This window comes from Serratia sp. CY81684 (genome assembly GCF_052166595.1).
Taxonomy (GTDB): domain Bacteria; phylum Pseudomonadota; class Gammaproteobacteria; order Enterobacterales; family Enterobacteriaceae; genus Serratia; species Serratia nematodiphila.
This window is the reverse complement of record NZ_JBJNOO010000003.1, coordinates 1,469,966-1,522,395: the sequence shown is the minus strand read 5'-3', so window position 1 is coordinate 1,522,395 and position 52,430 is coordinate 1,469,966. Positions and strand designations below refer to the sequence as shown.

Below are 52,430 nucleotides of genomic sequence, written 5' to 3'. Positions count from 1 at the left end.
AACACCTCTATCCACTGCGCGGTGGTCAGCTCTTTTTCCTGCGCGGCAAAATCGAGCGGGTTGGAGCAGTACGGACACTGCAGCGGACAGCGGTAGGTCAGCTCCGCCAGCAGCCAGAGGGGCGGATTCACCGCCGGCGCACGTGGTTCAGTCACGGAAGGTCACCCATTTTTGTTCGTAGGCGCGCTGGAAAAACTCCAGCACGTCGTCCGCCAAGCCTTCGGCGCCGGGGAAGCGGGCGTTCAGCTGGGCGATGATGCCGTTCAGCGTGGTGTGGCCGTCGACCAGCTGCAAGATGGCGGCGGCGCTGTCGTTCAGTTTGGCCATGCCTTCCGGGTAGAGGATCACGTGGCTGTTTTGCACCGGCTCCCATTGCAGGCGGTAGCCGCGGCGGAAGACGGGGGTGTGTTCAGGGTTCAGCGTCATTACACCAGCCTCTGGTTGTGCCAGACCCGCGCGGCGGTCACGCTGTGGTAAGGCGGGCGGTTCAGGGTATAGGCCATGCTCATGGCGTCCAGCATGCTCCACAGAATGTCCAGCTTGAACTGCAGGATCTCCAGCATACGCTGCTGCTTTTCAACGGTATCGCAATAGTCCAGCGCCAGCGCCAGGCCGTGTTCCACGTCGCGGTTGGCCTGGCCGAGGCGGCTGCGGAAATAGCCGTAACCGGCGGCGTCGATCCACGGGTAGTGTTGCGGCCAACTGTCGAGGCGCGACTGGTGGATCTGCGGCGCGAACAGTTCGGTCAGCGAGCTGCAGGCCGCTTCCTGCCAGCAGGCGCGGCGCGCGAAGTTGACGTAGGCGTCCACCGCAAAGCGCACGCCCGGCAGCACCAGCTGTTCAGAAAGCAGGGCGTCGCGCTGCAGGCCGACGGCCTCGCCGAGGCGCAGCCAGGCCTCGATACCGCCTTCGCTGCCGCCGTAGCCGTCATGATCCAGAATGCGCTGCACCCATTTACGGCGGGTGTCCGGCTGCGGGCAGTTGGCCATGATCGCCGCATCCTTGATCGGAATGCTGGTCTGGTAGTAGAAGCGGTTGGCCACCCAGCCCTGGATCTGCTCACGCGTCGCTTCGCCGTTGTGCATTGCGATGTGGTACGGGTGGTGAATGTGGTAATAAGCGCCTTTGGCGCGCAGCGCCGCTTCAAATGCCTGCGGAGTCAGTGGGAGTGGTTGCGTCATGGCGATTCCCTACAGTTCGATGTTCATGCCGTCCCAGCTCACTTCGATGCCGGCGGCGGTCAGACTTTGCCGCTCTGCCGAGTCTTCATTGAGGATCGGGTTGGTATTGTTAATGTGGATCAGGATCTTGCGTTTGGCGGGCAAGGCGCTGAGCAGGGCCGCCAGCCCGTGCTCTTCCGCCAGCGCCAGGTGCCCCATGTCCTTGCCGGTGTTGCGCCCCACGCCGGCGTTGGCCAGCTCATTGTCGCGCCACAGCGTGCCGTCGATCAGCAGGCAGTCGGCGCGGCGCAGCCAGGGCATCAAGGCCTCGTCCGGCTCACCCAGGCCCGGCGCGTACAGCAGACCGACCCCGCGCGCGGTATCTTCGATAAACAGCGCCACGTTGTGGCCCGGCAGCGGGCGATCGCGGTACGGCGAATAGGGCGGCGCGTTGCTGAGCAATGGAATGGCGGTAAAGCGTACGTTCGGGCAGACCGCCGTGCGGAACGGTTCACCGGGCGTTACCGGGTGGTGAATCAACCCGCCGTTCCAGTGGGAGAGCATGGGAAACACCGGGAAACCGGTGCTGAGATCGTCATGCACTTCAGGGGGGCACCAGACGTGGTGCGGGCAGCCCTCACGCAAATTGAGCAAGCCCGCGCAGTGATCGATCTGGCTGTCGGTCAGCACGATCGCGCCGATGCCGGTGCCGCGCAGCACGTCGGGATTGTTCAATTCGGGCGAGGCCAGCAGCTGATGGCAAATGTCCGGGGAAACGTTGCACAGTACCCAGTTTTTACCGTCGTCGCTGACGGCGATGGAAGACTGCGTGCGGCGCGTGGCGTTGATGCTGTGGCTGCGAACGCCCCGGCAGTTGTCGCAGTTGCAATTCCACTGGGGAAAGCCGCCGCCCGCTGCCGAGCCGAGAACTTTTATCTGCATGTCTGAACCAGAAAAAGAGGGAAAGAAATGCCCGCGCGAAAGGCGGGCAGACGGGCGATTAACGGTTGGAAATGTACAGCGTCACTTCCAGCCCCAGACGCAGGTCAACAAATTCAGGTTTAGTCCAGGTAGTCATAGCGGTGCTCCTTTGCATGCATCGTGATAGTTCGAAGCCAATGAGAAAGATTCGCATTAGGCCGGCCCAATGTTGGCGAAATGTGACGAAGATCGCAACCTTTAAAGCGTAACCGGGTTATTCACCCCAGGTGGCGGCGAGCACGTTCAGCCAGTTGCGCCAGGTCAGCTTCTCCAGCAGCCGGTTATCGAACCCGGCCTGCGCCAGCGCTTGCGTCAGGCGCGGCAGGCCGGCGGCGTCCTCCAACGGTTGCGGTACGTTGACCCCGTCAAAATCAGAGCCAAATCCCACGCGATCTTCACCAAGTTTAGCGATCAAATACTCAACGTGTTTAACAATTTCTGTTAGACCTGTCGTTGCACTGTCACGTTTACCGTCCGCGCGCAGGAAGGCGGTGCCGAAATTGACGCCGACTATCCCGCCGCTCTGGGCGATGGCCTCCAGCTGTGCGTCGGTCAGGTTGCGCGGCTGCGGGCAGAGGGCGTGGACGTTGGAGTGGGTGGCGACCAGCGGTGCGCGGCTCAGCGCGGCGGTTTGCCAGAAGGTTTTCTCGTTCATGTGCGAGACGTCAATCATGATGCGGCGCTGGTTGCAGGCGCGGATCAGCGCCTCGCCGGCCGGCGTCAGGCCGGGGCCGGTATCGGGGGAGCCGGGGAACGGCCCGCTGACGCCGGTGCCGAAGGCGTTCGGCAGATTCCAGAATGGCCCGATGCTGCGCACGCCCAGCCGGTAGAAGGCCTCCAACTGCGTCAGCTCCGCATCGATCATGCCGGCGCCTTCGATATGCAGCACCGCGGCCATTTGCCGGTTGAGGCGGCACTGTTCTATCTCGGCGGCGGTGCGGCAGATGCGCAGCCGCCCCTGAGAAGCCTGTTCCAGCTGATAAAGGATAGCGATCTGCCGTTCGGCGATCGCCAGCGGATCGAAGGCGGCCTGCGCCTCCTCCGGCGTTTGATTACGCATCTGGGCGATATAGCTGACCGGGGGAATAAATACCGCGAACAGCCCGCCGCAGAATCCGCCGCGCTGCATGCGGGAGAAATCGAGGTGGCCCGGCGTGACGCGGGAATAAAAGGCGGCGACCGGATCGTCATCATGCTGTAGCCACAGGTTGAGCAGCAGATCGTTATGGCCGTCGAACACCGGCCAGAGAGGGGGAAGCGTCATGGGCATTTCACTGAGTCAGGCATCATGCACGCTATGTTGTACGATCGCGCGAGGGGGAACAACCCCCGCGCGATGAGGGATTTAAAGGCGTATCGACAGCTCGACGTCATCCGCGAACGGCGTGGAGAGATAACCCGACGCCGGAGAACGCACGCGCGCCAGATATTCCGGGCTGTAATCGGCGTTGTCGGCGACGATCAGCGCGCCGGGGCGCAGACGATTTTCCAGCAGCGCGAGGATATCGGGGTAAAGCCCCTTGGCGCCGTCCAGCAACAGCAGGTCGACAGTGGCCGGCAGATCGTCGCGCAGCGTTTCCAGGGCATCGCCCACGCGGATCTCCACCAGATCGACGACGCCGCCTTCGGTCAGGTTGTGGCGCGCCTGCGCCGCTTTGCTCGGTTCAAACTCGCAGGTGATCAACCGGCCGCCGCCGTTGTCGCGCAGCGCGGCGGCCAGGTGCAGCGTTGAAATACCGAACGACGTGCCGAATTCGACGATGTTTTGCGCCCGACAACCGCGCGCCAGCATGTACAGCAATGCGCCGGTTTCCGGCGACACCGCCAGGGGGAAATCCTTCAGGCGATGGTAGAGTTCACGATAGTCGGTTTTACTCTGCATCAGTCGATTTTGCTCTTCGTCAGGCACGTCGCGGAACAGGGCGGCGAGCGCCGGTGAACGGCCGGCGGCCTGCTGGAACAGGGTGCTTAGCAGCGGCGCCAACGGCGCGGTGGTCAGGGTACTCATGGCAAAACTCCCGTAGAAAAAGTGAGCGCGAAAGCGCGTGCCGCTATAATATGACGAACTATTCGCATTTCACTATTCGCATTGGCGCCCGCTATGACTGAACGCCGCAGTAAGCAAATTTCCTCGAGAAAACAACCGCAACAGGCGCGATCCGCCGAATTGGTCTCCGCCATTTTGACCGCCGCTATTCAGGTTTTGGCGCAGGAGGGCGCCGCGCGTTTCACTACCGCCAGAGTGGCTGAACGTGCCGGCGTCAGTATCGGTTCGCTTTATCAGTATTTTCCCAACAAAGCGGCGATCCTGTTTCGTTTGCAAAGCGACGAATGGCGGCAGACCACCGCCATGCTGAGCGGCATTCTGGCCGATAGAGAGACTGCGCCGTTCGAGCGTTTACGGTTGCTGGTGCAGACATTTATCCGTTCGGAATGTGAAGAGGCGCAGATGCGCGTGGCGCTGAACGATGCGGCGCCGTTGTACCGCGATGCGCCGGAGGCGCAGGCGGCGAAGGCCACAGGCAAGGGTATCGTGCAGGTGTTTATGGGCGAAGCGCTGCCCGATGCGGCGGAAGGTGTCCGTACGTTGGCAGGCGAGCTGATCGTCGGCACGCTTGGGGCGGCGGGCAAGCAATTCTCCGAAACGCCGCGCAGCGATGTGGAAATTGTGGCTTATGCCGACGCGATGGCGGACATGTTTTGCGCCTATCTGGCCGATTTAAACGGGCGAGCGGCGCCGTAAGGGAATGTTTGGTGACGTTGTCACTTGAGGTGCGCGGTGCCTACGCCCGCTGGCGGCAGACGGCCAACACCAACTGCCGCAGCCAGCGGTGATCCGCCTCGGCGTCCAGGCGCGGGTGCCACATCTGCGAGACGGTGATGGGCGGCGTTCTTACCGGCAGCTCGAAGACGCGCAGCGGGCCATCGGCAGGTTGAGCCTGCAGGAAAGAGGCGGGCAGCAATGCCAACAGGTTCGAGGCTTGCGCCACCGCCAGCGCGGCGGGAAAGCTCGGCACCACGGCGGCGATATGGCGTGCCAGCCCCAGCTCCGCCAGCGCGGCGTCTACCGGCCCGAGGATGCGCCTGCAGGCGGATTTCCGGCCCCATTTTGCCCAGCACGCCGATCTCCAGATCGACCAGCCCTTCACGCAGGGGGCGGTCGCTTTTCTCCGGCTTGGGCGCAAAGCGCAACCGCGCCCGCGGCGCCTGTTCGGCAGCGGCGGCGATCAGCGCCGGGCCGAAGGCCTCGACGAAGCCGTCGTTGGCGCGCAGCGTGAAGGTACGATCCAGCGCGGCGGGATCCAATGCTCCCTGCGCCGGGCGCAACACAGCGCGCGCTTCGAACGTCGCGTGCCGCGCCCGCTCGCACAGCGTTTCGGCATAGGGCGTCAGCACCATATGACGGCCGGCGCGCACCAGCAGGGGATCGCCGGTGGCCGCGCGCAGTCGGCTGAGGGTACGGCTCATCGCCGAGGGGCTTAAACCGAGACGGCGCGCCGCGCCGGCAACGCTGCCCGCCGTCAGCAGCGCGTCGAGCGCGATCAGCAGGTTGAAATCCGGGTCGGTCATGCGTTTATCCTGTGGCGCTGGAAATAAGGGAAGGCGTTGGCTGCAGTATATCAGCGTAAACGCTGCGTCTCCTGCGATTGATGAGCAATAAAAAAGCCGATAACAAACGTTATCGGCTTTACAGGCAGGGGGACGACGTTACGCCGGCAGCTGCTGCGCGGTTTTCTCGACCAGCGCCAGCAACAGCTTGATGTCTTCCAGCGTCACGATCGGGTTCAGCAGCGTCATTTTCAGGCAGGTTACGCCATCGAACTCGGTCACGCCGACGTTGGCGCGGCCCGATTCCAGCAAGGCGTCACCGATGCGCTGGTTGAACAGGGCGACCGCCGCGTCGCCTTTCGCCGCCAGCTGCGCCGGACGGTAGCGGAACAGCACGCTGGCCAGCTGCGGCTGCATCACCAGTTCCAGTGATTCCTGGTCGGCGATGTAACGCGCCACCTGTTGCGCCAGCGTGACGCCGTGATCGATGATCTCGGCGTATTGCTTCTGCCCCAGCGCTTCCAGCCCCATCCACAGCTTCAACGCATCGAAGCGGCGGGTGGTCTGCAGCGATTTGGAGACCAGGTTCGGCACGCCTTGCGCTTCGTCGAATTCGGAGTTCAGGTAGGCCGCCTGATAGCGCATCAGCTCGTAGTGGCGCTCGTCTTTCAGCAGGAAGGCGCCGCAGCTGATGGTCTGGAAGAACTGCTTGTGGAAGTCCAGGGTGATGGAGTCCACCAACTCCAGGCCGTCCAGGTAGTAGCGGTACTGCTCGGAGAGCAGCAGCGCGCCGCCCCAGGCCGCATCCACGTGCACCCAAATTTTCTGCTCCGCCGCCAGCCGCGCGATATCGCGCAGCGGGTCGATCGCACCGGCGTCGGTGGTGCCGGCGGTGGCGACGATCGCCATCACCTGCTCGCCGTTAGCCTTGGCCTGCGCCAGTTTTTCCGCCAGATCGTTCACGTCCATGCGGGCGAAGCGATCGGTTTTCACCAGCGTGACGGACTGGTAGCCGAGGCCCATCAGCGCCATGTTCTTCTGCACCGAGAAGTGGGCGTTTTCAGAACAGAACACTTTCAGCTTGCGCAGATCGCCCACCAGACCGTCCTGCTGCACGGAGTGGCCCTGACGCGCGAAGAACGCATCGCGCGCCAGCATCAGCCCCATCAGGTTGCTCTGGGTGCCGCCGCTGGTGAACACCCCGGCGTCGCCGGGCTGGTAACCGACCTGGGCGCGCAGCCACTCGATCAATTTCATTTCGATCAGCGTGGCCGACGGGCTCTGATCCCAGGAGTCCATGCTTTGGTTGGTGGCGTTGATCAGCACTTCGGCGGCCTGGCTAATCACCAGGCTCGGGCAGTGCAGGTGCGCCACGCACTGCGGGTGGTGCACCGACAGGCTGTCTTTCAAAAAGTACTCGATGGCGCGCTCGATCGCCGCCTGGTTGCCCAGGCCTTGCGGGGTGAAGTCGAGCTGGATGCGCTCGCGCAGTTCGGCAACGCTTTTGCCCTGATACATCTCGGGCTGTTGCAGCCACTGCACGACGGCTTCACTGCTCTGTGCGATCGCCTGGCGGTAAGCCTCGGCGCTGTGCGCCGAGGAAGCCAGAATCGGGTTTAACTTGGACATCGCGGTTATTCGCTCCACTCAGACTGGCTTGACGCCGGCGGCCAACAGCGCCTGCTCAAATTTATCCAGGAAAATACCCAGCTCATCGTTGGTGATCAGCAGCGAAGGCAGCAGACGCAGCACGCAGCCGTTGCGCCCACCGCGCTCCAGGATCAGACCGGATTCGAAGCATTTCTTCTGCAGCAGCGCGGACAGCTCGCCATCGGCCGGGTAGCAGCCCATGTGATCCTGCGCTTCGTTCGGCTTGACGATCTCGATGCCGATCATCAGGCCCAGACCGCGGACGTGGCCGATCACCGGATAACGTTTCTGCAGCTCGGCCAGCTTGCCTTTCAGCCACTCGCCCTGAGCGGCCACTTTGTCGGCGACCTTATGCTCTTTCAGGTACTGCAGGGTGGTCAGGCCGGTGGCCATCGCCAGCTGGTTGCCGCGGAAGGTGCCGGTGTGGTGGCCCGGTTCCCAGGCGTCGAACTCTTTTTTGATGCCCAGCACCGCGAGCGGCAAGCCGCCGCCGACCGCTTTCGACATCACGATGATGTCCGGCTCGATGCCCGCGTGTTCGAAGGCGAACAGCTTGCCCGTACGGGCGAAACCGGCCTGAACTTCGTCGATGATCAGCAGAATGCCGTGTTCCTGGGTCACTTTGCGGATGCGCTGCAGCCACTCGGCCGGCGCCGGGTTAACCCCGCCTTCGCCCTGAACGGCTTCCAGGATCACCGCAGCCGGTTTACGCACGCCGCTTTCCACGTCGTTGATCAGGTTGTCGAAGTAGTAGGTCAGCGCCTTGACGCCGGCTTCACCGCCGATGCCCAGCGGGCAGCGGTATTCATGCGGATAAGGCATGAACTGCACTTCCGGCATCATGCCGTTGATCGCCGCCTTCGGCGACAGGTTGCCGGTGACCGACAGCGCGCCGTGGGTCATGCCATGATAACCGCCGGAGAAGCTGATCACGCCGGAACGGCCGGTGTGCTTTTTCGCCAGCTTCAGCGCGGCTTCCACCGCATCGGCGCCGGACGGGCCGCAGAACTGCAGGCAATACTCTTTGCCTTCGCCAGGCAACAGAGAGAGCAGGTAATCGGAGAAACGATCTTTCAACGGGGTCGTGAGATCGAGAGTATGTAACGGCAAGCCGCTGGTAATGACATTTTGGATGCTTTGCAGGACGTCGGGGTGATTATGTCCAAGAGCCAACGTTCCCGCCCCGGCCAGGCAATCAAGATATTGATTATTCTCAACATCAGTGATCCAAACGCCCTGGGCTTTCGCAATTGCCAACGGCAATTTGCGCGGATAACTCCTAACATTCGACTCAAATTCGGCTTGACGCGCCAAATAGGTTTCATTGTTTCCGTTTAATGAGTTTGCAACTAAAGTATCAATACGGACTTTATCCGTCATCATATCTCTCCTACAACCGAAGGTCTCAAGACGCAACGATTGAATTAATGAATTAGAAAAGTAACTGCCTTGTGAAAAGCGCGACCAATATATGGCTTTTTCGCCTGGGACTCAATAGCCGATTTTGTTTTGAATTGTTTAGTTTTTTCTTAGGCTCATCAATATGTTGTTGATTTGTTGACCGTTGGTTTTGCCGGCAGAAAACAACATTTATTTAACATTGCGTAAAAATCCTTTTCTGCTTTCCTTTGGCTGCTTCTTTAATGCATTTATTATTAAGGTGAATTTCCGATTAATAACATAAATAGAAAATAGCGGCTTATTTTCATCTATTCACCACCTTAAGTCCTATAGCGGTTATATACACAAAATTTGTGATGAATATAAGCAATCGAGCGTTAAAAGCGCAGTATCCAGAGTGGTGATTTCTTGCAGATTTTACGTAGCGCGATCAAAACAGCGGGATTTTTGTGCGGTGCCGGCATGTCTGCCGGCGCCGCGGTCATTAACGTTGCCGTAACCAGGCATGATAGCGCCGCAGAGTGCGGCGGGTGCGCCACCGATCGATGAGCAGCGACCACAGCGGGGAGTAACGCACGTTGCGCGTCCGATTGCGGCTCAGAGCGTGCATGCGGCGCTTGATCAGCGCCATGCGGGCGAGCAGCGTCAGCGTTTTGTCGCGCCATTTTACCGGCGCGGGCAGCGCATGAGGGGCTTCGCCGGTTTGCCAGCGGCACGGCAGATCGGGAATTTCCGCCATGGCGGTGGCGATGCCGACCACCGCGACGCCGCTGTTCAGCACCCGTTGCGCCACCGTCGGGCGGGTGATGCCGCCGGTGGTCATCACCGGCATGCGGGCTACTGCGGCGAGATCGCGGGCAAAGGTCAGAAAATAAGCTTCACGCGCCAGGGTACTGTCGTCTGCCGTTTCGCCCTGCATCGCCGGGCTTTCATAGCTCCCGCCCGATAACTCCACCAGATCGACCGGCAGTTCGTTGAGCATCTGCAACACCTGCCGGGCTTCGTCCGGCGAAAAGCCGCCGCGCTGAAAATCGGCGGAATTGAGCTTTACCGCCACGCAAAAACCTGGCGAGACCCGCTTGCGCACCGCGCGTACCACCTCCAGCAGCAGGCGGGCGCGATTTGCCAGCTCGCCCCCCCAACGATCGCTGCGCTGGTTGGCCAACGGCGACAAAAACTGAGAGATCAGGTAGCCATGTGCCGCGTGGATCTGCACGCCGGTAAACCCGGCCCGTTCGGCGGCGTGTGCGCTGGCGGCAAAGCGGGCGATCACCTCGGCAATCTGCGCTTCGCTCATGGCTTCCGGCTGCGCGAACGCTTTGCTGTACTTACCCATGGCCATCGGAATGGCGGAGGGCGCCCAGGCGTTGCCGCCCATGTCGGCCATTACCTGGCGGCCCGGGTGGCTGAGCTGCATCCAAACCTGCGCGCCTTCCTGGCGCGCGGCCTTGGCCCAGGTTTCGAACGAGGCGAGCGGCGTATCCTGTTCCAGCACCACGCCGCCGGGGCCGGTCATGGCGCGGCCGTCGATCATCACGTTGCCGGTGATGATAAGACCGGCGCCGCCGATACCCCAGTGGCGATACAAGCGCCATAGCGCGGGGCCGGGCAGTTGGCCTTCATCGGCCAAATTTTCTTCCAACGCGGCTTTGGCCAAACGGTTGGTCAGGCGGCTGCCGTTGGGCAGTGTCAGTGGGGTAAACATCGGGTTTGCGCTCCTGTCGCAGGGGGAATGGCGCTATACTAGGTTTAAAGTTAACTTTAAGGTCAATAGGGCATGAAGATCGGAGAATTGGCGGAACGGGCCGGCGTGGCCGCCTCGGCGATACGCTACTACGAGCAGCAGGGCCTGCTGCCTAAAGCAGTGCGCGGCGTCAACGGTTATCGGGTGTATAGCGAAAGCGCGCTGGAGCGGCTGCACCTGATCCAAATCGGCCAGAATCTGGGTTTTTCGCTGCAGGCGATCCAACGCGTGCTGGCGCTGCAGGGCAGCGCTTATGAGGATGGGTTGATACAGGGCGTCGAGACCCGTCTGGCGGAAATCGAGCGGATGTTGGTCACGCTGAATGAACAGCGAGAAGCATTGCTGGCGACCCGACTTACCTTGCTGGGATCCGGCGTGGCGGGGTTATGCCAGGTCAAAAATGAAAAGTTGGCCGGTGCGTGGCCGGCCTGCAAAGATTAGCGGCGTTTAAAGGCGGAGCGCCCGGCATATACCGCCGCGGTGCCCAATTGGTCCTCAATGCGCATCAGCTGATTGTATTTTTCGATGCGCTCGCCGCGGCACGGTGCGCCGGTTTTCACATGGCCGGCTCGCATCGCAACCGTCATATCGGCGATAAAGCTGTCGACGGTTTCGCCGCTGCGGTGCGAGATAAAGGCGCCCCAGCCGTTCGCCTGACAAAGCTGCACGGCGGCGAAGGTTTCGCTCAGGGTGCCGATCTGGTTCAGCTTGATCAGCGCGGCATTAGCCAACCGTTCATCAATCCCGCGCTGGATATATTTCACGTTGGTGACGAACAGATCGTCACCGACCAGCTCCACCTGGTCGCCCAGGGCGTCGCTCAGAATACGCCAGCCGGCCCAATCGTCCTCGGCCAAGCCATCTTCAATCAGCACAATGGGGAAATCCTGCACCAGCCGCTGGTAATAGGCCGTCATCTGGGTTGCGTCCAACTCGAGGTTCTCGCTGCGCAGGCGGTATTTGCCGTCGGCGTAGAATTCACTCGAGGCCGGATCCATGCAGATAGCGATATCTTCTCCCGGTCGGTAGCTGGCTTTCTCTATCGCCTGAACGATTAGCTCCAGCGGCTGGCGGTTTGAGGCGACCGCCGGCGCGAAACCGCCTTCGTCGCCGACGCCGACCGACAGGCCTTGTTCCAACAGGATTTGGCGCAGCGCCTGATAGACTTCACTGCCCCAGCGCACGGCCTCGCGCAGCGACGGCGCGCCCAGAGGGGCTATCATAAACTCCTGAAAGTCCGCCCCTTGCCAACGGGCGTGCACGCCGCCGTTAATGATATTCATGCAGGGCACCGGCAGCAGGTTGGCGCCGATGCCGCCCAGATAACGATACAGCGGCAACTGCGACAATTGCGCCGCGAGGCGGGCGGCGGCCAGAGAAACGCCGAGCAGGGCGTTGGCCCCCAATCGGCTCTTGTTCTCGCTGCCGTCCAGCGCGATCAGCCGGCGGTCAATCTCCTGTTGTTGGCGCACATCCACCCCGCGCAGCGCCTCATTGATCGCCGTTTTGACGCTGTGCACCGCCTCCAGTACGCCTTTGCCGCCGAAACGGTGCGGATCGCCGTCGCGGTGCTCCACCGCCTCGCGCGACCCGGTGCTGGCGCCGGAGGGGACCGAAGCCCGGGCCACGACGCCCGCCGCGCTCATTTCGACTTCGACGGTCGGGTTGCCGCGCGAATCCAGGATTTCTCTGGCGGTTACGCTTTCAATCTCATAGCTCATGGGTAGTCACCTCATTCTAGGGAGTTGGCACATGCTTTATCAGCACGTCGATGGACAAATGGTTAATGAATTCGAAGCCGAAGGAGGAAAAGACGCCGAACGGACGGTTCTGATGGCCTAACAGCAACAGATCGACGCCTTCGCGGGCAATCAGGGCTTCGACGTCTTTGAAGCGATGGATACTGACAATTGCGCGCACCTCCAGGGGGATTGAGCAGTCTTCCACCAGACGGCTGAGCATGGCCTTGGCGGCGATCACCTCGCTGGACTGGCGATCTTTGGTCAGCGAATCGCTGAGGTAGTCCAGCTCGGCATAGTCGGCACTGATGTGCGCCACGGTAATGCGCGTATTCATCTGCTGATTGAGGCGTTCGGCATGATGCAACAGCAGCCGGCCGTCGCGTTCATCCTGTACCAGCAGTAAAGCATGTTGGTAGAGCGGCATGACTTATCTCCCTGCGTTAGCGATCTGGCGGGTTAACCACGGTAAAACCTCTTTTTTCCGGCTCGTCATGCCGGGCAGAGACACCTGACGAATGTCGAGCACCCGGTTCGGCGAGAAATACAGAGTGGAGCGACGGCAGGTGATATCGGTGACCAATAGCGCGGCCATCTCCAGCCCGGCTTCCTGCTTCGCGTGTTCAAGCGCCTGTTGCAGTGCGGGCAACAGTGGATCGATGTCGCTCATGGTTCGCACTTCTATCTGCGACAGCAGCAGCGAGACGCTCTGGATGCGGTAATTCTTGGCGTCGCGGTGCAGCAACTGCGCGGCGGATTGCCCCGAGAGATCGGTTTTGGCGGCGAGCAGCCCGGCGGTGAAGGCGTCATAGTCGACATGAGAAATTGCGCGCAACCGCGAGACCGCCAGCCGATCCTGTTCGGTGGCGGTCGGCGCGCTCAGCGCGACGGTATCGCTCAAAATGGCGCCCAGCAGCAGCGTGGCCTGGGCGGAAGAAAGCGGCATCGGCCTTTCCGCCGCCAGGATCTGCAGGATCACGGTGGCGCAACAGCCGACGGCGCGAACCCAGACATCGGGCGGGTTGCGGGTGATTAACGTGCCCAGCCGGTGATGGTCGATAACGCCGACCACATCGCTGTCGGGCAATGAGGCCGGCCCTTGTTCGACGTCGGTAAAATCGACCAGCCAGACTTTACGGTCACGGAGATCGCCTTTCAGCAGCGGAGGCGCTTGTACGCCGGCGGCGGCCAGTATGTAGCGGGTTTCCGGCGTCAGTTCGCCAAGGCGGAAAGCGACGGCCGGTTTGCCGAGGTGATTGAGCCAGTCCGCGACCACCAGCGCGCTGCAGATGCTGTCGCTGTCGGGATTTTTATGGCCGAAAACGTACAGCGGCATTTCCCGCGCGTCGGCATCGGGCTGGAGTGGAAAAGGGGTAAAGCGTGAGATTTCATTCATAGCGACTCCTGACATACCTGCCTAAAAAATAAAGCGAAGTTGTATATCAGGCGTCATCATCCGGTTCGAGCGAACGCGGCGGTTGGGAAAGGTGGAACACCATCACCTTGTGAACGACTGTAGCGCAGCGCGGTGACAAACGCAACGCCTGGCAAAGCTGGCGAGAATGCGCAATCGGATTGATACTGAGTGAGTCTATGATGGACAAGGATATTTGCCGCTAATCGACGGAAACGCTGAACGGACTCACGCGGCTATGCCGGGTCCGTCGGTGACACAATGGGAGACAACATGCTCGAACCCTGCTTCCCCGAAAACGAAGCCGAACGCCTGTCGGTATTGCATTCGCTGAACGTGCTGGATTCAAACTCGGTGGAAAAACTGGATCGCATCACGCGGTTGGCGGCGAAATACTTCGGCGTGACCATCGCGCTGGTGTCGCTGATCGACCGGGATCGCCAATGGTTTTTATCGCGTTACGGTCTGGATGCCCGGGAAACGCCGCGCAATATCTCGTTTTGCGGCCATGCTATCTTGCAACGCGAAGCGCTGGTGGTGCCCGATACCGCCAAAGACCCGCGCTTTTTCGATAATCCGCTGGTGATTGGCGGGCCGCGGATCGGTTTTTACGTCGGGCAGCCACTGCTGTCGCTCGACGGGGTGCCGCTCGGTACCCTGTGTATTATCGACAGCCAGCCGCAGCCGTTTTCCCCGGAACAACTGGCTGACCTGCACGATTTCGCCGCCGTGGTGGAGGAGTATTTGCAGAGCATTGAACGCCACGTCTATACCGAAAACCTGAAGTCCAATCTGCAACGCTCGGAAGCCCTGTTCGAACAGACCTTCGCCCAGGCGGCGGTAGGGATGGCGCTGGTGTCGCTGCAGGGGTATTGGCTGCGGGTCAATCCGCGCATCTGCGAAATGTTGCGCTATTCCGAGCGCGAGCTGATGGATCGCACCTTTCAGGACATTACCTATCCGCTCGATCTCAACACCGATCTGGAAAAACTGCAGCAGCTGCTGAGAAACGAGATCAGCACTTACTCGCTGGAGAAACGTTATTTCCGCGCCGACGGCTCGATCATCTGGGTGCAGCTGACGGTGGCGTTAAACCGGCTGCCTAACGGCAAGCCGGACCATTTCATCTCGGTTATCGTCGATATCAGCGAGCGCAAGGCGGCGGAGGCCGATCTGTTCGCTCTGCAACACGAGCTTGAACAACGCGTCGAAATCCGCACGCGAGAGCTGAACGTGGTCGTCAAGAAACTCAACGAAGAGATTGAAACCCGGGTGCTCGCCGAATGTCAGCTCAGTGCGGAGAAGGAGCGTTTGCGCGCCATTACCGACAACATGCCGGCCTTAATCAGCCAGATCGACGGCAATGAACGCTACCTGTTCGCCAACAGCGCCTACAAAACCTGGTTCGGGCTGGAGGAGTCCAGTCTCAGAGAAATGACGGTGCGCGATTTCATGGGGGAAAGCGTTTATCGGATAGCAAAACCGATGATCGAACGGGCCCTCGCGGGCGAAATGGTGAGTTTCGAGAATGAGCTCCAGACCCAGAAGGGGTTGCTGATGATCCACACCACGCTGGTGCCGTGTGAAGCGCAGGGGTTTTACATTCTGTCGATGGACATTACCGAGTTGAAGCGGCTGCAGCAGCGGCTGGAATATGACGCAACCCACGACATGCTGACCGGATTGACCAATCGCCGCGCGTTTCTGCGCCGGTTGTCGGGCACGCTGCAGGCCTGTTGCCATCAGCGGCAGATGGCGCTGTTGTTTATCGATCTCGACGGGTTCAAAACCCTTAACGACAGCTATGGTCATGACTTCGGCGACGCGATTCTGAAGACATTCGCCACATTGCTCAGCGCCTGCGCCGGCGAGCACCACAGCGTCTCGCGCCTGGCCGGTGACGAGTTCACGGTGATCCTGTGGCCGTTGACGGATCCGCAGCGCGAAGTCAGCGAATTTTGCGAAAATGTGTTGGCGCAACTGGCCAAAATTACGCAGATCGGGCCGCAGAAGGTACGGCTTTCCGCCAGCATCGGCGCGGCCATTTCCCCACGCGGCGATGTGACGGAGGAGATGCTGCTGACCCGCGCCGACGGCGCAATGTATCAGGCGAAATCGGCCGGAAAGGGGACTTATGCCATCTGCGAGCTGTGAGCGTGCAACGGTGGCGGTCTCAGGGTAAGCTGTTTTTTCTTTTCCTGTGAGCAGAACTCCGGATTTATTGCATGGCGTCAAATCATCAACATACCGACTGGCTCGAACTGCGGCGCGATGACGAAACCGGTATTGAGAGCGTCAACGCCCACTTTCAGGGGCATGCCTACGATCCTCACGATCATGATGAAATGCTGGTGGGCGTCACGCAGCAGGGCTTGCAGCGTTTCAATTGCCACCGCTCGCTGCATACCAGCCGACCGGGGCGCGCCATGCTGATCGAGCCGGGCGCGGTGCACGATGGCCATGCGCCGCAGGCCGAAGGGTTTACCTATGCGATGCTTTATCTGCCGCAGCGCTGGGTCTCCGACGCGATGCAGCGCCGCGGATTAGGGGACGCCTCAGTGCTGGAAGGCGCCTTTCACAGCACGTTGACCGACGATCCGATGCTGGCGACCGCGATACAACAGGCTTTTTTTGCGTTGCATCAGAGGGAAGGCCGGCTGGCGCGCGATCAAAGCCTGGACCAACTGCTGACGCTTTTGGCGCGGCATATACGCGTCAGGCCAACGTCCCAAAGCGATGACGCTTTGATTGAGATGAATCGTTTACGGGACTACTTGCACGAGCACATGGCGGATAATCCCAGTCTGGAGGAACTTGCGCTTCAGTGCGGCCTGGATCGTTTCCGTCTGACTCGCCAATTCACCCGCGCTTTCGGCCAGTCGCCGCATGCTTACCTGATCCGGCTGAGGCTGCGTGCCGCGCGACTGTTACTGGCGCAGGGGGAAGAGCCGGCGCAGGTCGCCATGCAGGTAGGCTTTGCCGACCAGAGTCATTTGGGCCGCTGGTTCCGGCGCGCCTACCGTTTATCGCCGGCGGCCTATCAACGCCAGTGCACAAACGTTCTATACCGCTGACTCGCTCATCGCCGATGATGTGCTTTTAACAGCACAACGGAGTAAAGCGAAACATGTTTGATACCAAGATAGCGTTTATCGTGCGTGACGATCTGCAAACCTGGCAGCGGCTGAACGTGGTGGCCTTTCTGGCGACGGGCATCGCCGCTGCGGCCCCGGAGATCATCGGCGAGCGTTACGTGGACGCGCAAGGCAGACGCTACGGCGGCATTTCCGGGCAGCCGATGCTGATTTTCGCCGCGGATCTGCCGGGCCTGCAAAATGCGCATCGTAAAGGGCTGGAACGGGAATTGACGCTGATCCCCTATGTGCACGCCATGTTCTCGACCGGGCACGATGAAGCCAACCGGCAGGTTTTTCTCGCTGAAAACGCGGACAACCTGGACTTGGTCGGCCTGGCGCTGCGCGGGCCGAAGAAAGCGGTGGATAAGGCGATAAAAGGGCTGACGCTCCACGCCTGAGAATACCGTTAGCGCGGTGCGCTTCCAATACGGCGCTTAGGCCTGGAACGTCTGCAGCCAGGCGGCGAATTTTCTCACGACCTCATCGTCCCGATCGCGCAGCAGCAGGGAGTAAACGCCGGTTCGGATAGTCAACGCCGGGAAAGGCGACACCAGCCGACCGGACGACAGATGTTTGGCGCAGAACAGGTAAGGTACGACGGCCAGCCCCAGGCCGTCTTCGGCCGCCTGAATGGCGGCGAAGGTATGGTCGAGCGTGAGCGGCGGCGGTGAGGCGTCCAGCGCCGTCGGGTAGGTATTCAGCCAGCTGTGCCATAAATCTTCCCGGGCGCGAATGCGGATGGCGGTATGCTCGCCAAGCTTGTCCGGCGCACTGACCGGCATGGCGCGCAAATAGCTCTGGCTGCAGACCAGCAAGCTGTCTTCCTGCAGGAAAGGGATCGCCTTCAGCCCGGAGAAGTGCGCGGGATCGCGCCGGATCGCCACGTCAAACGGCGTATTGCGATCGACGGCGCCGGTGCTGGTGGTGATATCAACCGCGATCCCCGGATGTATCTCATTGAATGCCGCCAGCTTTGGCATCAGCCAGTGCATGGTAAACGTCGGCAGGCTGTGCACTACCAGCCGCTGCCGGCCGGCGCTCGCTTTCAGCGCGCTTTCCGCTGCAAACAATTCGCTTATCACCCGAGACGCGGTGCGCGAAAAATTCTCACCGGCCGGCGTCAGCCGCACGGACTTGTGCGCGCGATAAAACAGCGTGATCCCCAGCTGTGCTTCCAGGCTGCGAATATGGCGGCTAATTGCGCCCGTGGTGAGAAACAGCTCATCCGCAGCGGCGCTGAAGCTGCCCAGACGGGCGGCGGCTTCGAATGCGGACAGGTGTGGCAGGGAGTGAACTTTTTTCATAGGTTGAGTTTAGCTCAACCAAATGAGGGACGAAAGATCGTTTGTCAGCCGTTGATTTTGCTCATTATTATGGCGCATTCTCCCTTGTCTGTGAGTGTGTCATGCTGACGTTTTCCCCGCCTGTCGCCCGTGTTAGTCGAGTCATCCTCACCCATCGATGGACAGGGAGGCGGCGCTGAGATGCGAGCTTTCTTTCTGCTTTGCGTAAGCCGGGCAGGCCTCTGCCTGGGCACCATGATGTTCGCCGGCGCATTGCCGACCATCAGGAGCGAGTGGCAGCTCGACGCCGCCTCCGCCGGTACGGTGCAGACAGTGTTCAGCCTGACCAACGCCCTGGCGTTGCTGGTGGCCTCCTGGTGGTGCGATTCGTTGGGCGCGCGCCGGGTTTATCTGCTGTTCTCCTGGCTGGGCGCCGCTGCGTTGATGCTGTTCGCCGTATTTGCCCATTCTTATCTCGGCGCGTTGGTGTTGATGGCCTTCGTCGGTTTGACGCAGGGCGGGGCTTATACGCCGGCGCTGCTGTTGGCGATGGGGATGAACGGTCCGGCGCGGCGCGGTTATGCCATTGGCATGGTGCTGACGGCCAGTTCGCTGGGGTATTTTCTGTCGGTTTTCATCGCCGGTTGGAGCGCCATGCGCTGGGGCGCAGGCGTGGCGTTTTCTCTGTGCGCCGCCGGTGCGTTACTGGGAGCGCTGGCGGGATCGTTGGCCCTGGTCGGTTATCGGGAACCGCAACCGCGCACGCTGGGGAGGAAGACGAAACGTGAAAGCTATGCTATCACCTACGCGACCCTGCTGTTGCTGATCGGGTATATCGCCCACAGCTGGGAGCTGCTCGGCAACTGGGCCTGGGCACCCAGCCTGGTCAGCGAGGCGTTGAGCGGCTTCTCTCTGGATCCGCTCAGCGCCGGATTGATCGTCGCGGCGGTGATCCACCTGGCCGGCATGGTGGCTACATTGATTGTCGGCACCGTTTCGGACTATTTCAATCGCGCGTCGGTGCTGATGTTTATGGGCGCCGCCGGCGCGTTGGGTTCGCTGTTGATGGGATGGTCGGCGAACTGGGGGCCGGGCTGGACGCTGCTTATCGTCAGCATCGGCAGTTTCTTCATCCTCGGCGACTCCGGCGTGCTGTCGGCTGCGATGGCGGACAACGTGCCGCCGCAACAGCTTGGCAGCGTGATGGGCTGGCGATCGTTGCTGGGCTTCGGCATCGGTTCGTTCGCCCCGTTATCCTTTGGCGTGGTGATGGATACCACCCACAGTTGGGGCGCGTCTTACGCCGTGCTGGCCTGCGGCGGCGGGGTAGCCTGTTTGGCGGCATGGCTGCTTTGGCGACAACATTTGAAATGAGGCACGGGCATCATTAATGAATGGAACATCATCACGCATTATTATCGTGGGCGCCGGGATTGTCGGGGCATCGATCGCCTATCATCTTGCGCGTCAGGGGCAGCGCGTTATCGTCGTTGAGCAGGTGTATCCCGCGGCGGGGGCCACAGGCAGCTCGTTCGGCTGGATCAGCGAAGGCGTACCTGACGGCGCTCCCGATGCGTTTCTGCGGCGCGAGATCGTGGCTGACTGGATGCGCCTGACGCAGGAGATCCCGGAATTGTGGGTGAATTGGTCCGGCGCGCTCAGCTATGGTCAGGCACCGGCTACGCAAAACCCCGACAATCGGCGTCTGTCCTTAGCCGAGGTGATGGCGCTGGAGCCGGCGCTCAGGCGGCCCGATAGCCAGGCCTATTTTGCGGCGCGCGATGGCGCGGTCGATCCGCAAGAGGTGACACAGCGGCTGCTCGAACGGGTAGGCGCGTTGGGCGGCGAGTTGCTTCTGGGTCGTGCGGTCAGCGGATTTCTGCGCGAAGCCGGTGGGCAGATAACCGGCATCGTTACCGATGAGGGCGCGATCGCCGCCGAACGGGTCGTGCTCGCCTGCGGTACGGGGATCTCGGCGCTGCTGGACGGCAGCGAATTCTCGTTGCCGATCGAGGCGTCGCCGGCAATTTTGTTGCGCTATCACGCGGCGGCGCAGGCGGTGAACACGCTGATTGCGGGCGACGACATCGAAGTGCGTCATGCGCAAAATGGCGATCTGCTCGCGGCGGAGGATTATCCCGCTGGCGGCAATGTCAAACACGTGGAAGAGGACGCGCAATCGGCGATTCAAAGCCGCCTGCACGGCTCGGCGCCATTGCAGCTGCAGACGTGTTCGGTGGGGCTGCGCCCCAGGCCGCGCGACGGTTATCCCATCCTCGGGCCGCTGGGCGCCACCTGTCTCTATGTGGCGGTGATGCATCCGGCCGTGATGTGCGCTCCGACGCTGGGTCGGCTGGTCAGCGACGAGCTGCTGCACGGCGTTAATCCCGCCATTCCTCGCGGCTACCGCCCGGCGCGATTCACTGATCGGGCTGCTAGATAATCTTTCCGGCTACGGATTAACACCGTAATGCGCTCAACGTTGCAGCGGTTTTTTGCGCCGTCGGCGAGGCTCTTATATATTTATTAGCATGCCTGAGGCAGGTTAGGCATGAAACGGCGGTCGATCGGGCCGCTGCAAGTACGACAGTTAATCCGTTCGCCAAGAGGCTGCGAGCCTGTGCTTTCGGTAGGGACAGCCGCCAATCGTTTCTACGGCGACCGAAGGCGGAGCAGCTACTCACCGGTCACGAGGACACTTACCATGCATAAGAGAACACTGGCGTCACTGCATTACGAAAACATGCCTTACGATGGGGTACACTTTCACATTTTGAAACGGGAGACGCCTGGCCATACGGCGTTGCTGAAGCTGGATGCGGGCAGCCGGCAACCGGCGCGTTTTCATCCGGGCTGGGTGAAACTGATGGTGCTGAGCGGTGAACTGAAGGTTGACGATCAGACGTTGCAACCCCATGAGATGTTGATCATTCCTGCCAATACCGCTTATACGGTACAGGCCATCACGGAAGTGATTTGTCTGGCGATTTCCGAGCTGGACGGCGCCGAGTTGGCCCGTTGATGAGATAACAACGTTGGATGGAGGAGAGCCTAGGCGCTCTCCTTATCCCTTCAGCAGTAAGCCGTCCCCCAGGCCGAGCTACCTGCTGATTGATGCGTACACCTCCTGATTATGCCACCGCGCTTTCCCTCTCCATCACTTTCGGCCGCGTCGCCCCCGCAACGAGCCGCCATCGCGCAGCGCATGCGCAACGTCATCGCCTCCGTTTTACGCAGAACGATGAAATTTTGGTGTAAATAGTGAGTTTCTTCGCATAAGGCCCCTGGTGTGGCTTGCGAGAACGTCACTATATGGAGGATCATGCGCTCCCTCTATCAAATAAAAGACATTCGCGTTATCAAAAGGGACAAACGATCATGGGATTCGAAGTCGACAACGCCGAAACGAAACGCATTGACCTCAGCAGCCACGAAAATTCCTCGTTCGAGGTGACGGGGCTGGTGAAACACTATCCGGCGGGCTTCGTCATTCCTTACCACTCGCATAAACGCTGTCATTTGCTCTATTCGCAACAGGGCGTTATGGCGGTCGAGGCGAGCAGCGGTCGCTGGATCGTGCCGCCCACCACCGCGGTTTGGTTGCGGCCGGGGGTAGAACATCAGATCGTCATGCAGAGCAACATCTGCGTTTACGGGATTTTGGTCGATGAAATCACCGCCGCGCGTTTGCCGCTGCGCGACGGCGTATTACAGGTTTCACCGCTGTTGCGAGAACTGATCGCCCAGTTGGCGACGCTGGCGCCTGAAGGGGCGGAGACCAAACGCAATGCGCTGCTCAGAGCGTTGTTCCTGGAGGAGCTGAGCCTGCAGCCGCAGCTGGCGCTGCATCTGCCTTGGCCGGTAGAGGCGAGAATGGCCGAAATTTGCCGGCAGTTGGTCATCACGCCGGCCGACGAACGCGGTATTGAGGCCTGGGCCGATTCACTGTCGATCAGCGTAAAGACCTTTCAACGCCATTTCAGCCAACAAACCGGCATCACCTTCGGCCAGTGGAAACAACGCCTGCGGCTGCTGTCGTCCATTCCGCTGCTGCTGGCCGGCAACTCGATCATCCACGCCGCCTTCGAAAGCGGTTACGAGAGTCACAGCGCCTATTCGGTGGCGTTCAAAAAACTGTTTGGCGTTTCGCCTTCGCGCTTTACGCTATAGCCTTATGGCATAGCGCGCTTCTCCTATAGATTGAAGCAACCTAATGACGTATAAAGCAAAGCAGTCAACTTCCGAGGCCGCGTCCCGTGATAAAAATTGTCGTGTATCTGATTCTCGCCGTGACGGTCGCCATTATTGCGGCAAGAGTCCTCTTTCGTTTGCCGGATATTTCGCAGCGTCTGCCGCAGGCGGCGTTGCCGGCGGATCCTGCCGCGCTATTGCCGGCGCGAGCCGCCGAACAGATGGCGGCGCATCCCGGCCTGAGCGGCGTGGTGCCGCTGGTCAGCGGCCACGATGCATTCGCCAGCCGCCTGGCGCTGGCGCGAATGGCGGAAAGGTCGATCGACGCCCAGTATTACATCTGGCATAACGATACCTCCGGGCAGATCCTGCTGAAAACCCTGTATGACGCCGCCCAGCGCGGCGTGCGCGTGCGGCTGCTCTTGGACGATAACGGCGTCGCGATGGACGAGACCCTGGCGGCGCTGAACGCCCAGGAAAACGTCGAGATCCGTCTGTTCAACCCATCAACCGTGCGCACGCCGAAGTTGGCCGGCTACGCCTTTGACTTTATGCGCATGAACCGGCGCATGCATAACAAGTCTTATATCGTCGATGGCGCTGTGGCGATCATCGGTGGCCGCAACATCGGCGACGAGTATTTCCAGGTCGGCGACGAAAACTATTTCCTCGATCTCGACGTGTTGAGCGTCGGTAACGTGGTGGCGGAAACCGCCGAGGTCTTCGATCGCTACTGGAACAGCGCTTCGGTGTTTGGCGTTGAGCAAATTATCCGAGGCAAAGGCAATCTTCCTGCTTTCCTGACGCAGGCCACCGCGACCGAAAGCAGTGACCGGGCCCGCAAACTGGCGGTGCAGCTGGAAACCAGTGCGGTGCGCTTTCGCGATGGCGCCGTGCAGCCGGAATTCACCCAGGTCGAGCTGGTGGCCGACGATCCGGCGAAGGGATTGGGCAAAGCGTCGCGCGATCGTTTGATGGTGACGCAGCTCAGCAAGATCATCGGCGGCGTCAACCAGCAGTTGGAGCTGGTTTCCGCCTATTTCGTGCCGGGCCGGGAAGGGGCGAGCTTTTTTGAATCGCTTGCCAAACAGGGGAAATCCATCCGTGTGCTGACCAACGCGATGAACACCACCGACGTGCTGGTGGTCCATGCCGGTTACGCCAAATACCGACGTGAGCTGCTGAAGGCGGGCGTCGAGCTGTTCGAGCTGAAATTGCGCGCCGGCCAACCGACGGGGCGCAAGGAGCTCAAACCGCTGGGGCTGTCCGGCGCGGCGCTGCACGCGAAAACCTTCGCCATCGATGACAAACGGGTGTTTATCGGTTCGTTCAATTTCGATCCGCGCTCGGCGCACCTGAACTGCGAAATGGGCTTTTTGATCGACAGCCCGACGCTGGCGGCCGACACCCGCCAACTGTTTGATGGCCCGCTCGAGTACGCCGCCTATCGGCCGACATTGACGCCCAAGGGTAAAATGGTGTGGAACGAAGCCTTCGAAGACGGCCACACCGAGGTGCACCAGCAAGAACCCGGCGCCGGCTGGGTAAAACGCATCGTTCTCACCGTGGCCGGCTGGCTGCCGATCGAGTGGATGTTGTAAGGGCGGCGAATGCCGCCGACACCCGTTAAGTCAACCGTTGCAAGGGAACCTATCCTGCGCTTATCGGTTGGCTTCAGCATCACCAGAGAGTTTAAAAGTAAACAACGCTGTTTCATTAACGCTGCCTGGTATCCAGCAGCTGCGTGCGATAGCGCTTTTGGTGTCGCGATAGAATTCCGGGGTGCCCGTTAGTACGATATTTCTGGCTTTACCCTTATCATCAACATCAAACGTTGCGCTCACTTCGCCTTCACGTTTTTCAGCCTTCGCAGAGGCGGAATAGTATGGCCGCTCATAAAAGACTTGGCCGTCGCATCCCAGGTTAGGCGGTTGCTTTGCCGCTGGAACATTGCTGCCTGCACGCCAGGCATAGACGCAATCGTTCACCGCACCGGCTTTTTCACAGCCATCAGGTTGCAATGGCGCGCAGCCGGCAAGTGCCAGGCTCAGCGGAATGAGGGTGAATCGTGACATGGCGTTTCCTGCATGTTCTATCAATCAGATAACGCATATTTTCGCTTAGCGCAGGGTATTTAGAAAGAGAAATTATGCGGCTTTCGCTAGGGTGTTAACCATTCTTTTCTTAAGCGATGCTCTACTCGAAAATATGAAGGTAAATAGTTTGTCGGGGTGGGGTTAATTCTTCGGTTAATTATATTTATTATTTTACTTCGCTATTGGAACTATTGATGAAAGTGATTACTTCACAAGAAATTAAAATAGAAAAAATAACCGTTTTGATTATTCTTTCTTGTAATTACCTCGACAGAAACCAAAGGATCTTCCACCATGCGCATGATGAAAGCCGCCGCCTTTATCGACAGGGGGAGAATAGAACTCATTGAAAAGCCGATTCCTTCTCCTGGCCCCAACGATGCTTTGCTCAAAATAACCACGACGACAATCTGCGGTACCGATATTCATATTCTTAAGGGCGAATATGCCGTGCCTCACGGATTGACCGTGGGTCATGAGCCGGTTGGGATTATAGAAAAGCTCGGGAGCAATGTTAAAGGCTTTAATGAAGGGCAGCGGGCGTTGGCCGGCGCCATTTGCCCCTCTTTTACATCCTATGCCTGCCAGGATGGATTTCCTGCCCAGGACGGAGCCTATTTGCCGGAATGCCGTTGCCACGGATATAAAGCCACGGCGGGTTGGCGCTTCGGCAATGTTATCGATGGTACCCAGGCTGAATATGTACTGGTGCCTGATGCTGAAGCCAATCTGGCGCTCATACCGGACGGTCTGACGGATGAACAGGTGCTGATGTGCCCGGATGTGATGTCTACCGGTTTTAAAGGCGCGGAAAATGCCAACATTAAAATTGGTGACACGGTGGCCATCTTCGCCCAGGGGCCGATCGGTTTATGCGCCACTGCGGGCGCTCGTCTGCAGGGCGCCAGCCTGATTATTGCCATCAGCAGCTCTCCCGAAAAGCTGATGATGGCGGGAAAGATGGGGGCAAACGTCTTGCTGAATTACAAGGAAACCGATGTGATTGATGAAATATTCAAGATTACGGCGGGGCGTGGTGTGGACGCCAGCATCGAGTGTTTGGGGACGCAAGCCACCTTCAACCAAGCGCTGCGGGTGTTAAAACCCGGCGGCACCTTATCCAGCCTTGGCGTTTATAGCGAAGACCTCCATCTGCCGGTGAGTGCACTTGCCTATGGGTTGGGCGATCATACGATCCGTACGGCTCTGTGTCCCGGCGGCAAGGAGCGGATGCGCAGAATGATGAACGTCATCCAGCATGGCGGTTTGGATCTCCGGCCGTTCGTGACGCATCGCTTTCGGCTGGAGAATATCGCAGAGGCCTACGCGTTGTTCGCGGAGAAACGCGATGGCGTGATTAAGTTGGCCATCACGCCATAAAGCCCAGCGATACGGTTAGCGGCGGATTATTCCCCGTTATCCTTGAGACTGACCGTCGCCGTGCGGCCGGCGATCAGCTCGACGCCGTGGGGAATGGTGTCGATCGCGATGCGCACCGGGATGCGCTGCGCCAGACGGATCCAGCTGAATGTCGGGTTGACGTTGGCGAGCAGAGTGCCGGCGGCGGTGGTGCGCTCGCTGTCGTTGATGCCGGCGGAAAGCCCGTCGACGTGGCCGTACAGCGGCTGCCGTTCCCCCATGATGCGGATCACCACCTTGTCACCGTTCTGGATGCGGCCCAGCTTGGTCTCTTCGAAGTATCCGGCGATGTAGAAACTGTTGGAATCCACCAACGCCATGATCGGCTGACCGGCGGTCGCGTAAGCGCCGGGGCGCAGGGAGAAGTTGGTGATCACGCCATCCACCGGCGCATAGAGATCGGCGCGCTGCAGGTTGATGCGCGCCAGCGCCCGATCCGCCAGGGCCTGATCCAGATTGGCCTTTGCCAGCGATTGGGCATCGCGGCGATTGTCGCGTTCCTGTTGTGAAATAGCCGACTGCAACGCCTGATAACGCCGGTTTTCGCGCTGGGATGACGCCAACTGGACGTTGGCGCGCTCCACGGCGGCCTCGGCCTGATCCAGCGCGTTGCGCAGCCGTACTTTGTCCAGGCTGAGCAGCAGCTGCCCTTTATGCACCATCTGGTTGTCGTGAATGTGCACGGCCTCCACCTTGCCGGAAACATCCGTGGCCAGCGGCACCACGTCGGCGCGGATCTTGCCGTCGCGCGTTTGCGGGGCGTAGGTGTAATAAAGATAAAGCTGCCACAGCACACCTGCCGCGATCAAAACGGCAATCAGGGTCAGCGCGGGGCGTAGCAGAGCAAGGGTACGTTCACGAAACATGGGGGCCTCAGGGGGTGGTAAGCCATTTCAGGCCGTGGAAAAACAGCCCGGCCAGAATAAGAAACAGGGCGGTGTCGAACAGCGGGCGCTGCGCGACCCAGCGATAGATGCCCACCGCGTTGAGCGTCCAGGAAAGCGCCATGCGCGAGAAGAACGCGCACACCAGGCACAGCAGCAAGGGCGAGATGAATACGCCGTCAATGTTGATTTCACCGATCATGTCAGGGATTCCAGTGCAAAGCCGTGGGGAAGTGCAGCAGCCGTAGCCGGGTAAGCGGCCGCAGCGCGCGCCGATCGTTCTGCCGCCAGGCCTGTTGCAGACCGGCGTCGATCTGGCCCAGCAGCTCGGAGGGTGCCTCGGCGTGCAGAGAAAGTTGGCGGAACGCCGCCGGCAGACCGGCGTTCGGCGAAGCGCCAGGAGTGAGCCCGCCGGCCTGCTGCAGACGAATCAGGTCGATACCGGTTTTTAAGCGCATCAACAGCTGTGGGCTGCGATCGGCTTGCCCAACGACGGCCAGGCGGCTACCCAGCGCGGTGATGCGATCCAACGCGCGGGCCTGATAGCGCTGTAAGTCGCGCTCCGTGATGTGGCGATTGAGGTGCAGCATCTCTTGCGCATCCTGCCGCATCAGCCGCGCTACTACTTGATCAGTGCCCCAGCGCCGGAACAGCGCGGCGCACAGGAATGCGAAATAGACGCCGATCAGCGTGCCGGTGGTGCTTTCCAGATACAACCCCATATTGTTCGGCGCATAGTGCCCCTGAAAGTTGACGTTGCTGAGCGACAGGGCGATCGCCAACGTCGCCAACGGGTTGCTCGCCGCCCACACGCCGAGCGGCAGCAAAAACAGCCCCATCACGATCAGGAAACTGCCGTAATCCCCGGCCAGCGGCAGCAGCACATAGCTAAGCAGGGCGCCGAGGACCATAGCGATAGTGGCGAAGCGGCCAAAAGTGGCGATGGTGGCGCCGGGATTGTCGCCGGCACCGAAGAAGGCGATAGCCACGATCCCCATCAGCACCATGTTGGCGCCCTGTTCCCAGCCGGTGAAATACCAGAGGCCGCACAGCAGGGCGTAGGTCGTCAAAATTCCGGCGAACATGCGCACCGCCATGCCGGTATCCGGCGGCGGCGAGAAGACGCGGCTGCGCATCATCTGCGCCTGCAGCGCCGCGGGCAGCGGCTCGCCGTCCAGGAATGCGTTCAACTGCTGTACCTCGGCCCACAGCGTTAACCACTGCTCAACCTGTTCAGCCAGCTCGTCGACGATCAGCGTTTCCCACGGCGACAGCGACGCTGCGGGTGGCAACAAGCTCACCGAGGGGGCAGCGTGCGGTGCGGATTCAACGGCCTGCCGCCGGACCTCATTCAGCCACGGCTGTAGGCGGGGGCGCAGACCGACCGGCAGTGCGGCGATGCTGCTGCCGATGGCCGAGAGCAGCGGCACGATTTGCAGTACGCGTTGCTGTATCGAAATCGCCGCCTGACGGGTGGGCTTATCGACCGAACTGTCATAGCCAAGGGTGGTCATCATCTGATTGAACGAGGCGATGTCTCCCAGCAAACGGATACGGTCCGCGTCGGCCTGGGCGTCGCCGCCCTTGCCGTCGAGGCTGTCCTCCTGCCAACGGGCCAGGTCAGACAGCCAGGCTTTCAGCCGCGTGCGCAGCACCGGCGCCAGCGACGATGGGAACAACACGCTGTCTACCAGCGTCACCGCCAAAATACCCAGGCAGATCTCCGTCACCCGCGTGACGACCATGGTGAACATCGTGTCCGGGTGATTGATGTAGGCGATGGCGACCAGCATCATGGTGATGGCACCCAGCTGGAAAAAGTAAGCGCGCGGCGTGCGATCGAGATAAGAGAGGCCCAGCATCAGTGACGATGACAGCCCAGCGGCGACGATCAACAGCACCGGCGTGTTGCTAAGCCAGGCCGAAAGGCCCAGCGTCAGCACGCCGGCGAACAGCGTGCCGCAAAAACGGTAGGTGGCGCGGGCGCGTACAGCGCCGCTGACCGGATTGCTCAGCACGCAGCAGGTCACCATTGCCCAATAGGGATTTTGCAGGCCGATGCTTTCCGCCAGCGCGAAGGCCAGCATGGCGGAAATAAACAGTTTCACGGCATACAGCAGCTGCGGTTTACCGATTCTCATGGCTCATTGCCGGCCTGTTGCAGATAGTGGCCTGCGCGCTCTTCAAACAGGCGCAGAATGCGCGTGGCGGTTTCAATATCTTCCAACGGCACGTCGTGCATCAGCTCGACTCGCAGCTTATCGGCCGCGGTTTCGACCTTTTTAGCCAGCTCGGCGCCGGCGGGCAGAATGCGCAGGGTTTTAAACCGACGATCGCCGGCCGACTCCTGCCGCTCGAGGAAGCCTAACGCGGCGGCCTGATCCAACAGACGCACCAGCGCGCCGGGATTGACGCCGACTTCTTCCGCCAGATCGCGCTGATTGATGCCCTGCGGATTGCGATGCACCAGAACCACGACGGTAGCCAACGACATGGAGATGCCGGATTTGGCGATCGCCAGCGTCGCAGCCTGTTTCCACACCCGGCGAACCGGTTGCAGGGCGTTGGTGAGGGCATAGAGGGATTTTTCTTTCGATGACATGGAATACCTCGGCAAACAGTGAATATAGGTTAAATGGCAACAGTTGCTTTGGCAATTAATTTTAAACAATCGACTCAGAGACAGAAGGCAAGACATATGTGACGTCGTCACATAAAACAGAAGGGCTACATAGGCAGCCCGTTTGAAAGGTGGGTATTACAGCGCCTGAACGGGGTTCATCGCGGCGCCGGGGAAGGCCGTATCCTCACCGCGTTCACGCCACGGCGCCAGATCAGCCTGGCGATCGCCGCCATGCACGCCGAGCCGGCGCGCAACTGGACGCTGGAAGAGCTGGCCCGCATCGCCGGCTATTCGCTCAACGTTTCAAAGGGCTGGTTGGTAGCACCGCCATGGAATACCTCTCGCATTGGCGTATGCTGCAGGCGGCAGATCGCCTGCGGGCCGGTAAAGAAAACGTCGCATCGATCGTCTACCCGTTGGGGTATGGCTCGGAAAGCGCGTTCAGCACCGCCTTCAAACGGGTGATGGCGCAGTCGCCGTCGCAGTATCAGCGGCAAATGCCGGCCGGGGCGAGTGAACCGGAGTGAAAGGGGGCGCCGCGGCCGTAGCCGCCGCGCCTGAGGCTACCGGCCGATCGTCTGCTGCAACGCCTGAACGGAAGAGTCGATGCCGGCATCGACCGACATGGTCAAGTCTTCCATTTCCAGCGACACCCAGTCGTTGTAACCCATCATGCGCACCACCGAGAAGAATTCCTTCCACCACTGCAGATCCCGGCCGCAGCCGACGGCGACATAGTTCCAGGCCCGGCCAGCTACCTCGTCGATCGGTTTGGTCTCCAGCAGCCCGTTGATCTCGACGACGCCGCGCTCCAGGCGCACGTCCTTGCCGTGTACATGGTGAATGGCGGGACCGAGGGCGCGGGCTACCGCGATGGGATCCGCGCCCATCCAGATCAAGTGGCTGGGATCGAGGTTCAGGCCCACCATCGGGCCAACGGCCTCGCGCAGCCGGAACAGCGTTTCCGGGTTCCACACCAGCATGGCGCTGAAGTTTTCCAGCGCAAAGCGCTCGACGCCGCACGCTTTGGCTCGGGCGACCAGCGCCTGCCAATAGGGGATCGCCACCTCATTCCATTGATAGTCCAGGCAGTTTTTCACCGTAGGCGGCCAGCTGACGGTATAGGTGATCCAGTTGGGGATGGTGTCATGCGGGCTGGCCGGCGGCAGGCCGCTCATCATCACGATCTTCTTCACCCCCAGCAGGCCGGCCAGCTCCAGCGTATTGTCGGTTTGGCGCAGATGACGCTGCCCCAGCTCGCCCGGATCGAGCGGATTGCCGGAGACATTGAGCGCGGCGATCTCCATGCCGCGGCTGGCCAGCGCTTCCTGCAGCTGCCGGCGTTTGGCGGGGTTGGCCAGCAGTTCCTCGGTATCCAGATGGGGCGCCGGGGACCAACCGCCGGTGGTCATCTCCACACCGCGCACCCCCAGCTCCAGCAGTCGATCCAGCATCGGCTCGAAGGGTAAATGGCCCAGGCTGTCGGTACAGAACGAAAGTTTCATGGTGCTTTCCTTATTGGTAATTAACCCAGGTGGCGCCGTTGTCGGCGGAACGAACGCAGTTTTCAATCCAGCGCACGCCTTCCAATCCGGCATCGATATCCGGATAGATCAGCGCGGCCAGCGTCTGCCGATCGCCGCGCTGACTGGCGCTGATGGCGATGGCGAACTTGAGGTAAATATTGGCCCAAGATTCGGCCAGCCCTTCGGTATGCAGCGCGCCGAGCCGCTCTTCTGCCAGCGCGCTGTCGTCCAGATAGGGCATGCCGTGGTGCAGCGTCTGGCTGGGCCGCCCCTGGATCTCATAGCGTAATTCGCCGGGTGTGGAATCACTCCATTGCAGGCTGGCGCGTGAGCCCACCACGCGGATGCTTTGGCTGTCCATCGCGCCCGCGTTGATGGCGGAGGCCCACATGCGCCCGACGGCGCCGTTTTCGTAGTGCATCAGCACCATGGCATTGTCTTCCAGCGGGGCACGGGAAGGGATAAAGCTCTGGCGATCGCACAGCAGGGAGGCAATTTTCATGTCGGGCATGACCAGCTGTGAGATGTAGAAGGTGTGGGTAGAGATGTCGCCCAGCACAAAGGAGGGGCCGGCGATTTTCGGATCGACGCGCCACTTTTGCGCCTCGAACGTGTCCGCGCTTTCATTGGCGTTGAAGCCATGGGTGTACTGCAATTCGACCATGCGTATTTCGCCGATGTCGCCGTTCGCGATCATGGCGCGCATCTGCATCAGCAGCGGATGGCCGGAGAAGCCGTAGGTTACGCCGACGATCAGGCCTTTCTCCGCCGCCAGCGCCTTGATTTCTCTTGCCTCCGCCGTGGTAAAGAACAGCGGCTTTTCACAGATGACATGCAGGCCGGCACTCAGCGCGGCGCGCGTAATTTCATAGTGGGTGCCGTTGGGGGTGGCGATGGTCACCACCTCAACGCCATCTTCGCGGTTAGCTTCTTGCTCCAGCAGCTGTTGATAGTCGTCATAGCAGCGTTCAGCGGGCACACCGAGATTGACGCCAAACTCACGTCCGCGCGCCGCGTCGATATCAAAAGCGCCGGCAACCAGCCGATAGGCGGTATTGTCGCGCAGTGCGCCGGAACGATGCTTGTAGCCCACCTGGCTGAGGCGGCCGCCGCCGATCATCGCCCAACGCAGCGGGCGAGGGATACTTCTTTCACCATTTAACATGCTGACTCCTGATATTGTGGTATTGCACTCGGGTGCAAAACGGGTTGAAAAGAGAGTGGCAACGGTTTATTTCTGGTTCATCTGTGCAAATTGCGGGTAGTTTTCTCGCGTCACGGTGGCATAAGGCACCCAGTTGTAAGACTCGGTTTTGGCGCGATCCAACATCGCTCGGGTCACTTGCACCGCGCCGATCGCCTGGGCTTTGGCATCCTGGAAAATGGTCACCGCCAGGTCGCCATTTTTGATAAATTGCAGGCCGTCGGGCGTGCCGTCGATACCGGCAACCAGTACGCCGTTCTTTTTGGCCTGCTTCAGCGCCATGATCGCGCCGATGGCCATCTCATCGTTGTTGGCGGCGATCGCATCGATCGGGACGCCGTTCAGCAACCAGCCGGAGACCACGTCGACCGCTTCATTGCGCTGCCATTTGGCGGTCTGTTTCTCTACCACGTTCAGGTCTTTGTGTTTGGCGATCACCGCTTCCACCGCGCGGGTGCGTTCACGGGTTTCTTCGTTGGAGAGGGCGCCCATCAGGATCGCCACGTTGCCGCGGTAATTCATTTTTTTCGCCAGGGCCTCCATCTGCAGGCGGCCGCTGAGCGCCGAATCGGAGCCGACGTAGGCCGTCGCGCCGCTCAGCGGCACTTCGGGTTTACGGTTGACGAAGATAAGGGGGATAGCGGCGCGTTTGGCGGCCGCTATCATCGGCTGGACGCCTTGCGTATCAACCGGGTTGAGGATAATGGCGTCCACGCCCTGATTAATCAGATCATCTACCTGCTGTACCTGCAGGGCGACATCGCCTTTGGCATCGACGAACTGGCCTTGCAGCTGTTGCGTAGCCAGTTCTCGCGCCATTTGGCTGCGCAGGATGGAGACAAAGTTGAGATCGAAATTGGCCAGTGCCACGCCGACCTGATAGCTCTTGGCCTGAGCGGCCACGACAAACAGCGAGCAGGCTAACATCAACAGCAGTCTGGTTTTTTTCATTACGGTATCCTGTTGAGAAGAGAGGTGTTATGTAAAAACAGCGTTTTTTGCAACCGGGTGCAAATTAGAAGAAAAAACGGCGATGAGTCTCTGAATGCCACCGTGAATGTCGGCCATGGATAAAATTTGGTCAACAGGGGAAAGGTGAAAACAGCGCGGACGATCACAAACTCTTTACGTTTTGCACCCGGTTGCACAACAAATTGCAATCGGGTGCAAAAGCGATACATAATTGCAGCAGATATACCGGCAGGCGCTTAGGGGATCTGAGCGAGCAGGGTATAGTTTAACTTCACCGAAGCAGGGATCGACGCAACCATGAAAAAACACCACAAAGCCACCGCCAGCGACGTCGCCGAAAAGGCTGGCGTCTCTAAATGGACGGTATCGCGCGCCTTTACGCCCGGCGCGTCGATCTCGGACAGCGCGCGTGATAGCGTGTTGGCGGCGGCGGCCGAGCTGGGCTATCGGCCAAACCTGCTGGCGCGCAGCCTGTCGCAAAAACGCACGCACATCATTGGCGTGGCCATCGACGAGATGAAGAACCCGCATTCGATGATGATGCTCGATATGGTCACCAAACAGCTGCAAACTCGCGGTTATATGGCGCTGCTGCTGAACATCACCGCGGGGGAAAACTACCGGGCGGTGATGGCGATGGCCGATCAGCTGCAGGTCGACGGCATTCTGTTCCTGGCGACGGTGTTAACCAAAGAGTGGGTGGCGATCGCGCAAGATCTGCATCAGATCCCGCTGGTGCAGGTGTGCCGCAATACGGAAAGCGAACACATTGATGTGGTCAATATCGACGGCTACCGCGCCGGCGAAGAGATCGCTGCGCTGCTGATAGAACAAGGGCATCGGCGCTTTGGTTACATGAAGGGGCCGGACACGCAAAGCAGCCATTTACTGCGCATGGAAGGCTACCGCGACAGGCTGATGGCCGCCGGCTTTCAGCTGGATCGGGTGCTCACCGCCGGCCACTACGATCGCCAACGCGGTTTCCAGCTGATGAGCGAATACCTGCAGGCAACGCCGGAAAGCGAGCGGGTTGAGGCGCTGTTCTGCGAGAATGACGTGCTGGCGCTGGGGGCGCTCGAAGCGCTCAGGCAAACGGCACCGTCGTCCGCGATGGCCGTGGTGGGCTTCGACGATATCGATGAGGCCGGCTCAGCCAATTGGGCGCTGACCAGCTATAGCCAACGCATCGACCGGCTGGTTGAAGAAGCCTTGAATCGCCTGATCGACAATCGCGCCACGGCAGACGGCGCCTGGAGGCACGGGGAATTGCGGGTTCGGCGGTCGCATTTGGGAGATAAACAGGCGTGAGGCTTTTTCTTTTAGTGACGGCGTCACTTTGGAGGTTTGATGAGAACACATCGCGATACAAAGAAAAAACTCTATAGAAGAGAAAGTGTTACATCCAAAGGGTCCATCGCCAGCGGTGGTGAATACCGTTGGGGACGCCATGGCAAACAGGCGGACGATGAGCAGTTGCCGCTGCGTGAAAGCATGCATGGGCGGATACAACATGGCATGGATTACACGCCGCTATTTCAATTTCTGCTCAGTAAAGTGGGCCAACCCTGGAATGAAGTACATAGCGAAGCGGTTAGTCGATTGGACAAACCAGCACCCATTTTTTACCTGGTGGCGCTGCACCGTAAAAACTGGCGGAGCTATGTCTGCTGTGGTGAATCTAGCTATTACAGCGGACTGTGTGTCGATGAACGCGGGATACTGCAGAAAGTGAACCCGGCATTTACCGCAGAAGATGTGCCGGTGAGATGCCGTTGTTGCACCTACACGTTCAACGGGGAACTCGTGCCCGTCACGGAAAAGAACTGGCAAAAGCCTTATGAGAAGGAGTCCTGGGAATAATCAGCTCTCACGAGTGTCATTCTGGTGCAGATTGACTGCCGGAGTTTGCCAGATTTCACGTAGCGCGATCAAAAAGGAGGGTATTTTGACCCATTTTGCAGAGTGGCACAGCCAAATCCAGGCGCTTGAGGTTGAACTTCATCAGCCGCCGGTGCGGCGCGATCCGCGGCGCGTCGCGGCATTGCTGCATGAAGACTTTGAAGAGATTGGTCGTTCAGGGCTGCGTTATGACAAACGCCAAACCGTTGCGGCGCTGGAAATGGAAACTGAACATCCGCAGATTTTTGCCGAAGGTTTTAAGCTGGCGCAAATCAGCGAAGGCGCCGTGTTTCTGACGTATAAAAGTTTTCAGCGTGACGCGCAGGGCCACGCCGTTCGTTGCACCGAACGTTCATCGATTTGGCTTCTGACAGCCAAGGCAGGTTGGCAGATGCGGTTTCATCAAGGTACGCCGACTAAGGGTTAAACTGAGATGGGTTGATAGATGGGCTTAAACATAAAAAAGGATATCCGCCTGATAAAGCCTTGAAGGTGAGGTGAGAAAGGACGGGCAGGATAACCCCGGTGCGTATCCAGTAATTCAATTTAACATAATATACATTATGCGCACCTAGATGCAGGTATGTGGATTATGCCGTCCAGGCCTGATTCATGGGGTTTCACCTGTGGCCAACCAGGCTAGCGCCAACTGCTCGTGCCGTTGAATAAATTCGTTTTTCAACCGGTCATAAGCCGCTGGATTTTGCCGGCAGCCTTCTTCTGCCTGATATTTAATTGCCCTGTATTGCTGAGAACATCATAATGCTTGCGCAGATAATCTCTGAACGCCAAATGTCAGATCGCCTATTCACTTCCTGCTGATGCGTGCGTTTGCCGTTTCCCTTGATGTCGTAACGCCTGCCGGCAATGCCGTTCTCGCCACGCGGCGTATATCCCATGTCATTCAAGCTATCCAACGCCGGCAGACTTTCAACCTCCAGCAATATATCAATCGTTGGGATCGTGATGATGCGCGCTGACATTTTCCACTCCAATAATGATGACCGGGCATGGTTTCCAATGGCGTATACCTGCCGGTATTGGCCAAAAACCCCCTGCTTTTTTGATCGCGCTACGTGAAATCTGATAAAACGTGGCGGCTTACGATACTGCAGATTTCTCCAAAACGCGTCATTTAAGCGGGCAGTATTTGCACGCCAAATGCGCATTGGCGCGCGTTTCATTGCTTTCGGCGCCCACCACGGCGTTGGCTATACTGAATGGAAACATTCTTCCTCGCTCCAGGAGCCTCTCCATGTTTGATCATGTGAAATTTGGCGTCAGCGACTTTGCCCTAAGCAACGCGTTTTTCCTCAATGCGCTGGCGCCTCTGGGTGTAAAAATCGTTGCTGAAGGCGAGCCCGGCTATGGCGTCGAACTTTGTCCCGATCGGGGGAATGTGTCATTGTGCCTGTTTCAAACCGACGAAAAGCCGGCGCATCTGCACCTAGCATTTGTCGCAAGCAGCCGTGAGCAGGTCGATGCGTTCTACCACGCCGCGCTAAACGCCGGCGGCAAAGACAATGGCGCGCCCGGTTTACGGCCCCATTACCATGCCCACTACTATGCGGCATTTGTGATCGCCCCGGATGGCCACAATATCGAGGCAGTTTGCCACAATCCGATGGGCTAGTGTTTTTTCCAGTTAAAACAGCATGTTAATCGCGAGGCAACGCACTAGATTTAACATAACATAATTGTGACATCGTCACTTAAAGTTACCCTGTCACGTCAATCCACTCCGCTCCCGTGATGCCGGCCAGCCGCTGCGGCGCAATTCTCACGCCTGAATTATCGCTGCCGCCTGCCGGAAGCACTTCACTGTAGCTGCACAGGCTGCGATCGCAGTAAACTCTCACCGTTGCCGGTGCGGCAAAGGGGCAAACGCCGCCGGGCGGATAGCCGGTCAGCGCCTCCACCTCCTCCGTCGGCAGCATACGTGCCTTTACGCCAAAGAATTGCTTGTACTTCTTGTTGTCGATTCTGGCGGTTCCCGCCATTACCAGCAGCACCACATCGTCGTTAACGCGAAACGAAAGCGTCTTGGCGATCTGCCCGCTCTCCACGCCAAAGGCTTCTGCCGCCAGCGCCACCGTTGCGGTGTTCTTTGCCAGCACCGTCACCGTCGTCTCCGGTGCGTGCTCGGCCAGAAAACGCTGAACGCGTTCTATGCTCATACCCTGCCTCCTGATATTGCTAAGCCATTGATAATGCCGAAGTGATGGTTTCGGTTTTAACATCGCATGCTAAAAATGAGAATCAAAATTGTTCAAATCGGTGAATCTGAACAAAGCTTTAAGGGGCCAACGCCTTTTTTATCTATCATTTTTCATGGAGATAACCGTATGACCACGCAAACGACAGCAAGGCCTTCAGCGGCCGCGGTGGCCGTCTATGAATGGCTCAATCCGATACCCTACGGATTTTTTACCGCGGCGCTCATTTTCGACATCATCTATGCCTGCACGGCGAATATTCAATGGGTCAATGGTGCCAGTTGGCTGATCGCCATCGGCCTGATTTTTGCCATTATTCCCCGGCTGATTAATCTGGTGCAGGTGTGGTTCGGCAGCGGCCGGTTACAGGGCTCATCGGTCAAGCTCCATTTCTGGCTGAATCTGTTGGCCATCGTTCTCGCCATTATCAACGCTTTCGTGCATAGCCGGGATGCGTATGCCGTGGTGCCGCAAGGTCTGGTGCTGTCTGCGATCGTGGTCGCGCTGCTGAGCTTCGCCAACATTCTGCTGGCCGTGAGCGCCCGCGCAAAATAAGGAGGTTTTCATGAAGCTATCATCCATCGCGATTGCGCTTTCGGCCGTGCTGGCGCTGGCCGGCTGCGATAACAGCGCCGTCATTTCGCCGGAACAACAAATGGGGCCGGATCCGGCGTTGCCGGCGGCGCAAGACTTCCTGATGCCACCGATGCAGGTGCCAAAGGGCGTGGGCTGGCAGCAAAACCAGATGCCGAAAGTCGCCGAAGGCTTGAAAATTGACAAGGTGGCAGACGGTTTGCTGCACCCGCGTCAGTTGCTTACCCTGCCCAACGGCGATGTTTTGGTGGTGGAGGCCAACGGGCCGGGCACGGAAGCGGTCAGCACGCCCAAGCAGCTGATCGCCGGGTTGGTTAAGGGCAAGTCAGGTAAAGGGGGAAAAGGCGGTAACCGCATCACCCTGTTGCGCCCAACCGCCGGCGGCAATTGGGAAAAGCATGTCTTCCTCGAGGGGCTCGATTCTCCGTTCGGCGTTCAGCTGATTGGCAACACCCTGTATGTGGCCAACACCGGCAATATCATGCAGTACGTCTATCAGCCGGGCGAAACGCGCATCAGCGATCCGGGTAAAGAGCTGGCCGATCTGCCGGACACCATCAACCATCACTGGACCAAGGCCTTGCTGGCCAGCCCGGACGGTAAAAAGCTGTATGTCGGCGTCGGCTCCAACAGCAACATCACCGAAAACGGCCTGGCCGTAGAGTACCGGCGCGCCGCCGTGCTGGAAGTGGACACCGCCTCCGGCGCCAGCCGCATCTTCGCCAGCGGCCTGCGCAATCCGACCGGGCTGCAGTGGGAACCGCACAGCGGCAAGCTGTGGGCCATCGTCAACGAGCGTGACGAGATCGGCGCCGATCTGGTGCCGGACTACCTGACCTCGGTGCAGGACGGCGGCTTCTACGGTTGGCCTTACAGCTATTTCGGCCAGCACGTCGATCGTCGGGTACAGCCGGCGCGGCCGGATCTGGTGGCGAAAGCTATCAAGCCGGACTACGCCCTCAGCTCGCACGTCGCGCCGCTGGGGCTGCTGTTCTACACCGCGAGCGCTCTGCCGGCCGACTATCGCGGCGGCGCCTTTGTCAGCGAGCACGGCAGCTGGGATCGCTCGCCGCTGAACGGCTACCGGGTCAGCTACGTGGCGTTTGAGCAAGGCAAGCCGGTCGGTAAACTCAAAGCGGTGGTCACTGGCTTTGTCTCCGACGACGAGAAGGAACTCTATGGCGCACCGGTTGGATTAGCGGTCGATAAGGCTGGCGCCCTGCTGATTGCGGATGATGTGGGCAACACCGTCTGGCGCGTCAGCGCTAAATAACGTTAACGTGCAGGTTCCGAAGAACCTGCACGTGACATTGTCACTCAATGCTTTGCGCCAACCAGACCGTTCTTCCCCCGCAGGCGGGATCTTCCACCACATGATCGACCACGCGGAAGCTGTTCTCCTGCAGCAAGCGCGTATACTCCTCCGGCGCCAGGCTGGCGTGAAACAGCGGCTGGCCTTCGAAATTGCCGATCGCCACGCCGTCTTCAGGGCCGCTGGTGAACATCAATGCGGCATTCGGCTTGGCGTGCCGTCTGAACAGTAGAAACATGCGGCGCTGATCGTCGCGCGCCAAATGGAAGAAGCTGTCCCAGGCCAGCAGGCCGTCGAATCTTGTCGCCAGATTCAGCTGGCGCATATCCATCTGCCGCCACTCCTGCTGTGGAAAACGCTGCCGGCAGCGCGCGATCATCGCCTGCGCACCGTCGATGCCGGTGACTCGATACCCTTGTTCGATAAAATAGGCGGCGATCGGCGCGCCATTGCCGCAGCCGAGATCGAGCAGCCGCGCATTGGCCGGGGTAAGCTGTAAAAAGCGGTCGAGCCACGGCCGCTCAAACAGCGTGATGGGTCTGAGGCGTTCCCAGGCGGCGGCATGTTCGTCATAAAGCGGAATAATCGTGCTCGCCAGTTTTTCCGTCATTAATATTGTCCCCGTCACGTTATTGGCGCAAAAAAAATAGCCTTTGGTCAGAATTAAAGCGCTTGTCCGATAATATATTCATCAACAGGCCGTTGACCAGAAATAAAAGGTTTTAACATTTCGACATAAACCAGTACAATTCCCTACCCTGTGTTAACCCTTTTTTTAGGTTGATTGTGTCGTTAATTCAGCCCCATGCATCGCGAAATCGGGCCGCCGCCTGGTTAGGGATGTTTGCCATTCTGATGTTGTTCATTGCGCCGGTGATCTCGCGATCCCTGGAGCATGTACGCGCCGGAAGTGCTGGAACGACCGCCATGGCGGATTGCGGCATGGATATGCCGATACATCACGAGATGCACTCGCCGCCGCCTGAACCTGAAAAAGCCGCGCAGCCGCAGATGCAGCACGGCGGCGGCCACCACAACATGGCGATGATGATGGACGACAGCGCCTGCGGCTACTGTGTGCTGTTGTTGCATGCGCCGCTGCTGGACGTGAGCCACGCCCCGCTGTTCTGGTCCCTGCCGCTGGCTTCGCGCCCGCCGCCGATCCACTATCTCGTTCCCCTGTTTGCCCACGTCGTTCACACCGAATTACAGCCGCGCGCGCCGCCCGTCTCTTTCCTCTGATTTAACAATAAGCCCATTGCCGTTCTCTGTATTGCCGTTGATCGCTTCAACCCGGCGGAATTAATTCGCCCAATGGTTAATCATCGAGACGACATTATTAGCCCGGTTATTTCCACGTTCAGGGAATTAACCCCCGTATTTTCCGATGGTGATTTTCGCCAGGCCTCCCCACGCCTGAATAAATCGCCGGAAAATAATGGAAAAAGTTAGCTTAAGGAAAGATGATGTTTAAACCCGCTTATAAAAAGAACGCCGCCACCCGCGCCATTACCACCGCCATGCCGCTGTTCCTGCTGGCCGGCCACGCGGCGCAGGCGCATCAGCACCCTACCGACGCGCAGGTTAATGATGGCGACGTGATCACCGTCACCGCCCCACTCTACTCTCCGCTGACCATCGTGACGTCACCGAAAACTCCGCGCCAGCCGGTGCCCGCCAGTGACGGTTCGGACTATCTGAAAACCATTCCCGGCTTTTCTCAGATCCGCAACGGCGGCACCAACGGCGATCCGGTGTTCCGCGGCATGTTCGGTTCGCGGTTGAAGATCCTCACCGACGGTTCGGAAATGCTGGGCGCCTGCCCATCGAGAATGGACGCGCCCACCTCTTACATCTCGCCGGAAAGTTTCGATCTGCTGACCATCACCAAAGGGCCGCAGACGGTGCTGTGGGGGCCGGGATCGTCGGCGGGCACCGTGCGTTTCGAACGTGAACGCCCGCGCTTCGACAAGCCGGGCGTCAAAGGCAACGCCAGTGTGCTGACCGGCTCCAACGGCCGCTGGGACGAGAATATCGACGCCAGCCTCGGCGCCGAGCAAGGTTACTTGCGGGTGATGGCCAACAAATCCCGCGCCAACGATTATCAGGACGGCACCCATACGCGCGTGCCGTCGCGCTGGGACAAATGGAACGGCGATCTGGCGCTCGGCTGGACGCCGGACAACGATACGCTGCTGGAAGTGACCATGGGCCGCGGCAACGGCGAAGCGCGCTATGCCGGCCGCAGCATGGACGGTTCGCAGTTCAAGCGCGAAAGCCTGGGCATGCGGGTGGAAAAATCCAACATCGGCGAGGTGCTGGATAAGCTGGAAGCACAGGTCTACTACAACTACGCCAACCACGTGATGGACAACGTCACCCTGCGCTCGCCGGGCAGCGGCGGCATGAGTGGGCACGGCGGCCATGGCGGCATGAGCATGGGCGGCCATGGCGGGCATATGATGTCCTCCGGCATGACGATGCAGCTCGATCGCCGTACCGTCGGCGGCCGCGTGATGGGCACCTGGCAGTGGCAGGACGTGAAGCTGGAAAGCGGCCTGGACACCCAAACCAACACCCACCGCAGCATGAGCCGCGGCAGCTGGGAAAAAGACGCCCAGTTCAACAGCTACGGCGCCTTCAGCGAACTGACCTGGTCCACCAGCGAACAGGATAAACTGATCGGCGGCGCGCGTCTCGATCGCACCCTGGTGGAAAACTTCCGCAACGGCGGCGATGCGGAGCGTTCCGACACCCTGCCGAGCGGCTTTATGCGCCTTGAGCATACGCTGGCCGAGCTGCCGCTGATGCTGTATGCCGGCGTCGGTTATACCGAGCGTTTCCCGGATTACTGGGAGCTGTTCTCGCCGAAGCTCGGCCCGAACGGCAGCAAGGATCCGTTCTCCAGCGTCAAGAGCGAGAAAACCACGCAGCTTGATATCGGCGCGCAGTATAACGGCAAGCGCTTCAACGGTTGGGTCTCCGCTTACCTGGGCCGCGTCGATGATTTCATCCTGTTCAAATACGATCCGCACAACGCGCGCCTCAGCCAGGCCGACAACGTCAACGCCAACATCATGGGCGGCGAAATGGGCATGGGCTACCAGCTGAGCGAACACTGGAAAACCGACGCCAGCCTGGCCTACTCCTGGGGTAAAAACACCCGCGACGGCCGCCCGCTGCCGCAGATCCCGCCGCTGGAAGCGCGCCTGGGGCTGACCTACGAGTACGGCGACTGGAGCGGCACCGGCCTGTGGCGTCTGGTCAGCAGCCAAAACCGCGTGGCGATCAACGAAGGCAACGTGGTGGGCAAAGACTTTGCCGAAAGCGCCGGCTTCGGCGTGCTCTCCGCCAACGCCGCCTACAAGGTGAATAAAAACGTCAAGCTGAGCGCCGGTCTGGATAACATCCTGAACAAGACCTACAGCGAGCACCTCAACCTGGCGGGCAACAGCGCCTTCGGCTATTCGGCCAACAGCGCGGTGAATGAACCGGGCCGCACCCTGTGGGCCAAGGTTAACGTCACCTTCTAAGCTATTCACCGGGCGATGGATAACCGTCGCCCGGTCAGGCGATATGCGATCCGGTTCTTAGGATATGAGTTTTAAGTTTTTCCCATTCGGTTAGGCGGCGATTACTATCATCCTCAGGTTAATCATTGCCCCGGAGGGAATATGCAAAAGATCACTCGTTTTCTGGCCCTGCTCGGCGAGCTGATGATCGAAAAAGCCGAAGACACCGCACCACAGGCTGCCCAGCCTGACGATCGTGACGACGCGTTGCCACCGCGCCTTGAGCGTGGCGTTCCGCTGGCCGATCGCTTCCTGTTCATGTAATTTCCCGCGCTGTTTCCGCTCACACTGAACGCACGATATGTTCGCGCAGCCACTGGTGAGCGGGATCCCGATGCGAGCGTTCGTGCCACAGCATAGTCATTTCAAAACCCGGCACCGCCAACGGCGGTTTGAGTTGCTGCAATAAAGGGTGGTTGCGCGCCAGCCGCTCCGGCAACATCGCCACCAAATCGGACTGCGTCAGTACCGAGATCACAAAGAGAAAATGCGGCACCGAAAGCACCACGCGCCGCGTCAGCCCCACGTCCGCCAGCACCTGGTCGGTGATGCCGTAGAAACCGCCGCCGTCCGGCGAGACCATCACCTGCTCCAATTCGCAAAATTGCGCCAGCGTCAGGTTTTCATGCAGCTTAGGGTGACCGACTCTGCCCACCAGCACATAGCGTTCACTGAACAGCGTACGCTGACGCAGACCGGGCGGCGCCCCTTCGCGGGTGTGAAACGCCAGATCGATCTCTCCCTGTTCCGCCAGTTTGGCGATGCGTGCCGGCGCGGTTTCCAGCACCGCCAGCCGGGTGCCGGGCGCCGCCGAGCGCAAACCGTTCAGCGCGGGCAGCACGATGGTGGATTCGCCATAGTCGAAGGCAGCCACTCGCCAGGTATCGGTCGCCACGGCGGGATCGAACGGCGTGGCCGGCGTCACCGCCAACTCAAGCGCCGCCAGCGCCTGACTCAGCGGTTCCCGCAGCTGTTCCGCTCTGGCGGTCGGACGCATGCCGCGCGGGCCGGGCAGCAGCAGCGGATCGTCAAAGATCGCCCGCAGTTTGGCGAGATGCACGCTGACCGCCGGCTGAGAGAAATTGAGCCGCTGCGCCGCGCGCGTGACGTTGTTCTCCGCCAGCAGCGCGTCGAGCGTCACCAGCAGATTGAGATCCAACCGCCTTAAATTATTCATGGTTATACCTGGGATAACAGTAATTCATTTCTAATATACCTTGTGACGCCCTAACCTGCAGCTCTCACCCCAAGGAGTGTTGTTATGAATGTATTGATTGTTTACGCCCACCCAGAGCCACAGTCGCTGACCGGTTCACTGAAAAACTTCGCCGTTGAGCGCCTGACGCAGGCCGGCCATCAGGTCCAGGTGTCAGACCTGTACGCCATGAAGTGGAAAGCGGCGATCGACGCCGATGACAGCCAGGAAGGCGCATCAGGGCCCCGTTTCGATCCTTCGCTGGATTCCCGGCGCGCGTTCGCCAACGGCGTGCAAAGCGCCGATATTGAACGGGAGCAGCAAAAGCTGCGTTGGGCGGACGCGGTGCTGCTGCAGTTCCCGCTGTGGTGGTTCTCGATGCCGGCGATCCTGAAAGGCTGGGTCGATCGCGTCTATGCCTATGGTTTTGCCTACGGCGTCGGTGAACATTCCGATACCCATTGGGGCGACCGTTACGGCGAGGGTATGTTGGCGGGCAAACGGGCGATGCTGATCGTCAGCGTCGGCGGGTGGGGATCCCATTACGCCCCGCGCGGCATCAACGGGCCGATCGACGATATCCTGTTCCCTATCCAGCACGGCATGCTGCATTACCCAGGCTTCGAGGTGCTGCCGCCGTTCGTCACCTACCGCGCCGGTAAGACCGACGAGACGCGCTTTGCCGAACTGTGCGAGCAGCTCGGACAGCGGCTCGATAACCTGTGGCGCACCGAGCCGATTCCGTTTCGGCGGCAAAACGCCGGTGACTACCTGATCCCGCAGTTGACGCTGAAAGCCCATTTGGCGCCGGGGCAAGACGGCTTTAGCATTCACCTGAAATAGCGCGAGCCGCTCCCCTTATCGCGGCGCTGACACAGCGCCGCCCCCAAGGAGGAGTTTGGCGCCCAATCCCATCATGACCACGCCCGTAAATCTCTGCTGCCAGACCAACAAACGGGGATTGCGGGCGAGCCATTGCCCCACGGTGCCGGAGGCCATCGCGACAGAGCCCAGTGAAAGGATCCCGACCAGCTTCTGAATGGAACCTAAAACGAGCAATTGCAACCAAACCGGCCCGTTTTCTGGGTTAACAAACTGCGGCAGAAAAGCAAACATGAACAGCAGCGACTTAGGATTGGTCAGGCTGTTAATTGCCCCTTCTTTCACCGCCTGCCACCCGGTCATCATCCGGGGTTTCAGCACGGCATCGGAACGCTGCCGACTTACCTTCAGCATTTTTATCCCCAGCCAGACCAGATAGGCGGCCCCAACCCAACGCAATACGTCCAACGCCAGCGGATAAGTATGCAGCAAGGTGGCGAGACCGAGCACCAGCATGGAAACCTGCACCATGCCGGCGACAAAAACCATGCCGAAAACATTGAGCAGCGCGATACGGCGGCCTTGGCCGATACCCCGGGCCAGCGTGAGCATCATGTCCGGTCCGGGAGACAGTTCCAGGAGGGTGAGTGCAACAAGAAAAGCAATAAACGTTTCGGCCGAAGGCATGGGGTTATCACCGGCTAATCATAGGAGACGGTAATCATATTCTTCCCCGGACATTCGCAACAGCACTATCAGGCGCATCCGGGGCGTGTCGTTAATTCAGGCCGGCGAGAAATGCCCGATAGCCCTGCGCGCTGCTGTCCAGCTCGTGCTGCTGAACCTGCTCTGCCGCCCCGTCCGAAGCGGCTTCCTTGCCGTAAAAGGCAAAGAACGAAGCATAGTCGGCCCGCACGTAACCGGCGGTGACTTCAAACGGCCGGAAGATTTCCTCCAGCGAGTAGCGATAGCGCCCTTCACGCGCGTAATCTTCTGCGCGCACGCCCGCCGTGACCGCCAGCGCCAGTTTCTTGTTCTGCATCTTATAGCCGCTGCGGGAACCGTAGGCCCAGCCGTAGGTGAGCACGTCGTCCAGCCATTTTTTCAGCAGCGGCGGGCTGCTGAACCAGTAAATCGGGAACTGCAGCACGATGTTGTCATGGGCTTCAATCAACTGCTGTTCTTTGGCGACGTCGATCTGCCAGTCCGGATAGGCCTGATGCAGTTCGTGCACGGTATACAGCGCCGGATAGCGGCGCAGTTCCTCCAGCCAACGTTTGTTGACCTCCGAGTTCGCCATATCGGGATGGGTCACGACCACCAAGGTTTTCATACTGAGTTCTCCAGTCAGGTGTTTCGACGCATCTTAGGGTATGCTGACAGAATGTAAAATACGCACACTCACGACACATACTTACCTTGGAGAAAGTGTAAATGACCGCAGAATCCCGCTGCAGCCCAACGGGCATCAGCCTCGAAGACACCGGCTATGGCTATACGCTGTCGGTGATCAACGGCAAATACAAAATGATTATTCTCTACTGGCTGGCCCTGTATAAGCCGGTATTGCGGTTCAACGAACTGCAGCGCTGCATTGGCACCATTTCGTACAAGACGCTGAGTTCGACGCTGAAAGAGCTGGAAAAAGATCGGCTAGTGGTGAGAAAGGAGTATCCGCAGATCCCGCCCAAGGTGGAGTACAGCCTGTCCGAGCGCGGGCGTTCGCTGATCCCGGTGATCGACATGATGTGCCACTGGGGGGAACAGCACCGGCCGGAACCGCCGGTGCCATAAGGGGTTAATTGTCCGCCGCCGCTGAGGTTGCCGGTGCGGGTTCATCGTGCTCGACCAACGCGTCTGCCGGCCGGCACTGGCGCAGCGTGCGCACGCTGCAGGCCACCAGCACGCCCAACAAGGCGGCGAACGCACCGAACGACAGCACGCTCATCAATGGGGTGAACACCCTGCCCAGAACGCCGAGCCCCAGCGCGCCGATCGAATCGCCGGTCACGTCCTGTGCGGTGCCGAGGCTGTTCACCCGCCCCAGCAGATGGTCCGGCGTGTTGCTCTGGATCAGCATGAACTGCAGAAGTGAGGCGATGGCATTGGCATAGCCGTAGCACACCAGCGCCAACAGCGCCGGCGCCAGATGGCTGAACAGCCCCAGCGATGCGATGGCGGTGAACGCGACGATCGCGGCGGCCAGGATCAGCACGCCAGGGCGAGAGAAACGCCCCACCCAACCGCTGGTCAGCGCGCCCAGCATCGCACCGAGCGGCACCGCAGAATACATCAGGCCAATTGAGGAGGCTCCAACGTGGTAAGCATCCTGCGCCAGCGCCGGGAACAGCACCCTGACGGCGCCGACGATGCTCATCAACATCCCCAGCAGCACTACCGAACCCACCACCTTATTGCGCCAGACAAACTGGAAACCGCTGGCGAGCGCGCGCAGCGGGTGTTCCGGCTCCTGCTGCTGCGGCAGCAGCGTCGGCAAGCGCACCAGCGGCACCAGGGTGCCCAGCGTCCCGGCCGCCGCGACGGCGAAAGCGAGACCGACACCGCCGAACACGATGATAATCCCGCCCAGCGCCGGCGCCAGGATCGCGCCGATGCGTACCGTCACCATGCTCAAGGCCCCCGCCGCCGCCAGGTTTTCACGCCCGACCAGCAGCGGGATCACCGCCATCAGCGCCGTCATGCCCAGCGCGCCAAAGAATCCGTCCCAGGCTGCCAGCAGGTAGAGCGCCCACAGCGACGGCGCCGGGGCGAAGGCGTTCAGACTCAGGGCGACAAAGCCCAGCCCGCAGGTGCCGCGCGCGAACAGGATCAGCTTGCGGCGATCGTAGCGATCGGCGAGTACCCCGCCCAGCATCAGGCCGATAAACATGCCCACCCCGTCCAGCGCCACCGCCACGCCCACCTGCAACGTGGAGCCGGTCATCGCCTGGATCTGAATCGGCACCCCCACCGCCAGCATGCCGAGTGAAAACACCGACAGCATGCGGGCGCAGAAAATCGCGCGAAAATGCGCATTGCTTCTCAGCAAACTGAAATCAAGAAAAAAAGAAGGTCTGGCCATAGTGTCCTGCATATCATGTTTTAGTACGGGCCGTGGCGCACGCCCCGGCCCGGCTGCGTTATACCAACCCGTATTGCCTCGTCAGCAGCGAATGCAATAGCGGCCCGAGCGTCTCCAGCGAGGCCGGCGACAGGATGTCTGCGTGTTCGCAGCCTTGGTGATGGCAGATCAACCCATCCAGATACGGCGCCCACACGGCGTTGATATCCATCTCTGGCGGCAGCGTCCGGTCGGCGACGAACAGCGTTGCCGTGCCGTGGAAACGCTGACTGCGCGCCTGAGAAAGAAGGCGCACCGCGTCGCGGTAGTTGGCGACAATGCTGTCAAACATCGCCGCCTTCTCCGCCATCAGCGCCGGATCGCCATGATCTTCCTCCATAAACTCGGCCTGTTCCTGCGCCACCTCCTTCTGCGCCTCTTCCTCGGTGGGGCCGGTCCAGTCCTGGCCTTCCGGCGGATAGGTATCCAGCATGCCGAGGAACGCCACCTCCTCCCCCTGCTGCTGCAGACGTGCGGCCATCGAATGCGCCAGCGTGCCGCCGAGCGAATAGCCCAGCAGGTAGTAAGGCCCCTGCGGCTGCAGGCGGCGCAGAGTGGCGAGATGACGATCGACCATCTGCTCAATGTCTTCGCAGGTGGCGATGGCACCATCCGGTCTTGGCGACTGCAGCCCGATGATAGGGTAGCTCCCCGGCAGATAACGGCTCAGCCCCGAGTACTGCCAGGCGAAACCGGAAGCCGGGTGCAGACAGAACAGCGCCGGGCCTTGGCCGGCCCGCAGCTGCAGGCATTCGCCGACGCCGCGGCTTTCGGCCGAGTTGGCGGCCTGCGCGTCATCAAGCAGATGCGCCATCTTCTCCAGGCTGCGGGCGAACATGATTTGCCCGACGCTCAGCGGCCGGGTGACGCGCCGACGCAGCTCCGCCGCCAGACGCATCGCCAGCAGCGAGTGGCCGCCCAGTGCGAAGAAGTCGTCGTCGGCGTACACGTTTTCACGGCCCAGCAGTTCCCCGAACAGCGCCGCCAGCAGGCGCTCGCTGTCGCTGTGCGGCGCGCGGCCGCTCTGCGGGTTCAGCTGCGGCCGCGGCAACGCCTTGCGATCCAGTTTGCCGCTGGCGCTGAGCGGGAAGCTGTCGGTCATGACATAGCTGACCGGCATCATATGCGCCGGCAAACGCGCCTCCAGCGCCTGATGCAGTACGGCGGTATCCAGCGTCACGCCCGGTTGGGCGATCAGCCAGGCGACCAACTGCCGCATATCGGCGCCGCCCAGTCCCGTCGCGCCCTCGCCCAGTTCGATGGCGTGCACCGCCGCTTGCGCTACCCCCGGCTGCGCCAGCAGCGCCTGCTCGATTTCACCCAGCTCGATGCGCTGGCCGCGGATCTTCAGCTGATCGTCGCTGCGGCCCAAATACTCGACGCTGCCGTCCTCCAGCCAGCGGGCGATATCGCCGGTGCGATACATGCGAGCGCCGTTGCCGGCGGGATCGGCGACAAACCGCTGCGCCGTCAATCCCGGCCGATGCAGATAGCCGTCGGCCAGCTGAATGCCGCGCAGGTAGAGATCGCCGGCGCAGCCGACGGGCACCGGCCGCAGCATGGCGTCGAGAATGCTCAGTTGGGTGTTCCAGACCGGTTTGCCGATCGGCACGCCGGCGCCGCTCACCGCCGCCAATGCCTCGCCGGACGCCGGTTGATAGGTAACATCGACCGCCGCCTCCGTCGGGCCATACAGGTTATGCAGCGGCGCGGCAACCAATGCCTGATAGCGGGAAGCCAGTTCACACGACAACGCCTCGCCGCTGCAGAACACGCGTTTCAGGCTGGCGGCGGCGCGCTGCGGCGCTCGTTCGTTCAGCGCCTCAACCCAGATAGCCAACATCGACGGAACGAAATGCAGCGTGGTCACGCCATAGTCGTCGATCAAGGTCGTCAGCGCCTGCGGATCGCGGTGCGCCTCCGGCGGCGCCATCACCAGACGCGCGCCGACCATCAGCGGCCAGAAGAACTCCCAAACGGAAACGTCGAAGCTGCACGGCGTTTTCTGCAGGACCACGTCCTGCGCATCAAGCGCATACTCATGCTGCATCCAGAACAGACGGTTGACGATCGCCCGGTGGTTCACCACCACCCCTTTCGGCCGCCCGGTCGAGCCGGAGGTATACAGCACGTAGGCGGGATAATCGCCGCTCCCCGCCGGTGCGCGCTGCATCGGTTCGCGCCCGCTGTCATCCAGCGCATCGAACCGCAACGTCGGCGCCAGCGCGGCAAAGCGGGCATCCAAGGCGCTCTCGGTGATAATCAGCCGTGGCTTGGCGTCTGCCACCATGTAGGCCAGCCGCTCGTCCGGATAGCCGGTATCCAGCGGCAGCCAGGCGGCGCCGGTCTGCACAATCGCCGTCAGCGCCAGGCTGAGGCGCACCGAACGCGGCAACGCCACCGCGACGATATCGCCCGGCTGAATGCCAGCCGCCGTCAGCCGTTCGGCCAACAGCGCGGCCTGGCGCTGCATGTCACGGTAGCTGAGGCTGTGCCCGGCGTCCTGCAGCGCGATGCGTTCCGGCGTGCGCCGCGCTTGCTCGGCGATCGCCTGATGCAAGGTGGTGTCCGCCACCGCCTGCCCGGTGCGGTTGACCGCCGCGACCAGCGCCTGCTCCTGCGGGGTTTGCAATTGCCAGCGCGGCAGCGGCAGATCCGGCTGCGCTATCCATTGTTGCAGCAGCGCCATCAGCCGTGCGGCGAAGCGTTCAGGCTGCGGCACCGAATCGCGGTACTCCATCAGCAGACGCAGGCGCTCGCCCGGCAGCACCAGCAGCGTCAGCGGATAGTGGGTATAGCCTTTGTTACGGATGGCATCGCAGCGCAAGGAACCTGCGCCGCCAAGCAAGGCGTCGTTGTCCGGGTAGTTTTCCACCACCAACAGCGTGTCGAACAGCGTGCCCGCCCCGGCCAGATGCTGGATCTCCCCCAAGCCCAAGTCGTCGTGCTCCAGCAGTTCAATCTGCCGATGCTGCAGTTCGGTCAGTTGATCCGTCAACGAACGGTCATGCTGCAGACGAACCCGCACCGGCAGCGTGTTGCTGAACAGGCCAACGTGTTCCTCAATCCCTTCTATCTGGCCAAAGCGGCCGGAAACCGGCGAGCCGAACACCACGTCCTGCTGGCCGCAACAGCTGGCCAGCTGCAGCGCCCAGATGCCCTGCATCAGGGTATTGAGCGTCAGCCCGCGTTCGCGGCACAGGGTCAGCAAGCGCCTTTCCTCGGCCGGCGGCAGCGTCATTTCCAGCTCATGCACGCGATCGTTATGCGATTCACCGAACAACAACGTCGGGCGCACATCCTGCAGCGTCTCACGCCAGAGGCGGCGCGAGGCGTCGGCATCCCGCGCGGTCAGGCGGCGCACGATATCGGCATAGTTCGAACGCAGCGGCGGCAACGCCTGTTCGCCTTCACGCAGGGCCTGCATCAGATCGTTGAGCACCACCGGCGTCGACCAGCCGTCGACGATCAGATGGTGTGCGTTAAGGAACAGCGTGTAGCGTTCGCTATCGCCGTGTTTGATCCGCAGCGCATGCAGCATCGCGCCCGGCTGGTTAAACAGATCGCGCTGCAGCTCTTCCTGTTCCAGTTCATGCAGCGCCTGCGCTTCTTGCTCTTCGGACAGCGGCGGCAGCTTACGGCTGTCCAGCGGCCAATGGATTTCCTGCGGTATCAGCTGCAGCGGTTCGCCCTCGCGGTTGAACCGGGCGGCCAGCTGCGGATGGCGGCGGATCACCGCATTCAGCGCTTGCTGGAGTTGATGTTCGTCCAGCTCGCCGCAGAGGCTCAGGCGCGTCAGCGAGTTATAGCTGCCGCCCTGCTGCGCCGTCTGCGCATGGAACAGCAGGCCATGTTGCAACGGCAACAGCGGCAGCGCCGCGGCCAACGGCCCGCACTCTTGCTCCCAGGCGCGCACCGTCTCATCGTCAACGTTCGGCTGGGCGATCTCGGCCGCCACCAACGTTGCCGCCGCGCGTTCGGGATGACGCGCGGCAAACTCGCACAGTGAACGCACCGCTTGCTCGATGCCGCTGTGCAGCTGCGCAATGTCGCTCTCGCTGAAAATCGCCTCCAGCCAGCTCCAGTTGATCGCCAGGCAGGCGCCGTCGCGCCGCTCTTCGACAAAGATATTCACCTCCAGGCCATACGACAGCGCCTGCTGCGCATCCTGCGCCACGGCGAAGGCGTCGCGGAAGCGGGTTTGGCTGCGTTGCGGCGTCCAGTGCCCCTCATCCTGGCTGAAACGCCCGAGGTAGTTGAACAAGATCTCCGGTGCATTGCGCTGCGCCAGCGCCGCCAGTTCGTCACGCTGCGGATGCAGATAACGTAGCTGGCCATAACCGACGCCGCGATCGGCCACCGCTCGCGTCGCCCGTTTCACCGCACGCACGGCCTCATTGTGCTCAGCGTCATGCAGTTCAATGTGCAGCGGATACTCCGCCGTCAACCAGCCGACGGTGCGGGCCAGATCGAGTCCGTCGTCCAGTTCGGCGCGGCCGTGCGACTCCAGAGAGAAACGCAGCGAAGCGGCCTGGAAACGGCGGCGGCAGGCCTGAGCCAGCGCGCACAGCATGATCTCTTCAACCTGCGCGCGGTATCCCTGCGGCAATGTGCCGAGCAGCGCGGCGGTCAGCCGGCTGTCGAGCAGCGTGCGTTTTTCCGATACGTCGCCAGTGCGATCGCTAAGCGGATCCAGCGCGCGTCGCCCCAAACGCGGTGCGCCGTC

At 60.5% G+C, this 52,430-nt stretch carries 52 protein-coding genes, 2 pseudogenes and 1 riboswitch (1 of these 55 cut by a window edge); of the genes and pseudogenes, 23 read left to right on the top strand and 31 right to left on the bottom strand.

The annotated features are described in order from the left end of the window. The 7 genes and pseudogenes from ACJ8QF_RS15080 to ACJ8QF_RS15050 form a co-directional block, all read right to left on the bottom strand. Positions 1 to 155: pseudogene (locus tag ACJ8QF_RS15080) on the bottom strand (pyrroloquinoline quinone biosynthesis protein PqqE); the annotation flags it as partial. Next, positions 148 to 426 carry a pyrroloquinoline quinone biosynthesis peptide chaperone PqqD gene (pqqD, locus tag ACJ8QF_RS15075; RefSeq protein WP_004929309.1) on the bottom strand — a complete coding sequence of 93 codons (279 nt, stop codon included), beginning with the start codon at positions 424 to 426 and terminating at the stop codon, positions 148 to 150. The pseudogene ACJ8QF_RS15080 and the gene pqqD, both read right to left, overlap by 8 nt. Beyond that, positions 426 to 1,181 (bottom strand): pyrroloquinoline-quinone synthase PqqC, encoded by a 756-nt coding sequence (pqqC, locus tag ACJ8QF_RS15070; RefSeq protein WP_442537650.1) that lies wholly within the window; start codon positions 1,179 to 1,181, stop codon positions 426 to 428. Before pqqC ends, pqqD begins: the two co-directional genes overlap by 1 nt. Before the next feature lie 9 nt (positions 1,182 to 1,190). Continuing rightward, positions 1,191 to 2,102: a pyrroloquinoline quinone biosynthesis protein PqqB gene (gene pqqB / locus ACJ8QF_RS15065; protein ID WP_325962310.1), complete on the bottom strand. Its 912-nt coding sequence runs from the start codon at positions 2,100 to 2,102 to the stop codon at positions 1,191 to 1,193. A 58-nt stretch (positions 2,103 to 2,160) separates the two neighbouring features. Next, entirely contained in the window at positions 2,161 to 2,238 is a 78-nt protein-coding gene (gene pqqA, locus ACJ8QF_RS15060; protein ID WP_004937827.1) for a pyrroloquinoline quinone precursor peptide PqqA, read from the bottom strand. Between the two features lie 117 nt (positions 2,239 to 2,355). Then, positions 2,356 to 3,405, bottom strand: a complete 1,050-nt coding sequence (locus ACJ8QF_RS15055) for a dipeptidase (protein WP_004937828.1) — start codon at positions 3,403 to 3,405, stop codon at positions 2,356 to 2,358. A gap of 81 nt (positions 3,406 to 3,486) precedes the next feature. Continuing rightward, positions 3,487 to 4,149, bottom strand: a complete 663-nt coding sequence (locus ACJ8QF_RS15050) for an O-methyltransferase (protein ID WP_004937830.1) — start codon at positions 4,147 to 4,149, stop codon at positions 3,487 to 3,489. A 93-nt stretch (positions 4,150 to 4,242) separates the two neighbouring features. Here ACJ8QF_RS15050 and ACJ8QF_RS15045 point away from each other — a divergent pair, with 93 nt between their 5' ends. After that, complete coding sequence (locus tag ACJ8QF_RS15045; RefSeq protein WP_004937832.1) at positions 4,243 to 4,884, top strand: TetR family transcriptional regulator; 642 nt, start codon at positions 4,243 to 4,245, stop codon at positions 4,882 to 4,884. A gap of 40 nt (positions 4,885 to 4,924) precedes the next feature. Here ACJ8QF_RS15045 and ACJ8QF_RS15040 read toward each other — a convergent pair. From ACJ8QF_RS15040 to ACJ8QF_RS15025, 4 genes and pseudogenes are all read right to left on the bottom strand, one after another. Beyond that, positions 4,925 to 5,711, bottom strand: a pseudogene (locus ACJ8QF_RS15040) (LysR family transcriptional regulator). A 138-nt stretch (positions 5,712 to 5,849) separates the two neighbouring features. Continuing rightward, positions 5,850 to 7,319 carry a pyridoxal phosphate-dependent decarboxylase family protein gene (locus ACJ8QF_RS15035; protein WP_442537649.1) on the bottom strand — a complete coding sequence of 490 codons (1,470 nt, stop codon included), beginning with the start codon at positions 7,317 to 7,319 and terminating at the stop codon, positions 5,850 to 5,852. 18 nt (positions 7,320 to 7,337) lie between these two features. Beyond that, a complete protein-coding gene (locus tag ACJ8QF_RS15030; protein ID WP_004937838.1) occupies positions 7,338 to 8,720 on the bottom strand; it encodes a diaminobutyrate--2-oxoglutarate transaminase in 1,383 nt (460 codons plus the stop codon). 505 nt (positions 8,721 to 9,225) lie between these two features. Continuing rightward, positions 9,226 to 10,446: an NADH:flavin oxidoreductase/NADH oxidase family protein gene (locus ACJ8QF_RS15025; RefSeq protein ID WP_325961851.1), complete on the bottom strand. Its 1,221-nt coding sequence runs from the start codon at positions 10,444 to 10,446 to the stop codon at positions 9,226 to 9,228. A 72-nt stretch (positions 10,447 to 10,518) separates the two neighbouring features. On the opposite strand from ACJ8QF_RS15025, the gene ACJ8QF_RS15020 reads away from it, so the two are divergent. After that, positions 10,519 to 10,926 (top strand): MerR family transcriptional regulator, encoded by a 408-nt coding sequence (locus ACJ8QF_RS15020; protein ID WP_031299644.1) that lies wholly within the window; start codon positions 10,519 to 10,521, stop codon positions 10,924 to 10,926. On the opposite strand, the gene eno is transcribed toward ACJ8QF_RS15020, so the two are convergent. From eno to ACJ8QF_RS15005, 3 genes are read right to left on the bottom strand one after another with little or no spacing between them, the layout of a single operon-like run. Beyond that, complete coding sequence (gene eno, locus ACJ8QF_RS15015) at positions 10,923 to 12,206, bottom strand: phosphopyruvate hydratase (protein ID WP_325961850.1); 1,284 nt, start codon at positions 12,204 to 12,206, stop codon at positions 10,923 to 10,925. The two genes, ACJ8QF_RS15020 and eno, sit on opposite strands and share 4 nt — an antisense overlap. A 16-nt stretch (positions 12,207 to 12,222) precedes the next feature. Next, positions 12,223 to 12,651: a hypothetical protein gene (locus ACJ8QF_RS15010; RefSeq protein ID WP_004937850.1), complete on the bottom strand. Its 429-nt coding sequence runs from the start codon at positions 12,649 to 12,651 to the stop codon at positions 12,223 to 12,225. A gap of 3 nt (positions 12,652 to 12,654) precedes the next feature. After that, the gene (locus ACJ8QF_RS15005; protein ID WP_325961849.1) at positions 12,655 to 13,620 is read right to left on the bottom strand and encodes a DHHA2 domain-containing protein; all 966 of its coding nucleotides are present in this window, start codon (positions 13,618 to 13,620) and stop codon (positions 12,655 to 12,657) included. Between the two features lie 40 nt (positions 13,621 to 13,660). Continuing rightward, positions 13,661 to 13,736, bottom strand: a riboswitch (Fluoride riboswitch). Positions 13,737 to 13,911: 175 nt separating this feature from the next. On the opposite strand from ACJ8QF_RS15005, the gene ACJ8QF_RS15000 reads away from it, so the two are divergent. The 3 genes from ACJ8QF_RS15000 to ACJ8QF_RS14990 all read left to right on the top strand — a co-directional run bounded on the left by ACJ8QF_RS15000 (position 13,912) and on the right by ACJ8QF_RS14990 (position 17,173). Next, a complete protein-coding gene (locus ACJ8QF_RS15000; RefSeq protein ID WP_325961848.1) occupies positions 13,912 to 15,792 on the top strand; it encodes a diguanylate cyclase domain-containing protein in 1,881 nt (626 codons plus the stop codon). 71 nt (positions 15,793 to 15,863) lie between these two features. Then, positions 15,864 to 16,712, top strand: coding sequence for an AraC family transcriptional regulator (locus ACJ8QF_RS14995; protein ID WP_015377873.1), 849 nt, complete (start codon positions 15,864 to 15,866; stop codon positions 16,710 to 16,712). Between the two features lie 53 nt (positions 16,713 to 16,765). Further along, positions 16,766 to 17,173 carry a DUF2000 domain-containing protein gene (locus ACJ8QF_RS14990; protein ID WP_021503689.1) on the top strand — a complete coding sequence of 136 codons (408 nt, stop codon included), beginning with the start codon at positions 16,766 to 16,768 and terminating at the stop codon, positions 17,171 to 17,173. Between the two features lie 36 nt (positions 17,174 to 17,209). Here ACJ8QF_RS14990 and ACJ8QF_RS14985 read toward each other — a convergent pair whose 3' ends face one another. After that, on the bottom strand, positions 17,210 to 18,079 hold the full coding sequence (locus ACJ8QF_RS14985; protein WP_075684954.1) for a LysR substrate-binding domain-containing protein: 870 nt from the start codon (positions 18,077 to 18,079) through the stop codon (positions 17,210 to 17,212). Positions 18,080 to 18,259: 180 nt separating this feature from the next. On the opposite strand from ACJ8QF_RS14985, the gene ACJ8QF_RS14980 reads away from it, so the two are divergent. The 5 genes from ACJ8QF_RS14980 to ACJ8QF_RS14960 all read left to right on the top strand — a co-directional run bounded on the left by ACJ8QF_RS14980 (position 18,260) and on the right by ACJ8QF_RS14960 (position 23,850). Further along, positions 18,260 to 19,432, top strand: coding sequence for an MFS transporter (locus ACJ8QF_RS14980; protein ID WP_442537648.1), 1,173 nt, complete (start codon positions 18,260 to 18,262; stop codon positions 19,430 to 19,432). A 16-nt stretch (positions 19,433 to 19,448) separates the two neighbouring features. Beyond that, positions 19,449 to 20,501, top strand: a complete 1,053-nt coding sequence (locus ACJ8QF_RS14975; protein WP_154870393.1) for an NAD(P)/FAD-dependent oxidoreductase — start codon at positions 19,449 to 19,451, stop codon at positions 20,499 to 20,501. 261 nt (positions 20,502 to 20,762) lie between these two features. Further along, entirely contained in the window at positions 20,763 to 21,080 is a 318-nt protein-coding gene (locus ACJ8QF_RS14970; RefSeq protein ID WP_015377878.1) for a cupin domain-containing protein, read from the top strand. Positions 21,081 to 21,436: 356 nt separating this feature from the next. After that, on the top strand, positions 21,437 to 22,228 hold the full coding sequence (locus tag ACJ8QF_RS14965; RefSeq protein WP_004937878.1) for an AraC family transcriptional regulator: 792 nt from the start codon (positions 21,437 to 21,439) through the stop codon (positions 22,226 to 22,228). Positions 22,229 to 22,314: 86 nt separating this feature from the next. Then, on the top strand, positions 22,315 to 23,850 hold the full coding sequence (locus ACJ8QF_RS14960; RefSeq protein WP_049188891.1) for a phospholipase D family protein: 1,536 nt from the start codon (positions 22,315 to 22,317) through the stop codon (positions 23,848 to 23,850). Between the two features lie 60 nt (positions 23,851 to 23,910). Here ACJ8QF_RS14960 and ACJ8QF_RS14955 read toward each other — a convergent pair whose 3' ends face one another. After that, positions 23,911 to 24,324: a hypothetical protein gene (locus ACJ8QF_RS14955; protein ID WP_004937885.1), complete on the bottom strand. Its 414-nt coding sequence runs from the start codon at positions 24,322 to 24,324 to the stop codon at positions 23,911 to 23,913. A 315-nt stretch (positions 24,325 to 24,639) separates the two neighbouring features. Here ACJ8QF_RS14955 and ACJ8QF_RS14950 point away from each other — a divergent pair, with 315 nt between their 5' ends. After that, positions 24,640 to 25,725 (top strand): NAD(P)-dependent alcohol dehydrogenase, encoded by a 1,086-nt coding sequence (locus ACJ8QF_RS14950; protein ID WP_015377881.1) that lies wholly within the window; start codon positions 24,640 to 24,642, stop codon positions 25,723 to 25,725. Positions 25,726 to 25,751: 26 nt separating this feature from the next. On the opposite strand, the gene ACJ8QF_RS14945 is transcribed toward ACJ8QF_RS14950, so the two are convergent. Genes ACJ8QF_RS14945 through ACJ8QF_RS14930 form a run of 4 tightly spaced genes read right to left on the bottom strand, consistent with a single transcriptional unit; the run spans position 25,752 to position 29,250 of the window. Then, positions 25,752 to 26,630, bottom strand: coding sequence for an efflux RND transporter periplasmic adaptor subunit (locus ACJ8QF_RS14945; protein WP_118892030.1), 879 nt, complete (start codon positions 26,628 to 26,630; stop codon positions 25,752 to 25,754). Positions 26,631 to 26,637: 7 nt separating this feature from the next. Beyond that, complete coding sequence (locus ACJ8QF_RS14940) at positions 26,638 to 26,850, bottom strand: DUF1656 domain-containing protein (RefSeq protein ID WP_015377883.1); 213 nt, start codon at positions 26,848 to 26,850, stop codon at positions 26,638 to 26,640. Position 26,851: 1 nt separating this feature from the next. Then, the gene (locus ACJ8QF_RS14935) at positions 26,852 to 28,789 is read right to left on the bottom strand and encodes an FUSC family protein (protein WP_442537647.1); all 1,938 of its coding nucleotides are present in this window, start codon (positions 28,787 to 28,789) and stop codon (positions 26,852 to 26,854) included. Next, on the bottom strand, positions 28,786 to 29,250 hold the full coding sequence (locus ACJ8QF_RS14930; RefSeq protein WP_015377885.1) for a MarR family winged helix-turn-helix transcriptional regulator: 465 nt from the start codon (positions 29,248 to 29,250) through the stop codon (positions 28,786 to 28,788). The genes ACJ8QF_RS14935 and ACJ8QF_RS14930 overlap by 4 nt, the downstream gene beginning before the upstream one ends. 149 nt (positions 29,251 to 29,399) lie before the next feature. Here ACJ8QF_RS14930 and ACJ8QF_RS14925 point away from each other — a divergent pair, with 149 nt between their 5' ends. Next, positions 29,400 to 29,798: a helix-turn-helix transcriptional regulator gene (locus ACJ8QF_RS14925; protein ID WP_442537646.1), complete on the top strand. Its 399-nt coding sequence runs from the start codon at positions 29,400 to 29,402 to the stop codon at positions 29,796 to 29,798. Between the two features lie 36 nt (positions 29,799 to 29,834). Here the strand turns inward: ACJ8QF_RS14925 and ACJ8QF_RS14920 are convergent, their stop codons facing one another. The 3 genes from ACJ8QF_RS14920 to ACJ8QF_RS14910 all read right to left on the bottom strand — a co-directional run bounded on the left by ACJ8QF_RS14920 (position 29,835) and on the right by ACJ8QF_RS14910 (position 32,952). Continuing rightward, a complete protein-coding gene (locus tag ACJ8QF_RS14920; RefSeq protein ID WP_442537645.1) occupies positions 29,835 to 30,776 on the bottom strand; it encodes a sugar phosphate isomerase/epimerase family protein in 942 nt (313 codons plus the stop codon). A gap of 10 nt (positions 30,777 to 30,786) precedes the next feature. After that, positions 30,787 to 31,962 carry a Gfo/Idh/MocA family protein gene (locus tag ACJ8QF_RS14915; RefSeq protein ID WP_312424142.1) on the bottom strand — a complete coding sequence of 392 codons (1,176 nt, stop codon included), beginning with the start codon at positions 31,960 to 31,962 and terminating at the stop codon, positions 30,787 to 30,789. Between the two features lie 66 nt (positions 31,963 to 32,028). Further along, positions 32,029 to 32,952 carry a substrate-binding domain-containing protein gene (locus ACJ8QF_RS14910; RefSeq protein ID WP_442537644.1) on the bottom strand — a complete coding sequence of 308 codons (924 nt, stop codon included), beginning with the start codon at positions 32,950 to 32,952 and terminating at the stop codon, positions 32,029 to 32,031. A gap of 318 nt (positions 32,953 to 33,270) precedes the next feature. Between ACJ8QF_RS14910 and ACJ8QF_RS14905 the strand changes: the two genes are divergently transcribed. The 3 genes from ACJ8QF_RS14905 (at position 33,271) to ACJ8QF_RS14895 (ending at position 35,299) form a co-directional block, all read left to right on the top strand. Beyond that, the gene (locus ACJ8QF_RS14905) at positions 33,271 to 34,281 is read left to right on the top strand and encodes a LacI family DNA-binding transcriptional regulator (RefSeq protein WP_004937904.1); all 1,011 of its coding nucleotides are present in this window, start codon (positions 33,271 to 33,273) and stop codon (positions 34,279 to 34,281) included. 39 nt (positions 34,282 to 34,320) lie between these two features. Continuing rightward, positions 34,321 to 34,833: a hypothetical protein gene (locus ACJ8QF_RS14900; protein ID WP_440484180.1), complete on the top strand. Its 513-nt coding sequence runs from the start codon at positions 34,321 to 34,323 to the stop codon at positions 34,831 to 34,833. A gap of 85 nt (positions 34,834 to 34,918) precedes the next feature. Beyond that, a complete protein-coding gene (locus ACJ8QF_RS14895; RefSeq protein ID WP_442537643.1) occupies positions 34,919 to 35,299 on the top strand; it encodes a nuclear transport factor 2 family protein in 381 nt (126 codons plus the stop codon). Between the two features lie 304 nt (positions 35,300 to 35,603). Here ACJ8QF_RS14895 and ACJ8QF_RS14890 read toward each other — a convergent pair whose 3' ends face one another. Next, on the bottom strand, positions 35,604 to 35,855 hold the full coding sequence (locus tag ACJ8QF_RS14890) for a GrpB family protein (protein WP_442537642.1): 252 nt from the start codon (positions 35,853 to 35,855) through the stop codon (positions 35,604 to 35,606). A 272-nt stretch (positions 35,856 to 36,127) separates the two neighbouring features. Between ACJ8QF_RS14890 and ACJ8QF_RS14885 the strand changes: the two genes are divergently transcribed. Further along, on the top strand, positions 36,128 to 36,505 hold the full coding sequence (locus tag ACJ8QF_RS14885; RefSeq protein WP_442537641.1) for a VOC family protein: 378 nt from the start codon (positions 36,128 to 36,130) through the stop codon (positions 36,503 to 36,505). An 85-nt stretch (positions 36,506 to 36,590) separates the two neighbouring features. Here the strand turns inward: ACJ8QF_RS14885 and ACJ8QF_RS14880 are convergent, their stop codons facing one another. Next, positions 36,591 to 37,049 (bottom strand): YbaK/EbsC family protein, encoded by a 459-nt coding sequence (locus ACJ8QF_RS14880; RefSeq protein ID WP_176325917.1) that lies wholly within the window; start codon positions 37,047 to 37,049, stop codon positions 36,591 to 36,593. Positions 37,050 to 37,217: 168 nt separating this feature from the next. On the opposite strand from ACJ8QF_RS14880, the gene ACJ8QF_RS14875 reads away from it, so the two are divergent. Beyond that, a complete protein-coding gene (locus ACJ8QF_RS14875) occupies positions 37,218 to 37,643 on the top strand; it encodes a DUF2231 domain-containing protein (RefSeq protein ID WP_021503704.1) in 426 nt (141 codons plus the stop codon). A gap of 10 nt (positions 37,644 to 37,653) precedes the next feature. Then, positions 37,654 to 38,955, top strand: a complete 1,302-nt coding sequence (locus ACJ8QF_RS14870; protein WP_265260675.1) for a PQQ-dependent sugar dehydrogenase — start codon at positions 37,654 to 37,656, stop codon at positions 38,953 to 38,955. Between the two features lie 40 nt (positions 38,956 to 38,995). On the opposite strand, the gene ACJ8QF_RS14865 is transcribed toward ACJ8QF_RS14870, so the two are convergent. Then, positions 38,996 to 39,604 carry a class I SAM-dependent methyltransferase gene (locus tag ACJ8QF_RS14865; RefSeq protein WP_265260676.1) on the bottom strand — a complete coding sequence of 203 codons (609 nt, stop codon included), beginning with the start codon at positions 39,602 to 39,604 and terminating at the stop codon, positions 38,996 to 38,998. 230 nt (positions 39,605 to 39,834) lie between these two features. On the opposite strand from ACJ8QF_RS14865, the gene ACJ8QF_RS14860 reads away from it, so the two are divergent. From ACJ8QF_RS14860 to ACJ8QF_RS14850, 3 genes are all read left to right on the top strand, one after another. Further along, positions 39,835 to 40,236 (top strand): DUF2946 domain-containing protein, encoded by a 402-nt coding sequence (locus ACJ8QF_RS14860; RefSeq protein ID WP_265260677.1) that lies wholly within the window; start codon positions 39,835 to 39,837, stop codon positions 40,234 to 40,236. A gap of 221 nt (positions 40,237 to 40,457) precedes the next feature. Continuing rightward, a complete protein-coding gene (locus tag ACJ8QF_RS14855; RefSeq protein WP_442537640.1) occupies positions 40,458 to 42,527 on the top strand; it encodes a TonB-dependent copper receptor in 2,070 nt (689 codons plus the stop codon). A 141-nt stretch (positions 42,528 to 42,668) separates the two neighbouring features. Then, entirely contained in the window at positions 42,669 to 42,830 is a 162-nt protein-coding gene (locus ACJ8QF_RS14850) for a hypothetical protein (protein ID WP_015377897.1), read from the top strand. Between the two features lie 19 nt (positions 42,831 to 42,849). On the opposite strand, the gene ACJ8QF_RS14845 is transcribed toward ACJ8QF_RS14850, so the two are convergent. Then, on the bottom strand, positions 42,850 to 43,743 hold the full coding sequence (locus tag ACJ8QF_RS14845; RefSeq protein WP_015377898.1) for a LysR family transcriptional regulator: 894 nt from the start codon (positions 43,741 to 43,743) through the stop codon (positions 42,850 to 42,852). An 84-nt stretch (positions 43,744 to 43,827) separates the two neighbouring features. On the opposite strand from ACJ8QF_RS14845, the gene ACJ8QF_RS14840 reads away from it, so the two are divergent. Then, positions 43,828 to 44,604: an NAD(P)H-dependent oxidoreductase gene (locus tag ACJ8QF_RS14840; protein ID WP_131164677.1), complete on the top strand. Its 777-nt coding sequence runs from the start codon at positions 43,828 to 43,830 to the stop codon at positions 44,602 to 44,604. Positions 44,605 to 44,619: 15 nt separating this feature from the next. On the opposite strand, the gene ACJ8QF_RS14835 is transcribed toward ACJ8QF_RS14840, so the two are convergent. Further along, positions 44,620 to 45,270, bottom strand: a complete 651-nt coding sequence (locus tag ACJ8QF_RS14835) for a LysE family translocator (RefSeq protein ID WP_131164678.1) — start codon at positions 45,268 to 45,270, stop codon at positions 44,620 to 44,622. A gap of 91 nt (positions 45,271 to 45,361) precedes the next feature. After that, positions 45,362 to 45,916, bottom strand: a complete 555-nt coding sequence (locus tag ACJ8QF_RS14830; RefSeq protein ID WP_004937942.1) for an NAD(P)H-dependent oxidoreductase — start codon at positions 45,914 to 45,916, stop codon at positions 45,362 to 45,364. Between the two features lie 101 nt (positions 45,917 to 46,017). Here ACJ8QF_RS14830 and ACJ8QF_RS14825 point away from each other — a divergent pair, with 101 nt between their 5' ends. Next, on the top strand, positions 46,018 to 46,377 hold the full coding sequence (locus ACJ8QF_RS14825; protein ID WP_004937947.1) for a winged helix-turn-helix transcriptional regulator: 360 nt from the start codon (positions 46,018 to 46,020) through the stop codon (positions 46,375 to 46,377). 4 nt (positions 46,378 to 46,381) lie between these two features. Here ACJ8QF_RS14825 and entS read toward each other — a convergent pair whose 3' ends face one another. Both entS and ACJ8QF_RS14815 read right to left on the bottom strand, forming a co-directional pair. After that, complete coding sequence (entS, locus tag ACJ8QF_RS14820; RefSeq protein ID WP_004937950.1) at positions 46,382 to 47,665, bottom strand: enterobactin transporter EntS; 1,284 nt, start codon at positions 47,663 to 47,665, stop codon at positions 46,382 to 46,384. 58 nt (positions 47,666 to 47,723) lie between these two features. Further along, positions 47,724 to 52,430: the 3' portion of an amino acid adenylation domain-containing protein gene (locus ACJ8QF_RS14815; protein ID WP_442537639.1), read on the bottom strand. 3,804 nt of this gene lie beyond the right edge of the window; 4,707 of the gene's 8,511 nt are visible here — the last part of the coding sequence; its start codon lies off the right edge, out of view; it ends in the stop codon at positions 47,724 to 47,726.

What these genes read in the sequence shown, in the direction of transcription:
- ACJ8QF_RS14900 (WP_440484180.1), top strand. Translation starts at nt 34,321, where the DNA reads ATGAGAACACATCGCGATACAAAGAAAAAACTCTATAGAAGAGAAAGT.
- ACJ8QF_RS14910 (WP_442537644.1), bottom strand. Translation starts at nt 32,952, where the DNA reads ATGAAAAAAACCAGACTGCTGTTGATGTTAGCCTGCTCGCTGTTTGTC.
- ACJ8QF_RS14885 (WP_442537641.1), top strand. Translation starts at nt 36,128, where the DNA reads ATGTTTGATCATGTGAAATTTGGCGTCAGCGACTTTGCCCTAAGCAAC.
- ACJ8QF_RS15010 (WP_004937850.1), bottom strand. Translation starts at nt 12,651, where the DNA reads ATGCCGCTCTACCAACATGCTTTACTGCTGGTACAGGATGAACGCGAC.
- pqqC (WP_442537650.1), bottom strand. Translation starts at nt 1,181, where the DNA reads ATGACGCAACCACTCCCACTGACTCCGCAGGCATTTGAAGCGGCGCTG.
- ACJ8QF_RS14890 (WP_442537642.1), bottom strand. Translation starts at nt 35,855, where the DNA reads ATGTCAGCGCGCATCATCACGATCCCAACGATTGATATATTGCTGGAG.
- ACJ8QF_RS14915 (WP_312424142.1), bottom strand. Translation starts at nt 31,962, where the DNA reads ATGTTAAATGGTGAAAGAAGTATCCCTCGCCCGCTGCGTTGGGCGATG.
- ACJ8QF_RS14950 (WP_015377881.1), top strand. Translation starts at nt 24,640, where the DNA reads ATGCGCATGATGAAAGCCGCCGCCTTTATCGACAGGGGGAGAATAGAA.
- ACJ8QF_RS14840 (WP_131164677.1), top strand. Translation starts at nt 43,828, where the DNA reads ATGAATGTATTGATTGTTTACGCCCACCCAGAGCCACAGTCGCTGACC.
- ACJ8QF_RS15030 (WP_004937838.1), bottom strand. Translation starts at nt 8,720, where the DNA reads ATGACGGATAAAGTCCGTATTGATACTTTAGTTGCAAACTCATTAAAC.
- entS (WP_004937950.1), bottom strand. Translation starts at nt 47,665, where the DNA reads ATGGCCAGACCTTCTTTTTTTCTTGATTTCAGTTTGCTGAGAAGCAAT.
- ACJ8QF_RS14980 (WP_442537648.1), top strand. Translation starts at nt 18,260, where the DNA reads ATGCGAGCTTTCTTTCTGCTTTGCGTAAGCCGGGCAGGCCTCTGCCTG.
- ACJ8QF_RS14870 (WP_265260675.1), top strand. Translation starts at nt 37,654, where the DNA reads ATGAAGCTATCATCCATCGCGATTGCGCTTTCGGCCGTGCTGGCGCTG.
- ACJ8QF_RS14935 (WP_442537647.1), bottom strand. Translation starts at nt 28,789, where the DNA reads ATGAGAATCGGTAAACCGCAGCTGCTGTATGCCGTGAAACTGTTTATT.
- ACJ8QF_RS14880 (WP_176325917.1), bottom strand. Translation starts at nt 37,049, where the DNA reads ATGAGCATAGAACGCGTTCAGCGTTTTCTGGCCGAGCACGCACCGGAG.
- ACJ8QF_RS14995 (WP_015377873.1), top strand. Translation starts at nt 15,864, where the DNA reads ATGGCGTCAAATCATCAACATACCGACTGGCTCGAACTGCGGCGCGAT.
- ACJ8QF_RS14990 (WP_021503689.1), top strand. Translation starts at nt 16,766, where the DNA reads ATGTTTGATACCAAGATAGCGTTTATCGTGCGTGACGATCTGCAAACC.
- ACJ8QF_RS15050 (WP_004937830.1), bottom strand. Translation starts at nt 4,149, where the DNA reads ATGAGTACCCTGACCACCGCGCCGTTGGCGCCGCTGCTAAGCACCCTG.
- ACJ8QF_RS14930 (WP_015377885.1), bottom strand. Translation starts at nt 29,250, where the DNA reads ATGTCATCGAAAGAAAAATCCCTCTATGCCCTCACCAACGCCCTGCAA.
- ACJ8QF_RS14970 (WP_015377878.1), top strand. Translation starts at nt 20,763, where the DNA reads ATGCATAAGAGAACACTGGCGTCACTGCATTACGAAAACATGCCTTAC.
- ACJ8QF_RS14905 (WP_004937904.1), top strand. Translation starts at nt 33,271, where the DNA reads ATGAAAAAACACCACAAAGCCACCGCCAGCGACGTCGCCGAAAAGGCT.
- ACJ8QF_RS14945 (WP_118892030.1), bottom strand. Translation starts at nt 26,630, where the DNA reads ATGTTTCGTGAACGTACCCTTGCTCTGCTACGCCCCGCGCTGACCCTG.
- eno (WP_325961850.1), bottom strand. Translation starts at nt 12,206, where the DNA reads ATGAGCTATGAGATTGAAAGCGTAACCGCCAGAGAAATCCTGGATTCG.
- ACJ8QF_RS14855 (WP_442537640.1), top strand. Translation starts at nt 40,458, where the DNA reads ATGATGTTTAAACCCGCTTATAAAAAGAACGCCGCCACCCGCGCCATT.
- ACJ8QF_RS14940 (WP_015377883.1), bottom strand. Translation starts at nt 26,850, where the DNA reads ATGATCGGTGAAATCAACATTGACGGCGTATTCATCTCGCCCTTGCTG.
- ACJ8QF_RS14865 (WP_265260676.1), bottom strand. Translation starts at nt 39,604, where the DNA reads ATGACGGAAAAACTGGCGAGCACGATTATTCCGCTTTATGACGAACAT.
- ACJ8QF_RS14835 (WP_131164678.1), bottom strand. Translation starts at nt 45,270, where the DNA reads ATGCCTTCGGCCGAAACGTTTATTGCTTTTCTTGTTGCACTCACCCTC.
- ACJ8QF_RS15005 (WP_325961849.1), bottom strand. Translation starts at nt 13,620, where the DNA reads ATGAATGAAATCTCACGCTTTACCCCTTTTCCACTCCAGCCCGATGCC.
- ACJ8QF_RS14830 (WP_004937942.1), bottom strand. Translation starts at nt 45,916, where the DNA reads ATGAAAACCTTGGTGGTCGTGACCCATCCCGATATGGCGAACTCGGAG.
- ACJ8QF_RS14965 (WP_004937878.1), top strand. Translation starts at nt 21,437, where the DNA reads ATGGGATTCGAAGTCGACAACGCCGAAACGAAACGCATTGACCTCAGC.
- ACJ8QF_RS15035 (WP_442537649.1), bottom strand. Translation starts at nt 7,319, where the DNA reads ATGTCCAAGTTAAACCCGATTCTGGCTTCCTCGGCGCACAGCGCCGAG.
- ACJ8QF_RS15055 (WP_004937828.1), bottom strand. Translation starts at nt 3,405, where the DNA reads ATGACGCTTCCCCCTCTCTGGCCGGTGTTCGACGGCCATAACGATCTG.
- ACJ8QF_RS14825 (WP_004937947.1), top strand. Translation starts at nt 46,018, where the DNA reads ATGACCGCAGAATCCCGCTGCAGCCCAACGGGCATCAGCCTCGAAGAC.
- ACJ8QF_RS14985 (WP_075684954.1), bottom strand. Translation starts at nt 18,079, where the DNA reads ATGAAAAAAGTTCACTCCCTGCCACACCTGTCCGCATTCGAAGCCGCC.
- ACJ8QF_RS14975 (WP_154870393.1), top strand. Translation starts at nt 19,449, where the DNA reads ATGAATGGAACATCATCACGCATTATTATCGTGGGCGCCGGGATTGTC.
- ACJ8QF_RS14850 (WP_015377897.1), top strand. Translation starts at nt 42,669, where the DNA reads ATGCAAAAGATCACTCGTTTTCTGGCCCTGCTCGGCGAGCTGATGATC.
- ACJ8QF_RS14920 (WP_442537645.1), bottom strand. Translation starts at nt 30,776, where the DNA reads ATGAAACTTTCGTTCTGTACCGACAGCCTGGGCCATTTACCCTTCGAG.
- ACJ8QF_RS15020 (WP_031299644.1), top strand. Translation starts at nt 10,519, where the DNA reads ATGAAGATCGGAGAATTGGCGGAACGGGCCGGCGTGGCCGCCTCGGCG.
- ACJ8QF_RS15000 (WP_325961848.1), top strand. Translation starts at nt 13,912, where the DNA reads ATGCTCGAACCCTGCTTCCCCGAAAACGAAGCCGAACGCCTGTCGGTA.
- ACJ8QF_RS15045 (WP_004937832.1), top strand. Translation starts at nt 4,243, where the DNA reads ATGACTGAACGCCGCAGTAAGCAAATTTCCTCGAGAAAACAACCGCAA.
- ACJ8QF_RS15025 (WP_325961851.1), bottom strand. Translation starts at nt 10,446, where the DNA reads ATGTTTACCCCACTGACACTGCCCAACGGCAGCCGCCTGACCAACCGT.
- pqqA (WP_004937827.1), bottom strand. Translation starts at nt 2,238, where the DNA reads ATGACTACCTGGACTAAACCTGAATTTGTTGACCTGCGTCTGGGGCTG.
- ACJ8QF_RS14845 (WP_015377898.1), bottom strand. Translation starts at nt 43,743, where the DNA reads ATGAATAATTTAAGGCGGTTGGATCTCAATCTGCTGGTGACGCTCGAC.
- pqqD (WP_004929309.1), bottom strand. Translation starts at nt 426, where the DNA reads ATGACGCTGAACCCTGAACACACCCCCGTCTTCCGCCGCGGCTACCGC.
- ACJ8QF_RS14875 (WP_021503704.1), top strand. Translation starts at nt 37,218, where the DNA reads ATGACCACGCAAACGACAGCAAGGCCTTCAGCGGCCGCGGTGGCCGTC.
- ACJ8QF_RS14860 (WP_265260677.1), top strand. Translation starts at nt 39,835, where the DNA reads ATGTTTGCCATTCTGATGTTGTTCATTGCGCCGGTGATCTCGCGATCC.
- pqqB (WP_325962310.1), bottom strand. Translation starts at nt 2,102, where the DNA reads ATGCAGATAAAAGTTCTCGGCTCGGCAGCGGGCGGCGGCTTTCCCCAG.
- ACJ8QF_RS14955 (WP_004937885.1), bottom strand. Translation starts at nt 24,324, where the DNA reads ATGTCACGATTCACCCTCATTCCGCTGAGCCTGGCACTTGCCGGCTGC.